Source organism: Rhodococcus ruber NBRC 15591 (assembly GCF_001894945.1).
Classification (GTDB): Bacteria; Actinomycetota; Actinomycetes; order Mycobacteriales; family Mycobacteriaceae; genus Rhodococcus; species Rhodococcus ruber.
This window is the reverse complement of sequence record NZ_BCXE01000001.1, coordinates 57,672-113,659: the sequence shown is the minus strand read 5'-3', so window position 1 is coordinate 113,659 and position 55,988 is coordinate 57,672. Positions and strand designations below refer to the sequence as shown.

Here is a 55,988-nt window from a genome sequence, read left to right as displayed (position 1 = left end):
ATGTCCGAACGCACCGTGCAGTACCGCGACGCCCTCCTCGCCTTCATGGACGAGCACGTCTACCCCGCCGAGTCGGTGTACGAGGAACAGATGCGCGCCTCCGGGGACCCGCACTTCCAGCCCCCGATCCTCGAGGAACTCAAGGCCGAGGCCCGCCGGCGCGGCCTGTGGAACCTGTTCCACCCCCACCCCGACTGGGGCCCGGGCCTGACCAACCTCGAGTACGCCCCCCTCGCCGAGATCATGGGCCGCAGCCACATCGCCTCCGAGGCGTGCAACTGCAACGCACCCGACACCGGCAACATGGAGGTGCTCACCCTCTTCGGGACCGACGAGCACAAGGAGAAGTACCTGCGCCCGCTGCTCGACGGCACGATGGCCTCGGCGTTCGCGATGACCGAACCCGCCGTCGCCAGCTCCGACGCCACCAACATCGAGCTGTCCATGGTCCGGGACGGCGACGAGTACGTCCTCAACGGGCGCAAGTGGTTCGCCTCCAACGCGATGCACAAGAACTGCAAGGTCCTCATCGTCATGGGCAAGACCGACCCCACGGCGGCCCCGCACCGCCAGCAGTCGATGATGGTGGTGCCCATCGACGCTCCCGGCGTGACCGTCGTGCGCAACCTCCCGGTCTTCGGTTACGCCGACCGCGAGGGCCACGCCGAGATCACCTTCGAGAACGTGCGGGTGCCGAGCAAGGACGTGCTCGCCGGCGAGGGCGAGGGCTTCGCGATCAGCCAGGCCCGCCTCGGCCCCGGCCGCATCCACCACTGCATGCGCGCCATCGGCATGGCCGAGCGAGCCCTCGAACTGCTGTGCCGGCGCGCGTCGAGCCGGGTCACGTTCGGTCAGCCCGTGAGCGAGCGCGCCAACATCCAGGACTGGATCGCCGAGGCCCGGATCGAGATCGAGATGACACGGCTGCTCACGCTCAAGGCTGCCCACCTGATGGACACCGTCGGCAACAAGCAGGCCCGGATGGAGATCGCCGCGATCAAGGTCGCCGCCCCGGCGATGGCGCTGAAGATCATCGACCGCGCCATCCAGGTGCACGGCGGCGGAGGCGTCACCGACGACTTCCCGCTCGCCATGATGTACGCGCACATGCGCACCCTGCGCCTGGCCGACGGCCCCGACGAGGTGCACAAGCGGTCCATCGCCGTCGCCGAACTGCGCAAGTACCGCACCGCTCCCGCCGCCTCGGTCAACGGCCACAAGGTGACGGTGGGCTGACGATGACCGGACTCGATCTGACCGGCCGCACCGCGATCGTCACCGGCGCCTCCCGCGGTATCGGGCTGGCCGTCGCCCGGGACCTCGCAGCGGCCGGCGCGAACGTGGTGCTCACCTCCCGCAAGCAGGACGCGGCCGACGCCGCGGCCGCCCAGGTCACCGCGGCCGGGGTGCGCGGCACGGCACTCGGCGTCGGCGCGCATGCGGTCGACGAGGACGCGGCCCGGAGGTGCGTCGACCTCACCGTCGAGCGGTTCGGGCGCCTGGACATCCTGGTCAACAATGCCGGCACCAACCCCGCGTTCGGTCCGGTGCTCGCCCAGGACCACGCACGTTTCGCCAAGACCTTCGACGTCAACCTCTGGGGTCCGGTGCTGTGGACCTCACTGGCCGTGCAGGCGTGGATGGGCGAGCACGGCGGAGCAGTGGTCAACACCGCCTCCATCGGAGGGATGGCACCCGAGGCGAACATCGGCCTGTACAACGCCTCGAAGGCGGCACTGATCCACCTCACCCGCCAGCTCGCCCTGGAACTGGCGCCGCGGGTGCGGGTCAACGCCGTCGCCCCGGGTGTCGTGCGCACCCGTCTCGCCGAAGCCCTCTGGAAGGACCACGAGGACCGGCTCGAGGCGGCCCTGCCGCTCGGCAGGATCGGCGAGCCGGCCGACATCGCCTCGGCGGTGGCCTTTCTCGCCTCCGACGCCGCGAGCTGGATCACCGGCGAGACCCTCGTCGTCGACGGCGGCGCGATGCTCGGCACCGCCGCCGCAGCGGAGGCCGGCGTCGCCGTCGCCCCGTGAGCGCACCCCGCACACCGAACTCGATGGAAAGGTAATCCCATGAAGGCCTGGCGAATTCACGAAGTGGGCGAGCCCAAGGAAGCGCTGCAACTCGTCGACGTCCCCGATCCGGAGGCAGGCCCCGGACGGCTCGTGGTGCGCGTCGCCGCGACGCCGGCCAACTTCCCCGACGTGCTGCTGTGCCGCGGGCAGTACCAGATGAAGCCGGAACTGCCCTTCACCCCCGGCGTCGAACTGGCCGGGACGGTCGTCGCGGTCGGCGAGGGCGTCACCCGCTTCGCCGTCGGCGACCGGATCATCGGCAATCCCGAGTTCCCCTTCGGCGGTTTCGCCGAGCTCGCCGTGGTTCCGGAGGAGGACGCCTACCGCGCCCCGGCGTCCCTCGACGACGCCGAAGCGTCGGCGTTGTCGATCGGATACCAGACGTCGTGGTTCGCCCTGCACCGGCGCACCCAGCTGCGGGCCGGGGAGACCCTGCTCGTGCACGCCGCGGCCGGCGGCGTCGGCAGTGCCGCAGTGCAACTCGGCAAGGCCGCCGGCGCCACCGTCATCGGTGTCGTCGGCGGCGCCGAGAAGGCCGACTACTGCCGGGCCCTCGGCGCCGACGTCGTCGTCGACCGGCACCGCGAAGACTTCGTCGACGTCGTCAAGGACGTCACCGCGGGTCGCGGTGCGGACGTGGTCTACGACCCGGTCGGCGGCGACTCGTACAGCCGCTCCACCAAGTGCATCGCGTTCGAGGGCCGCATCCTGGTGATCGGGTTCGCCGGTGGCACCATCCCGCAACCGGCGTTGAACCACGCGCTCATCAAGAACTACTCGATCATCGGCCTGCACTGGGGCCTGTACCGGCAGTACAACCGTGCCGCGATCGAGGCCTGCCACGAGGAACTGTGCCGCCTCGCCGACGACGGCGCCATCCGACCGCTGATCAGCGAGCGACTCTCCCTCGACGACGTCGCCGACGGCGTGGCCCGCCTCGGCGACGGGCACACCGTGGGCCGGCTCGTCTTCCAGCCGTGACCGGCCGCATCCGGACGGGCTACTTCGGGATCACCTGCGTCGCACCGTCGACATAGGTGATGGTGCCCATCTCGAACTCGCTCTCGAGCCCGTTCGGGATGGGCCGCTCGTCGCTGATGGGGAATCCGAGTTCGCCACCCGCACCGCCCTGGGCCTCCCAGGCGGTGCGGATCTCGCCCCACACCACGTGCGCGTCGGTGTCGGGGCTCCAGGCGACGATGCCGCCCTCGAACTCCGCGACGTAGCCGTCGCCGACATCCTGCTGATCCGCGGTCGGTGCGCCCAGCGGGCTGTCGGCACCGCCGATCTCGTTGTACTTCGCCAGAATCGGCCCGCTGATGGTGTACTCGCCGCCGCCCGCACCCGGCAGGGTCGTCGTCTCCTCGACGGAGGCGCCCGGCTCCGTGTTCTCGGCCCCGGTGGCGCCCTCGACCGCGGACTCCGCGGCGGACGTCGCGCGCTCGACTGCCGATTCCGCCGCGCTGGTCACGCCGGCCACGGCGTCCTCGGCGCTGGTGCCGTCGTCGCTGCTGCAGCCGGCCAGGACCAGTCCCGCGGCAGCGACGGCCGCGGCCACGGTGGCGGTGCGACGGGCTCGTCTGTTCATGGCATCCTCCTCGGAGATCGGGCACCGGTGTCTCGACGCTAGCGAGTGGCCCCGGGCCCCGGGCGGTTTCCGTCCGGACCTGCCCGCGGCCCTGCGCCGCACGCCGGCGTCGGCGCTGGTCGTCGCGGTGACCCCGGTCCCGCGCCCGGACGTCACGGTTGCACAACGATCGTCGTTGCGGGGCCCGAGGCTTCGAGAGTCTTCCGCGCACCGAGCCGGGGGCATACCATGCGACGGACGAGAAAGGCCGTGACATGCGCGCACCCCGTCGTCGCCGGATCGGCGCCGCCCTCGCCCTCGTGGCGATCCTGTCGGCTGCCTGCGTCTCGGTCGACACCGCCGACTCTCCGGCTTCCTCGGCGCCGGCCTCGCCGGAAGCCCAGTCCCTCTCTCCCCCGCAGGTCGCAGGCATCGACATCCCGGACGGACAGGTCGACGACGCTGTCGCTCGCCTCGACGACCTCGCCCGGGAGCTGATGGATCGGACCGGCATTCCCGGAATGGCGGTGGCGGTCGTGCACCGCGGTGAGATCGTGTACGCGGAGGGGTTCGGGGTGCGCGAGGCCGGCCGCGACGGTGCGGTGGACGCCGACACCGTCTTCCAACTGGCCTCGATGTCCAAGCCGCTCGGCGCCACCGTCGTCGCCCGCCAGGTCGGCGAGGGCGTGATCGGCTGGGACACTCCGGTGGTCGAACGCCTGCCGGGGTTCGCGCTCGCGGACCCGTACGTGACCAGCCGGGTGACCGTCGGCGATCTCTACGCCCATCGTTCCGGACTTCCCGACCACGCCGGCGACGAACTCGAGGACCTCGGTTTCGACCGCGAGCAGGTGTTCGACCGGTTCCGCCTGCTGCCGCTCGGGCCGTTCCGTGATTCGTACGAGTACACCAACTTCGGGCTCACCGCCGCGGCACAGGCGGTCGCCGACGCGTCCGGCGCCGAGTGGGCGGACCTGTCGCAGCGGGCGTTGTACGAGCCTCTCGGAATGACTTCCACCAGTTCCCGATTCGAGGACTACGAGGCCCGGCCCAATCGGGCCGTCGGCCATCAGCTCGTCGACGGCGACTACGTCGCGCGCGCCGTCCGCGATCCCGACGCGCAGTCCCCGGCCGGCGGGGTGAGCGCCTCGGTCACCGATGTCGCGCGGTGGCTGACGATGCTGCTCGGCGACGGCGAGTACCAGGGCCGCCGCATCGTCGACGCGGACGCCCTGCTCCCGGCGGTGTCCCCGCAGGCCGTGGCGAGCCCGCCGGGCACCGTCGACAGCCGGGCGGGGTTCTACGGGTACGGGTTCAACGTGGGCACGAGCCCCGCCGGGCGCGTGACGCTGAGCCACTCCGGGGCGTTCGCGCTGGGCGCCGCGACCGCATTCACCGCGATCCCGTCGGCGGACGTCGCGATCGTCGCGCTCACCAACGCCGCCCCGATCGGGGTGCCGGAAACCCTCGCCGCCGAGTTCACCGATCTCGTGCAGTTCGGGGAGATCCGGGAGGACTGGACCGACCTGTACGAGCAGCGCTTCGCCACGTTCGACGACCCGAAGGGCTCGCTCGTCGGGCGCACCGCCCCGACGAACCCCACCCCCGCCCGTCCGCTCGGGCAGTACACCGGCGCCTACACCAGCGAGTACTACGGTCCCGCGCGGATCGACGAACGCGAGGGCGCCCTGGTGCTCACCATCGGTCCCGCCGAACAGACCTACCGGCTCGACCACTGGGACGGCGACGTGTTCACCTTCCCGATCGAGGGCGGTGAGAACGCCCCGGACGGGACGGTCTCCACCGCCACCTTCACCCCGGACGGCGTCACGTTCGAATACTGGAACGAGAACGGCCTGGGAACCTTCACCCGAACAGGAGCGTCATGACCGCACCCGAAACCGTCGCGGACGAGAAGTCCGTCGCCGTCGTCCGCGAATTCCTCGACGCGATGGTCGCCGAGGACATGGAACGAGCCACCGCCCTCCTCGACCCGGACATCGCCTGGCACAACACGTCGCTGCCGACCGTGCGGGGCCTGCCCCGGGTGCGGCGCATCCTCGAGGGCCTGCGCCGGCCGTCGCTGGGCTTCGACGTCGTCGTCCACCACATCGCCGCGACCGGAAACGTGGTGCTCACCGAGCGCACCGACGTCATGCGCGTCGGCCCGGTGTCCGTCCGGTTCTGGGTGTGCGGCACCTTCGAGCTGCGCGACGGGAAGATCACGGTGTGGGACGACCACTACAACGTCGGCACACTCGTCGGCGCCACGGGTGCCGGCGTCCTCCGGGCGGTGCTGCGCCGGTCGTAGAATCTCCTCGGCCGTCGAACCGTTCGACGGCGACGACGCAGGGAGCACGACGATGACCGACGCCGACCGGACGCCCGCGTTCGAGGCCGGAGTCCGGGTCCGCAGCGAGGTGATGGGCGCCGACTTCGTCGAGCGAGCCTTCGACCGCGCCCGCGGCACCGACGCCGAGGAGATGCAGGAGTTCGTCACCGAGCACGTATGGGGCTCGGTGTGGACCCGGCCGGGACTCGACCGTCGCAGCCGCAGCCTGCTCAACCTCGGCATGCTGATCGCGCTGCGCGCGGAGAACGAGCTGCGCGGGCACGTGCGCGGCGCCCTGCGGAACGGATTGACCCGCACCGAGATCGTCGAGGCGGTCATCCACGCGGGCGCCTACTGCGGCGCCCCGGCCGGCCTGGCCGCGATGCGCGTCGTCCAGGAAGTCCTCGAGGCCGAACTCGGTCCGCGCCCCGAGCAGGACTGACCCGCCGCCGCGGTGTGAACGGCGTTGGTGGTGGGCCGAATGTCACATTGCGTCGATGACATCGACGCAATGTGACATTCGGTCACCACCGGGCAGCCGGCCTCAGGCGCCGGGTGCGAACTCCTCGAGCATCTCCGTCACGAGCGCCGCGATCGGCGAACGCTCACTGCGGGTCAAGGTGACATGCGCGAAAAGCGGGTGCCCCTTGAGCTTCTCGATCACCGCAGCGACGCCGTCGTAGCGGCCCACCCTGAGGTTGTCGCGCTGGGCGACGTCGTGGGTGAGCACCACCCGTGACCCGGCGCCGAGGCGGGAGAGCACGGTGAGCAGCACGTTGCGCTCGAGGGACTGCGCCTCGTCGACGATCACGAACGAGTCGTGCAGCGACCGGCCCCGGATATGGGTCAGCGGAAGCACTTCGAGCATGCCCCGGCTGATGACCTCGTCCATCACCTCCGGGCTCGCAAGGCCGTCGAGGGTGTCGAACACGGCCTGCGCCCACGGCCCCATCTTCTCGCTCTCGCTGCCGGGGAGATAGCCGAGTTCCTGTCCTCCGACGGCGTACAGCGGCCGGAACACCACGACCTTGCGCTGGGTGCGCCGCTCCAGCACGGCCTCGAGACCCGCGGTCAGGGCCAGTGCCGACTTACCCGTGCCCGCCTTACCGCCGAGCGAGACGATGCCGACGGACTCGTCGAGCAGCAGGTCCAGCGCCACCCGTTGCTCCGCGGAACGCCCGTGCAACCCGAACGCCTCCCGGTCTCCGCGCACCAGCTGCACCCGCTTGTCCGGCGTGACCCGGCCCAGCGCGCTGGACGAGCCGCCCAGCAGACGGATCCCGGTGTGGCACGGCAGATCCCTCGCGGTGTCGAGGTCGACGATGCCCTCGGCGAACAGGTCGTCGATCAGCGTCCGGTCCACCTCGAGTTCGGTCATGCCGGTCCAGCCCGACGTCACCACGTCCTGGGCGTGGTACTCGTCGGCGCTGAGCCCGACGGCGCCGGCCTTGACCCGGAGCGGGATGTCCTTGCTGACCAGCACCACGTCGTGCCCGTCGCCGGCGAGGTTCAGCGCGCACGCCAGGATCCGGGAATCGTTGGTCTCGGTGCGGAATCCGGCCGGCAGCACCTGCGGGTCGGTGTGGTTGAGCTCGACGTGCAGGGTGCCTCCCGCGTCCCCGATGGGAATGGGCTGATCGAGCCGCCCGTGCTGCAGGCGCAGGTCGTCGAGCAGCCGCAACGATTCCCTCGCGAACCAACCCAGTTCGTGATGGTGCCGCTTGCCTTCGAGTTCGCCGATCACGACGAGGGGTAGCACCACTTCGTGCTCGGCGAAGCGGGTCACCGCCCACGGATCGGAGAGCAACACGGAGGTGTCCAGCACGTAGGTGCGCACATCGGGTTTCTTCGCCGGGGTCCGGCCGGAGCGGCGGGCGGGGACGGAGCGTGTTGCAGTCACGTGAGGCTCCTAGGCCTGTGTAGCACCACACAGACTTCGTTCGATGGGCCGGTCGAACCTGGTGTCCACGAGGGACACGAGGGCCGGGTGCCGGCCCCTCGCTCTGTCTGTCACAGTCACGATCAGGACCTCCCGCGTAGCCGGCAACTGCGCCGTCTACACCCCCGACGCTAACGCCGACACGCCCCGTTCGCTCGACGAGCGAAGAGGCGTGTCGGTGAAGATTGGGTAAACGTGGCAATCCCGGCACGTGCCGGGAGCCGCGCCTAGATCAGTTTCCAGTCCTCGAGACCCTGGTACAGCGGCGCGGCGGCGGCGAGCGCGCTCACCCGGCCGCGCAGCGCCGCGGCGTCGGATGCACCCGTCAGTGCGGCCGCGATGATGTCGGCGACCTCGGTGAACTGCTCGTCCCCGAAGCCGCGGGTGGCCAGCGCCGGGGTGCCGATGCGCAGGCCGGAGGTGACCATCGGGGGACGCGGGTCGAACGGCACCGCGTTGCGGTTGACCGTGATGCCGATCTCGTGCAGCAGGTCCTCGCCCTGCTGGCCGTCGAGCTGCGAATTACGCAGGTCGACGAGGACGAGGTGCACATCGGTGCCGCCGGTCAGCACGGTGATACCCTTGTCGGTGACGTCGGACTGCATCAGCCGCTCGGCGAGGATCTGCGCGCCGGAGACGGTCCGGCGCTGCCGGTCCTTGAACTCCTCGCTCGCGGCGATCTTCAGCGCGGCGGCCTTCGCGGCGATGACGTGCATGAGCGGGCCGCCCTGCTGGCCCGGGAACACCGCGGAGTTGATCTTCTTGGCCCACTCCTGCTTTGCGAGGATCAGACCTGAGCGCGGGCCGCCGAGGGTCTTGTGGACGGTGGTGGACACGACGTCCGCGTACGGCACCGGCGACGGGTGCAGGCCGGCGGCGACGAGACCGGCGAAGTGCGCCATGTCGACCCACAGGTAGGCACCGACCTCGTCGGCGATGGAGCGGAACGCCGCGAAGTCCTCGTGCCGCGGGTACGCGGACCATCCGGCGACGATGACCTTGGGCTTCTCCGCCAGCGCGATCGAGCGGACCTCGTCCATGTCGACGCGGTGGTCCTCCTTGCTGACCCCGTAGGAGGCGACGTCGTACAGCTTGCCGGAGAAGTTCAGCTTCATGCCGTGGGTCAGGTGCCCGCCGTGGGCGAGGTCGAGCCCCAGCAGCTTCTCGCCCGGGTTCATCAGCGCCATCAGCACGGCCGCATTGGCCTGCGCCCCCGAGTGGGGCTGGACGTTCGCGAACTCGGCGCCGAACAGTTCCTTGGCGCGGGTGCGGGCGAGGTCCTCGACGATGTCGACGTTCTCGCAGCCGCCGTAGTAGCGGCGTCCCGGGTATCCCTCGGCGTACTTGTTGGTGAGCACGCTGCCCTGCGCCTGGAGCACCGCGCGCGGCACGAAGTTCTCCGACGCGATCATCTCGAGCGTGTCACGCTGGCGCGACAGCTCGCCGGCCATGGCCTGCGCCAGCTCGGGGTCGAGATCTGCGAGCGAGGCGGTGTTGACGTCGGTGCCGGGCACAACGGTCATCGAGGTTTCTCCAAGCTGGGGACGGCGGGAATTCACCTACCAGTCTACGAACCCGACCCCCGGTCCAGGAACCCGGTCCCCTCGGGCGACGGCGCAGGTCATGACTGCTCGCACCGCAGGACGCCGGGCACCAGGGGTTCGTCGAGCAGGCGACGGAACCGTTCGACGCGTTCCGGGCCGGCCGGGGCCTGCGCCAGCCAGCCGCCGAGCAGGCGGTACCCCTCGACGTAGGTGCTGATGTAGGCGCGCCACAACGGCGACGACAGGAAGCGGAGCGACTGCCGGGCCCGTTCCGGACTCGACAAGGACCACCGCTGCAGGAAGGCGACGACCTCGTCGCCGGTGCGCCCCCGGTCGTGCAGGAGCAGAGCGGCGTCCTGGCGGACGCTCAGCAACCCGGCCGACGCCTCGTGCAGCTTCTCGGCGAGCTCACCGTCGAACCGCAGGCCCAGGTCGGCGTAGATGTCCTGCGCCCACCGCCCCCAGCCCGGTCCGACGATCGTCTCCAGCGCGAGGTCTGCCAGCCCCTCGGCCATGAGGCACTGCGGGGTGTTCACGACGAAGAGGGTCTGCTCGTCGTGCCCCCCGGCGACCAGTCCGGCCTCCTTGCGGCAGTGTTCGGTGTGGTGGCCGGGATAGGACTCGTGCGCGATCAGCCGCGGCAGGTGCGACATGTGCTGGTCGAGATCGGAGTTGATCGCGACGCGGGAGCGGTAGCGGCCCAGGTAGTAGTTGAACCCGGACCACGGCTTGTCGCCGACCACCTCGTACTCGACGGTTTCGGTCTCGGGTAGCGGGAACACCGCCCGGACCTTGTCGCGCAGGGCGCTCGAGAAGGCGTCGACGCACTCGGCGAGGCGGTCGGCAGGAACGACCTCGGACTTGCGGTGGGCCTGCAGCCGCTCGGCCAGCGGGCCAGTGCCGGGCAGCAGCGCGTCGATCCGCCGGTGGGCGTCGCGGTACGCGTCCTCGTCGCCCAGGCCGATACGCACGTCGAAGTAGGCCTCGACCTCCTCGACGAAGGCGATGTCCTCACCGGCGAACTTGCGGGCCGAGCAGTCGAGGGCGCGCAGGTGCACGTCGAGGAAGCGGGTGCGCTCACCCGAGAGCCCCGTCGCGGGCAGCTCGGCACGCAGCCGCCGTGCGGTGTGGGACAAGTCACGAGGGTCCGGGGCCGGCGCGTTCTCCACCCGGCGACGCAGCTCCGGGTCGCCGGTGAAGGCGTCGACGAAACCCTCCTCGAGCCGGTCGAACGCCAAGCCGAGCAGGAGGTATTCACGCACCAGCGAGTCCGGGTCCATGCCCTCGCACCCTAGTCCCCCGAACCGGCCCCCGGCCCGTCGGCGACCCCGGAAACCGGACCCCGCGCAGCGAGCGGATGTGTCAGCGAGCACAATCGGCCGATATGGACATCCTTCGCTGCGAGCCATACCCGGGGTGTGCCGCCGGGCCCGTCGAGTCGGGAGTGTGCCGGTGGCGCGTCTGAGCGAGCCGAGTCCGTACGTCGAGTTCGACCGCAAGCAGTGGCGGACGCTGCGCAAGTCGACGCCGCTGGTGCTGACCGAGGAGGAGCTGCGCGGCCTGCGGGGCCTCGGCGAGCAGATCGATCTGGCGGAGGTGGCGGAGGTGTACCTTCCGCTGGCCCGTCTGATCCATCTGCAGGTCGCCGCGCGACAGCGACTGTTCGCCGCGACCGCCACGTTCCTCGGCGAGAAGCATCCGGACCAGCAGGTGCCGTTCGTGATCGGAGTGGCCGGCTCGGTCGCGGTCGGCAAGTCGACCACGGCGCGCGTGCTGCAGGCACTGCTGGCGCGCTGGGAACACCACCCTCGGGTGGACCTGGTGACCACCGACGGCTTCCTGTACTCGTCCCGGGAGCTGATGCGACGGAACATCATGCATCGCAAGGGGTTTCCGGAGAGTTACGATCGGCGCAAACTGCTCCGGTTCGTCACCGAGGTCAAGTCCGGCGCCGCGGAGGTGGCGGCCCCGGTGTACTCGCACATCTCCTACGACATCATCCCGGGCCAGTATCACGTGGTGCGGCAACCGGACATCCTCATCATCGAGGGCCTGAACGTCCTGCAGACCGGTCCGCGGCTGATGGTGTCGGACCTGTTCGACTTCTCGATCTACGTCGACGCCCGCCTCGAGGACATCGAGAAATGGTATGTGGAGCGGTTTCTCGCGCTCCGCAAGACGGCGTTCTCCGATCCCGAGGCGCATTTCCACCACTACGCGAACCTGTCGGACCGCGACGCCGTGGGCGCCGCGAAGGAGATCTGGCACTCGATCAACCGGCCGAACCTGGTGGAGAACATCCTGCCGACGCGGCCGCGCGCAACGCTGGTCCTGCGCAAGGACTCCGACCATTCGATCAACCGTCTGCGCCTGCGCAAGCTGTAGGCGGCTTCGCCGCCGGTGCGTCCTTTGGGCTGCGGGGACAGCCCAAAGGACGCACCGGCGGTTAGGCGCCGAAGCGGCGGTGCCGCGCCGCGAAGTCGCGCAGCGCGCGCAGGAAGTCGACGCGCCGGAACTCCGGCCAGTAGGCCTCGGTGAACCAGATCTCGGAGTACGCGCTCTGCCACAGCAGGAAGCCCGAGAGCCGTTGCTCGCCGGAGGTCCGGATGACCAGGTCGGGGTCGGGCTGCCCCGAGGTGTAGAGATGATCGCTGATGGCCTCGACCGTGACGGCCTCGACCAGGCCCTCGCCGTCGAGCCCCTCGCGCTGCTTGGCCCGCAGCAGAGCCTGCACGGCGTCGGCGATCTCCTGCCGGCCGCCGTAGCCGACCGCGACGTTGACGTGGGTGCCGGTCCGGCCCTGTGTCCGCTCGGCGGCCTCGCTCAGGCGCCGGCTCAGTTCGTCCGGCAGCAGGTCGAGCGTGCCGACGATCTTCACGCTCCAGTTCTGTTCCGGGCCCGAGATCTCCTCGACGACGTCGGTGATGATCTCGAGCAGCGCCTCGAGCTCCTCGGGTTCACGCTGCAGATTCTCCGTGGAGAGCAGGTAGATGGTGGCCCGCTCGATGCCGGCGGCATCGCACCAGCTCAGCAGTTCGGCGATCTTGAGTGCGCCCATGCGGTGCCCGTGACTGACGTCGGTGAACCCGTTCTCGCGGGCCCAGCGACGGTTGCCGTCGCACATCACGGCGACGTGCCGGGGGTGCTGGGCGCCGTCCAGCTTGCTCAGCAGCCGTCGTTCGTAGAGCTGGTACAGCAGGCCGCGCGCGTTCACCCCGAGATCACCACGCGGGTCACATTACGCTCACGATGTCCTCCGGGCGCGACGGCGGTCGGGTGCGTCCCTCGAACGCGGCTCCCCGCCCCCGCCCCGACACGCCGAGAAAGTTACGGAAGCGTAGGTTACTCTTCGGTACCGAAGGGAGGCCCGGCCATGACGGTATTCGGGATCGACGAACTGCCCGTGAAGCCGCGGATGCGCGGCTGGATCCATCTGTGGGCGTTCGGCGTGGCCGTGGTGGCCGGCGCCGTGCTGGTGGTCCTGTCGCAGACCGTGGCCGATCCGCCCGCGGGCTGGTCGACGGTGATCTACAGCCTCACCGTGTGCGGGGTGTTCGGCGTGAGCGCCCTCTACCACCGGGTCCACTGGCACGACCCGCGGGCGCGCACGTGGATGAAACGCGCGGACCATTCGATGATCTTCCTGTTCATCGCCGGCAGCTACACCCCCTTCGCGACGCTGGCGCTGCCCCCGGACACCGGCCGCACGCTGCTGACGGTGGTGTGGACCGGGGCCCTCGCCGGCGTGGCCCTGAAGATGCTCTGGCCCACCGCGCCCCGCTGGGTGGGTGTCCCGCTGTACCTGTTGCTCGGCTGGGCGATCGTCCCCGTCGCCGGCCAGCTGATCGACGAGGCGGGCATCGCCGCGATGGTGCTGCTGCTGGTCGGGGGGATCCTCTACAGCATCGGCGCGATCCTCTACGCCACCAAGTGGCCCGACCCCTGGCCGCACGTCTTCGGCTACCACGAGTTCTTCCACGCGGCGACCGTGCTCGCCGCCCTCTGTCACGCCGTCGCCGTGTGGCTGGTGGTGTTCGGGTAAACCCGATCGGACGAAGATCACATCGGTGGCAGCCGCGTCGCGGATCCGTAGACTCGGCCGGGATGACTGTTCAGCGACTGGCATTCGAACTGACCGACACCAACCGGGAGTGGCTCGTCGAGCGGCCGCTGGCGATCGCGGGATACGTCCTGGCGGCGCTGATCCTGAGGTTTGTGCTGCACCGGTTCATCGACCGGATGACGAAGCCGCGACACCAGAGCAGCAAGCCCGGCCTGCTCCGCCCCTTCCAGGAGCGCGCCCCGAAGGGTCTGCCGGGGGTGCTGGTCAACGAGCGGCGCACGCAGCGCGCCGAGACGATCGGCTCGGTGCTCGAGTCCGGCGTCTCCGTCGTGCTGCTCGTCTGGTGCGTCCTGCAGATACTCGGCACCCTCGGACTCAACGTCGCACCGTTCATCGCCTCCGCCGGCATCGTCGGCGTCGCGCTCGGTTTCGGTGCGCAGAACCTGGTGCGTGACTTCATCTCCGGGATGTTCATGCTGCTCGAGGACCAGTACGGCGTCGGCGACGTCGTCGACCTGGGCGACGCGGTCGGCACCGTGGAATCGGTCGGCCTGCGGGTCACCACCGTCCGCGACATCAGCGGCACCCTCTGGTACTGCCGCAACGGCGAGATCCTGCGCGTGGGGAACATGAGCCAGGGTTACGCCGTCGCCGTCGTCGACGCCCCCATCGCGCACGCCGCCAACGTGCACCGGGCGTGCGAGGTGGCGCTGCGCGCCGCGCTCGAGACCGTCGAACGCGACGACCTGGCCCGCGACATCCTCGAGCCGCCCGAGATGCTCGGCGTCAACTCCGTCACCCCCGAATCGGTGACGCTGCGGATCACCGTGCGCACCCGTGCCGGCAAGCAGTGGGCCGTGCAGCGCGCGATCGCCCGCGCCGTGCTCGAGGCGTTCGACGACAACAGCATCGATGCCCCGCTGCCGGCACTGCTGACCTCGTCCCGCGCCGGCTGAGACCCGGATCGCTCAGGCCGAGAGCGCCGCGCGCAGTTCGGCCGCCGTCGTGACGGGCCGGTCGCACACGTATCCGCGGCACACGTACGCCGCCGGACGTCCGTCGACCAGCGGTCGGTCGGCCAGCAACGGTGACGAGTCCGGATCCCCGCCGACCACGACGGCGCCGCCGGGAGCTGCCTGCCGCGCGACGGCGAGCAGTTCGCCGCCGCCGACCGCCGCCACCTGGACGGGTCCGCGCACCGCCGCCTCGGCGACGGCCAGCCAGTGCCCGGCCGAACGCGGCGCCCGTTCGAGCAGCACCACCGCGGACCGCAGCGACGCGTCCGCCGCATCCGTGTACCGCGGGTCCTCGGGCACGACCGCGGCGAGGGTGAGCAGGGCTTCGCAGATCAGCGCCGCCCCCGACGGGGTGGCGCTGTCGATCGGATCCCGCGGCCGCGCCACCAGGGTTTCGGCATCGTCGGCGGTGTCGAACCAACTACCGGGCCGTGCCGGATCCTGGAAATGGGTCAGCGCCACGTCGGCGAGCTCCCGGGCCGGGCTCAGCCACGCGGCGTCACCCGTCGCCTGGTACACCGCGAGCAGGGCGGTGACGAGGGCGCCGTAGTCCTCGAGCACACCCGCCGGGGCACCGACCGTGCCGCCGAGGGAGGCCCGTCGCAGCCGTCCGTCCACCACGTGCAGGTCGAGCAGTGCCCGCGCGCAGTCGACGGCCGCCTCGACCCAGTCGGCCCGACCGGACGCGGCGCCGGCCTCGGCCAGCGCGGTGATCGCGAAACCGTTCCACGCCGTGACGACCTTGTCGTCGCGGCCGGGTTGCGGACGCTGCAGCCGGGCGGCGAACAGCTCGGCCCGCACCCGCTCGTAGCGTTCGGCATCGTCCGGCTCGGCGAGCAGCTGCAGCACCGACGAGCCGTGTTCGAAGGTGCCGGCGCCGGTCACGGTGAACAGCTCGGCCGCCCACTGCGCGTCGTCGTCACCGAGGACCTCGGCCAGCTGCGCGGGTGTCCACACGTAGGTCAGGCCCTCGACCCCGTCGGTGTCGGCGTCGAGCGCCGAGGCGAAGCATCGTCCGGCGGTGCGCAGGTCCCGCAGCAGGAACTCGACGGTCTCCTCGGTGACCCGTCGCACCCAGGGCGCCGACGTCCGTCGCGCGAGGTGCGCGTACATCCGCAACAGCAGCGCGTTGTCGTAGAGCATCTTCTCGAAGTGCGGAACCACCCACCCGGCGTCGACGCTGTAGCGGGCGAAACCGCCGGCCAGCTGGTCATAGATGCCGCCGCGCGCCATCGCCTCGGCCGTCCGTTCGACGAGGGAGAGCACGGCCGGGTTCCCGCTGCGCTCGTATCCGCGCAGCAGGCCCTCGAGCAGCGCGGACGGCGGAAACTTCGGGGCGCCCCCGAACCCGCCGTGCACCGCGTCCTCGTCGGCGGCGACGGAGGCGTCGGCGGCATCGAGCAGGGCGGCGTCCACCGGCCGCTCGCCGGGCGCGAGCCCGCCGCTGCCGCGGCGCAGTTCCGAGACGATCGCCACGGCGGAGCGGTGCACGTCTGCGCGACGGTTGCGCCAGGTGTCGGAGATCGCCTCGAGCAGCTGGGCGAACGACGGCATGCCGCCGCGCGGCATCTTCGGGTAGTAGGTGCCGCAGTAGAACGGAGCACCGTCCGGGGTGAGGAAGCACGTCATCGGCCAGCCGCCCTGCCCGGTCATCGCGACGGTGGCGTTCATGTAGATCGCGTCGATGTCCGGGCGTTCCTCCCGGTCGACCTTGATGCACACGAAGTGCTCGTTCATCGACGCGGCGGTGGCCTCGTCCTCGAACGACTCGTGCGCCATCACGTGGCACCAGTGGCACGCCGCGTACCCCACGGAGAGCAGAACCGGCACGTCCCGCTCGCGGGCCCAGCTCAGCGCCTCCTCGCCCCACTGGTGCCAGTGCACCGGATTGTCGGCGTGCTGCCGCAGGTAGGGGCTGGTCGCCTCGCCGAGGGTGTTCCGGTGGCGGGTGTCGGGCGCCGAGGCCTCCGGGGGTGTCACGACGCGTCCGTCAGTTCGTGGCCATCGGGGGCTGGGGGTGGTCGGGTTTGCGGCTCTCCGCGGCCCCGCGATCGGTCCCCTCGTCCGCGGCCTGGTCCGGCTCGGGGTGCTCGGGCTCGAACGTCTCCGGCAGCTTGCCGAGCCGCTTGTTCATCGAGCGGATCAGCAGGGCGGTGGCCACGAGCAGGATCACGATGAGCGCGAGACCGAGCGGCGACGCCTTGCCGAATTCGGGGCCGGTGGGGTCCTGGGCCAGGACCTCGGCCGCCAGCATGCCTACCGTCATCTCACCTGTCCGTCCTCGATGCCCGCGAACAGATCCGTTTCGGGGATCGCCGTGTGCACGCGGGTCTTGGCCAATTCGAATTCTTCCGTCGGCCACACCTTCTGCTGGATGTCCAGCGGCACGGCGAAGAAGGAGCCGTTGGGATCGATCTGCGTCGCGTGGGCGCGGAGCGCGTCGTCCCGCTTCGGGAAGTAGTCGCTGCAGGTGATCTGCGTGGTCACCCGCGCCATGATGTCGCCCTGCTCGGTGCGCCACCGCTTGAGCCATTCCTCCATCGGGAACGGCTCGCCCCGCCGCTCGTACTCCTCGCGGAACAGCTCCAGGCGCTTGCGGATGAACCCGTGCGAGTAGTACAGCTTCTGCACCTTCCACGCCGGTCCGGCCTCGGGGAAGCGGTCCGGGTCACCGGCCGCCTCGTACGCCGCGACGGACACCTCGTGGCACCGGATGTGGTCGGGGTGCGGGTAGCCGCCGTTCTCGTCGTACGTGGTCATCACGTGCGGCCGGAACTCCCGGATCACCTCGACGAGCTTGCGGGTCGGTTCCTCGAGCGGCACCAGCGCGAAGCAACCCTCGGGCAGCGGCGGCTTCGGGTCGCCCTCCGGCAGCCCCGAGTCGACGAACCCGAGCCACCGCTGCTGCACCCCCAGGATGCGGGCGGCCGCGGCCATCTCCTCGCGCCGGACCTCGGGCATGCGGTCCCGGATCCCGGGGATGTCCATCGCGGGGTTGAGAATGTCGCCGCGTTCACCCCCGGTCAGGGTGACCACCAGCACCTCGTGCCCTTCCGCGGCATAGCGGGCCGTCGTGGCGGCACCCTTGCTCGACTCGTCATCGGGATGGGCATGCACGGCCATGAGCCGTAGTCCGCTCACGTCTTTCCTCCACCTCGCCGTCGGCTGCATCGTCGCTACCCGGACCACCGGCACTGCGGGCCGGTGTCCTGGGTTCCTCCCCTATAGTTCCACCTGACACGTCCCTCGTCAGCCACGCCCCCGCTGCGCCCGCGGGTGCACGAAAGTAAGTGTGATGACCGACACCACCCCGACCGACCGCTACCCGACCGACCGCTACCCGGCGACGGGCGGATCCCGCCGCACCTGGCTGTGGGCACTGGTCGCCGTCGGGCTCGTCGCCGGGGTGCTCGCGGCGTTCCTGCTCTACCAGAAGTTCGGCACCCCGGACATCGAGAGCGAGGTCGTCACCTACACCGTCGTCGACGACTCGACCGTGCAGGTGCAGTTCACCGTGACGCGGAAGGACCCGTCGCAGGAGGCGGTGTGCATCATCCGCTCGCGGTCGAAGGACGGATCCGAGACGGGCCGGCGCGAGGTGCTGATCCCGTCGTCCGAGTCCGGCACCCTGCTGATGGACGCGCCGGTGGTCACGTCGCAGCGGCCGGGCATGGCGGACATGTACGGCTGCAGCTTCGACGTGCCCGAATACCTGCGCGCGCACTGACCGCACGCTGCGGATTCCGTGGTCGCGACCACGTTGGTGCTAGAATTGCCTGATACACGGTTCCACCCTTTGGGGCCGTGTATTGCTGCATAGGAAGCAGTGCGGTCCTGTTCGCCACTGGCTTGGGGGGAACGTTCGAGGGATCCGCGTTGCCGTCGTCGCTGCGAGTTGCGGCGACCAGTCGACGGAGCCGGGAGCTCCAACCCGAAGGAAGTGATCGAGGATGACCGAGACCCAGGTGACCTGGCTGACACAGGAGTCGTTCGACCGACTCAAGGCAGAACTCGACCAGCTCATCGCGAATCGTCCCGTCATCGCGGCCGAGATCAACGAGCGCCGCGAGGAGGGCGACCTCAAGGAGAACGGTGGATACCACGCCGCTCGCGAGGAGCAGGGTCAGCAAGAGGCCCGGATTCGTCAGCTGCAGGAACTGCTGAACAACGCGAAGGTCGGTGTCGCGCCCACGCAGTCCGGCGTCGCGCTGCCCGGCTCGGTCGTCACGGTCTACTACGACGGCGACGAAAGCGACAAGGAGACGTTCCTCATCGCCACCCGCGAGGAGGGCGCCCGGGGCAACGAGATCGAGATCTACTCCCCCAGCTCCCCGCTGGGCGGTGCCCTGATCGACGCGAAAGTCGGCGAGACCCGCGAGTACACGCTCCCCAACGGCAGCACCATGAAGGTGACGCTCGTCAGCGCGGAGCCGTACCACAGCTGACCGACGGCGAGCCGTCGTGCGGCTCGACCGACATGCGAGAAGGGTCCGACCGGCGCCTCCGGTCGGACCCTTCTCGCGTACGGCACCTCAGATCAGGCGACGGGCCTTCATGCCGGGGAAGACCGCGCCGACGCGCACCACGTCTCCGAACGTCGGGGCATGCACCATCTGGCCGCCGCCGATGTAGATGCCCACGTGCCCGGGTCCGTCGGACTGCCAGTTTCCGAACACCAGATCTCCCGGCCGGGCCAGTTCGATCGGAATCTCGGTGCCGACCCGCCACTGCGTCTGCGACGTACGCGGCAACGTCACCCCCGTCGCCGCGTACACCGCGTACGACGTCAGGCCCGAACAGTCGAACCCGCCGCCGGACGGACCGTTGATGTTGCCGCCGCCCCACACATACGGCAGCCCCAGATACCGGAACGCCAGATCCACCACCCGGTTGCCGGTCTCGGTCATCCCCGGCAACCCGAGCCCGAAGAACGGCGAGAGCAGCCGCGCGAACACCATCTCGGTCGCCCGGATCTTCGCCACGTACGGCTTGGTCTGGTTCTCGTAGTCCGGTAGGCCGGACGGCATGCCCCCGGATCGGCGCACGGCCCCGAGACCGGCGTTGTACGCCGCGAGCGTGAGGTCGAGAGTGTCGCCGCGCACCACCCCCTGTGCCTTCCACTGCTCGATCTGCCGGTAGTTGTCGCACAGCAGATTCCCGGACGCCATCACCGGGTCGGCGATGCCGAGCACGTCGGCCCGCCCGTCCCCGTCGGCGTCCTTGCCGTAGGCATCCCACGTACCGGGCATGAACTGCCCCGGCCCCTTCGCACCCACCGGCGAGACGGGGGCGCTCGGTCCGTACCGGAAACCGTTCTCCGCCGAATACAACGCCGCCAGCACCGGCGCCCCGACCCCCTCGCACAACTTCCCGGCCTTGCGCAGCCACGGCGCGAACACCGCGATCGCCCCGATCGGCGCCAGGTTCGTGCCGGGCAGGATCGCCGGGATCGACGGCAACGTCACCGCCGCGCCGCCGGTCCCCACCCCGCCCGGTGCCGACCCCCACGCACCGCTGCCCGTCGCAGCGCCGGGGGCGGGGGCGCCGAACACGGACGGCCGCCCCGCCGGCGCGGCCGGGGCCAGCACCGACGGCGCCTGCGGGGGCGCGGCCTGTACCGGATTCTCGGCCGGTGGTTCGAGCACCGCGACCGCCTCCGGCGGCAGATGCGGCATCAGCGCGTCCTTCGCGGCCGACGTCGCATCCGCCACGGCCTGCTCGGCGGCCGGGCGCATCGGCTCGGGCAGCGCCGCGACGAGGTCGGTGACCTGCTGATCGGTGGCCGCGGCCGACGATTCGGCGGACGCCTGGAACGACTCGATCACCTGCGTGACCTGTTCCTCCAGATGCTCCGGGATGTCCACTCCCTGTACCAGGGCGCTCGCCGCCGTGGCTACCGCCACAATCACCGCCGACGGGTCAACTGACATTCGCGAACTCCCCATCCCTCTGACGAACGACTTCACCGTACTGTGTGATCTCGATCACCGATGCGGTTCGTTACATCCATATCATATATATGCGAGAACGCGTTCTAGTTCCGGACTTGTGACGCGCCACACACACGGGACTTGAAGTTACAGCAACATGGTCGTCGCCGCTCGCACACCCGGCCGGCCGACGCCCCGTCAGGCCGTGAGCGCCTGCTCGACGTCCGCGAGGAGGTCGGCGGCATCCTCGATACCCACCGACAGGCGCACCAGATCGTCCGGAACCTCGAGCAGCGACCCGGCCGTCGAGGCGTGCGTCATCGCGCCCGGGTGCTCGATCAGCGACTCCACACCCCCGAGGGACTCCGCGAGCGTGAAGATCTCGGTGCGTGCGCAGAAGTCGAGGGCGGCCTGCTTGCCCCCGGCCAGACGCAGCGAGATCATGCCGCCGAACCGGCGCATCTGCTTCGAGGCGACGGCGTGATCCGGATGCGACTCGTGGCCGGGGTAGATCACCCGGGTGACGGCGGGATGCCCGTCGAGCAACTCGACGATCTTCTCGGCGTTGTCGCTGTGCCGTTCCATGCGCAGGGCCAGCGTCTTGATACCGCGCATCGTCAGGTACGCGTCGAACGGGCCCGGGACGGCGCCCGCGCCGTTCTGCAGGAACGCGAACTTCGCGTCCAGCTCCTCGTCGTTCGTCACCAGCGCACCACCGACGACGTCGGAGTGGCCGCCGAGGTACTTGGTGGTCGAGTGCAGCGCGACGTCGGCACCCAGGGTCAGCGGCTGCTGCAGGTACGGCGACGCGAACGTGTTGTCGACGACGATCTTCGCCCCACCGGTGTGCGCGACGTCGGCGAGTGCCGCGATGTCGCCGATGTTGAGCAGGGGGTTCGTCGGGGTCTCGACCCACACCAGTCTGGTGGTGGGCCGCATCGCCTCTCGCACGGCGTCGACGTCGGAGATCGGCGCCGGCGTGTACTCGATGCCCCACTGCGTGAACACCTTGTCGATCAGCCGGAAGGTGCCGCCGTAGGCGTCGTTGGGGATGACGAGATGATCGCCGGGGCGCAGCACCGAACGCAGCAGGCAGTCGGTGGCGGCCATGCCGGAACTGAAGGCCCGGCCGAACGTTCCCGCCTCGATGGCCGCGAGATTCGCCTCGAGCGGCTTGCGGGTGGGGTTGCCGGTGCGGGCGTACTCGAATCCGCCGCGCATCCCGCCGACGCCGTCCTGCGCGAACGTCGAACTCGCATAGATGGGAACGTTGACGGCACCGGTGGCCGGGTCGGGATCGTATCCGGCGTGGACCGCTCGGGTGGAGAATCCGTGGCTGCGCTGCTCACTCATGCCGCTCAGCGTAGTCGGGGGGCGGAAGAACCACGGGCCGGGGAACATTCCCCGGCCCGTGGGTCACCGCGGGAAAGGCGTCAGGAGCCGGCGCTGATGAACCCGAGCAGGTCGTGGCGGGTGATCACCCCGACGGGCTTGCCGTCGTCGATGACCAGCAGCGCGTCGGTGTCGCCGAACGCCTTCGTGGCGGCGGCGATCGACTCGCCGACGCCGATCAGCGGCAGGGTCGGGCTCATGTGCTTCGCGACGGGGTCGGCCAGCCGGGCGCGGCCCTCGAAGACCGCGCTGAGCAGTTCCCGCTCGCTGACGCTGCCCGCGACCTCACCGGCGGTGACGGGCGGCTCGGCGCCCACGACCGGCATCTGCGAGACCCCGTATTCGCGGAGGATCTCGATGGCGTCGCGGACCGTCTCGGACGGATGCGTGTGCACCAGCGCGGGCAGCTCGCCGGACTTGCTGCGCAGGACGTCGCCGACGGTCGAATCGTCGGGCTTGCCGTCGAGCGGGGCCCGCAGGAAACCGTACGAGGCCATCCAGTTGTCGTTGAAGATCTTCGACATGTAACCGCGCCCACCGTCGGGCAGCAGCACCACGACGAGGGCGTCCGGACCCTCGCGCTCGGCGACCCGCAGGGCGGCGACGACGGCCATGCCGCACGACCCGCCGACGAGCAGGCCCTCCTCGCGGGCGAGCCGGCGGGTCATGTCGAACGAGTCGGCGTCGGAGACGGCGATGATCTCGTCGGGAATCGACGGATCGTAGGCGCTCGGCCAGAAGTCCTCGCCGACGCCCTCCACGAGATACGGGCGACCGGTGCCGCCGGAGTACACGGAGCCCTCCGGGTCGGCGCCGATCACCTTGACCGTGCCGCCCGACACCTCCTTGAGGTAGCGGCCGGTGCCGGTGATGGTGCCGCCGGTGCCGACGCCGGCGACGAAGTGGGTCACCTTGCCGTCGGTGTCGCGCCAGATCTCGGGACCGGTGGTCTCGTAGTGGCTCTCCGGACCGGCCGGGTTGGAGTACTGGTCCGGCTTCCATCCACCCGGCAGTTCACGGGCGAGACGATCGGAGACGGTGTAGTAGCTGTCGGGGTGCTCCGGGGGGACCGCGGTCGGGCACACCACGACCTCGGCCCCGTACGCGCGCAGCACGTTGCGCTTGTCCTCGCTGACCTTGTCGGGGCACACGAACACGCACTTGTAACCGCGCTGCTGGGCGACGAGCGCGAGACCGATCCCCGTGTTGCCGGAGGTCGGTTCGACGATGGTGCCGCCCGGCTTCAGTGCACCGGACTTCTCGGCGGCGTCGACCATCTTGACCGCGATGCGGTCCTTCGAGCTGCCGCCCGGGTTGAGGTATTCGATCTTCGCCGCGACCACGCCCGAACCCGGTGTCGTCACCGAGTTGAGCTTGACCAGCGGGGTGTTTCCGATGAGGTCGACGACGGAATCCGCGATGCGCATTCCTCCATGCTCTCAGATGCCGGCGCACGACGGCGTTCCGGCTGCTCGAGCGGCGGATTCGACGCACACTGGACACGGCAACGTCAGGGCCGTCCGCTCGGAAAGGTGATCTCCCGTGCCCCGAACCTCGTGGCGCGCCGCGGCGCTGGCCGGCGCGACGGCCGTCGCCGCCGGCTCCGGCGCCGGCGGCGCCTCCTGGCTCACGTACACGTACCTGATGCGCCAGGCGACGGCGGCGAGAGGTGTCATCGGCCGTACCTGGGCGAGGCCGCCCGAGGCGGACGGGGTGTACCCGCCCGGAGCGCAGTCCCCGGTGCCGTGGCGCCGCGGCGTGCCGTTCGACCTGCACCTGATGATCTTCGGGGATTCGACGGCCGCCGGCCTGGGCTGCGTCAGCGCCGCGGAGGTGCCGGGAGTGCTGCTGGCCCGGGCGCTGGCCGACGAGTCGGGCCGCAGCGTCCGGCTCGACACGAAGGCCATCGCCGGCGCCACGTCGCGGGGACTGGCCGGGCAGGTCGACGCGATGTTCGTGGCGGGTCCGCCGCCCGACGCGGCCGTGATCCTGGTCGGGGCCAACGACGTGACCGCGAAACTGTCGCTGCACCGTTCGGCACAGCGACTGGGCTCGGCGGTGCGGCGTCTGCGCACGAGCGGCGCCGCCGTCGTCGTCGGTACGTGTCCCGACCTGGGGGTGGTCGGCGCGATTCCCCAGCCGCTGCGCACCGTGGTACGGACGTGGGGGCGGCAACTGGCCCGCGCGCAGGCCGCGGCGACACGCGCGGCCGGCGGGTATCCGGTGCCGCTGGCCGACCTGCTGACACCCGAGTTCCTGTCCGCGCCCGACCGCCTGTTCTCCGCGGACGGGTTTCATCCCTCGGCCGCGGGATACGAACTCGCGGCCGGACACCTGCTGCCGGTGCTGGCCGCCGCGCTCGGACTCTGGGCCGGTGGCCCGGTGCCGGCTCCGCCGCAGACGTCGGCGGCGGCCCGGCTGTGGCTGCCCCGGACACGCCGCGGGCCCCGGGAACGGGTGTTCCCGGGGCCCGCGGTCGGCACGGTGGCCGGAGAGCTGGGCTAGTCGTTCTGGAAGTACGACAGCAGGCGCAGGATCTCGACGTACAGCCAGACCAGGGTGACGGTCAGACCGAAGGCGACGCCCCACGCGGCCTTCTCCGGCGCCTGGGCGCGGATGAGCTGATCGGCGGCGTCGAAGTCCAGCAGGAAGCTGAACGCGGCGATGCCGATGCAGACGAGACTGAAGACGATCGCCAGGGCGCCGCCGTCGCGCAGGCCGAGGCCACCGTCGACGAAGAAGCTCGCGACGAGGTTGCCCAGCGCCAGGACGAGGACACCGATCAGGGCGCCGACGATCATGCGGGTCAGGCGCGGGGTCACGCGGATCGCGCCGGTGCGGTAGACGACGAGCATGCCGAAGAACACGCCGAACGTGCCGAGCACCGCCTGGACGATCAGGGTTCCGCCGCCGGCGCCACCGAAGGTGATGTCGGTGAACATGAACGACAGCGCACCGAGGAAGAAGCCCTCGGCGACGGCATAGGCCAGGACGATGGCCGGGTTGTCCATCTTGCGGCCGAAGGTGGCCACGAGGACCAGGACCAGGCCGATGAGACCGCCGCCGATGACGAACGGCGCGGCGAGGTTCGCGTTGCCGTTGACGAGGACGTAGGAGATCAGCGCCGAGATCGCCAGCACCCCGAGCGTGATGCCGGTCTTGGTGACGACGTCGTCGATCGTCATCGACCGCTCGGTGGCGGGCCGGGCCCACGGGTCCGTCGGCGCGTACTGCGGCTGACCGAATTGCTGGGTGACCTGCGCGGCGCCCGCCGTCGCAGAGCCGAACGTGGCGTATCCGCCGCCCTCTTGCTTGGGCAGGTTGCGGAACACCGGGTTACTGGTGGTGCGCACCGTGCACATCCCTTCTGGTGGTCGGTTCTGTCCGTTCAACGATCCGCGGACGCCGGGAGTTCCCGGACCCGAGCCGAGCACGGACAAACCGGACTCTACCGGGTGCGCACGGACCTGGTCACGGTGAACTTACGGTTGCGTCCGGCAACTTCCGTGCGGCCGATCGTCCGCTGCAGGATCCCCCGATAGTTCAGGTGGGTGTTGTAGACGGTCCACAGTTCCCCGCCCGGACGCAGCAGCCGGGCCGCCGCGTCGAACATCTTCACGGCGGCACCGGTGTGCACGGCGGCGCCGACGTGGAACGGCGGATTGCACAGCACCACGTCCACTGAGGCGTCCGGCAGCGTCCCGGCGACGTCGTCGCGCAGTACGTCGACCCGGTCGGCGACGTGGTTCGCGGCGGCGGTGGCGGCGGCCGAGGCGACCGCCGCGGCCGACTGGTCGGTGGCGGTCACCCGCAGGCCGGGAAGCTGCCGGGCCGCGGCGACGGCCAGGATGCCGGTGCCGCAGCCGAGGTCGACGGCGGTCCTCGCGTCGCGCGGCAACCGGGGCACGAAGCCCAGCAGGAACCGGGTGCCGATGTCCAGGCGGGGGCCGGCGAACGCCGCCCCGTGCGCGACGACGGTCAGCCCGGCCTCGGGCACCGTGCCGGTCACCGGGTAGGTCGGCTCGGTCGCGATCGGGCCCCGGGCGGTGAGCACCCGCGACTTCTGCCGGCCGCGGGAGGCGCGTACCTCCGTGAAGCACCGGGCCAGTACCTCGTTCATCGCGGGCGTGATGTGCTTGTCGCGGCCCCCGGCGAACACCGTCACACCGGGATCGGCATACCGGGCGACGGCCTCGGCGAGCTCGGTGAGCGCGGCGAGCGACCTCGGCAACTGCAGCAGCACCACCCGGGCACCGGCGAGCAGGTCGCTGCCGAGGTCGTGCGTGGTGTAGCGATCGGTCAGTCCTTCGCGGGCGGCGTTCGCGGCCAGGGCCCGCTCCCCCACCACCGAGTCCTGGTGAACCCGGATCCCCGACGCGGAGTGCCGCACGGCGACGCCGAGCGTGAGGGCCCCGTAGTGGTCGTCGATCACTGCGACGGTCCCGGCCGGCGCCGCCGCGAGCGCGGCACCGGCCTCGTCGAGAATCAACCGGTCGGCGGCGTCGACGGCGACCAGGTTGGGCGCCTCCACGTCGGGGAGGCGCCGCAACCGGGCGAACAGCTCGTCGCCGGTCAGCACTGCCCCTTGCCGGCGTTCTCGATGGCACGCAGGGTGTCGGCCTGCTGCTCCTCGCTCAGCTCCGCCCACGCCGGCAGCGACTTCTGCGCGTCGGCGACGGAGGCAGCAGCCTGGGTGCGGTCCTGTCCCCAGGATTCGAGCTGGTCGAAGTACGGCACGAGGGCGCCGCAGATCTCGTCGTAGCTCTGGCCCAGCTCGATGCCCGTGCTTCCGGTGACCTGGCTCGTGCTCGGCGCGGCGGTGGTGGACTCGGTGGTCCCCTCGGCTGCGGAGCCGGAGTCACCGGACGAGCCGCAGGCCGCCGCGAGCAGCACCGCACCCGTACCGAACAGCGCCGCGAGAGTCTTCTTCATCGTTTCCCAATTCCGATCGCAGTGTCGTTTCCCGGAAGATCCGGCCGTCGTTGCCGGGAGCCCCGGCCGGACAACGGTAATGGAGAACCGGCGATCCATCCGTGTCGTGCCCGCCACACCCGGGACTATCCTGGAGGAATCCACATGAGGTGAGTGCCCCGATGGCAGAGAACGATCCCCTCGCCACCCAGCGAGCCACGGTCTCCCACGTCGCCGCGGCGGAGGACGAGACCGTCGAGGATCTGCGCCTCGCGGGGTTCGCCGACGCAACCGAGATCGGCCGTGGTGGCTTCGGGGTGGTGTACCGGTGCCGGGAGACGGCGCTCGAGCGCACCGTCGCGGTGAAGGTGCTCACCGCCCCGCTCGACGCCGACAACCTCGACCGATTCCTCCGCGAGCAGCGCGCGATGGGCAGGCTCTCCGGGCATCCGCACATCGTCACCGTCCTGCAGGTCGGCACCACCGGCAGTGGCCGGCCCTACCTGGTCATGCACTACCACCCCCACGACTCGCTCGAGGCGCGCATCCGCCGCTACGGGCCGCTGCCGTGGCCGGACGTGCTGCGCATCGGCGTCAAGCTCGCCGGGGCGCTCGAGACGGCGCACCGGGCCGACGTGCTGCACCGCGACGTCAAGCCCGCGAACATCCTGCTCACCCAGTACGGCGAACCGCAGCTCACCGACTTCGGCATCGCCCGCATCGCGGACGGCTTCCGCACCTCGTCCGGCGCGATCACGGGCTCCCCCGCCTTCACCGCGCCGGAGATCCTGGCCGGGTCGCCGCCGACCCCGGCCGCCGACGTCTACGGTCTGGCCGCCACCCTGTTCTGCGCGCTGACCGGGCATGCGGCGTTCGAGCGGCGCCGCGGGGAGCAGGTGGTCACGCAGTTCCTGCGGATCACCACCGAACCGGTCCCGGATCTGCGGGGCACCGGCGTCCCCGAGGAGGTGTGCTCCGCCCTGGAACGCGGCATGGCCACCGATCCGGAGGCCCGTCCGCAGTCCGCCGCGGAGTTCGGCGAGTTGCTGCAGCGGGCACAGGACCGCGGCGGCTGCGACGTGGACGAGATGGCACTGCCCGTGGACCCGGACGGACTCGGACCGCTGCCCGTCCCGGGAACCACGCACACCACCGGACCCCACCTCACGCCCACCGCGATCACCACGCCGCCGGTGCCGGTGACCCGGTTCCGGCCGCACGCCGCCAGCCGACCGCTGGTCCAGCGCATCCACCTCATCGACCGGCTGCGCCGCGCCCGGCGTCGCCGGCTCGTCGCGATCCACGCCCCGACCGGGTTCGGGAAGTCGACGCTGGCCGCTCAGTGGCGGGAGGTCCTCACCGCCGAGGGCGTCGCGGTGGCCTGGCTCGCGGTCGACCGGGACGACAACGACGTGGTGTGGTTCCTCACTCATCTGATCGAGGCGTTCCGGCAGGTGCGTCCGCAGTTCGCCCGCCAGCTGCGGCAGGTGCTCGAGGCCCACGGCGACGACGCCGAACGGTACGTCCTGTCCACCCTCATCGACGAGATCCATCGCGAGCAGACCCCGATGGCCTTGGTGATCGAGGACTGGCACCTCGTCACCGCACCGGGCACCGTCGCGGCACTGGACTTCCTCCTCGACCGAGGATGTCATCACCTGCAGATCGTGGTGACCAGCCGGAGCCGGGCCGGGCTGCCGCTCAGCCGGATGCGGGTGCTCGACGAACTCGTCGAGATCGACTCGGACGCTCTGCGGTTCGACGCCGAGGAAGCCGAGGGCTTCCTGCGCGACGTGAGCGGCCTCGACCTCGGTCCCGAAGACATCCGGGGCCTGACCGATGTCACCGACGGCTGGGTCGCCGCGCTGCAACTGGTGTCCTTGTCCCTGCGCGACAGCGAGGATCCGACCGATCTGATCGAGAACCTCTCGGGCCGCCACCACGCCATCGGCGAGTTCCTCGCGGACAACGTGCTCGACACCCTCGAGCCGGAGGTGTACGAGTTCCTGCTCGCGACGTCCGTCACCGAGGAGATCACCGGCAGCCTCGCCACCGCGCTCACCGGCGACCCGCACGGACAGGCGATGCTCGAGCAGATCGAGGCCCGGGATCTGTTCCTGCGCCGGGTCGACGACGAGGGCAGCTGGTTCCGCTACCACCGGCTGTTCGGGGATTTCCTGCGCCGCCGGCTCGAGCGTGATCATCCCGAACGCGTGGAGCCGCTCCATCGTGCCGCCGCGCAGTGGTTCGCACACCAGCACATGCTGCGCGAGGCCGTGGACCACGCCCTCAGCGCCGACGACCAGGAACTCGCCGTCGACATCATCGCCGCCGACGGGATGTTCCTGATCGAGCACTCCCACATGACGACTCTGCTGGCGCTGGTCGCCAAGCTACCGCCCCGCGTGGTGGCCGGACACCCGCGGCTGCAGATGACGGTGGCGTGGGCGAACGCGTTGCTGCAACGGGCCGACCAGACCCGCACCGCACTCGCGGCGGCGCGGGGATGTTTCAGCTGCTGCAACGCGGCGGCGGAGGACATCGCCGTCCTGCAGGTCGAGGCCGACGTCGTCGAGGGTGTCGTCGCAGTCTCCACCGACCGCATCGCCGACGTGGCGGACAGGGTTGCGCCGTGCCTGGACGATCCGGACGCGTTCCGGCCGTGGGTGGTGTCCGTCGCGGCGAATGTGGCGACCTTCGTGGACATCTACCGATTCGACTTCGAGTCCGCCCGGCAGCGGCAGCGGTGGGCCGAGCCGTACCACCGCGCCGCCAACGGCCCCTTCAGCCGCGTGTACGGGCAATGTCTGCTCGGGATCGCGGCCAACGAGCAGCTCAACGTCGCCGTGGCCGAGAGACATTTCCGTGCGGGACTGCGGACCGCGCGCAAGGTGGGCGGCATCCACACCCACGCCGCGCGGCTGGCCGCCGCCATGCTCGGGGAGCTGCTCTACGAACAGGGCCGGATCACCGAGGCCGAGGCTCTGCTCGACGAAAGTCACGAGCTCGGAACCGAAGGCGGCGTACCCGACTTCATGATCGCCCGGTTCGTCACGGCCGCGCGGCTCAAGGCGCTGCGCGGTGACCGCGCCGCCGCGGCGGCACTGCTCGACGAGGGAGCGCGGGCCGCCGACGACTACCGGTTGCCGCGACTGCGTGCCCGGGTGGTCAACGAGCGCGTGCGGCTCGGCCTGCCGGGACCGCAGCCCGCCCCGCGACGGATGCCGGCGTCCGATGCCCCCGACCCCGACGGCATCACGGAGATCACCGCTCAGGTGGAGGACGCCACCGCCATCCGGCTGCTCTACGGCAGCGGCAGGCCCGAGGACGCCGCCGAGGCATGCGAGTGGGCCCGGCTGTGGCACCGTCGCGTCTCCGGACGCGGTCGGCATCGCGCCGAACTGCAGGCGGTGCGGCTGCTGGTGGCGTGCCTGCACGCCGCCGGACGGATCGAGGAGGCCCAGCACGTGCTGGCCCCCGCCGTGGCGACGTGCGGGCGCCTGGGCATGCTCCGTTACCTCGTCGACGGGGGAGCCCACGTGGTGCCGCTCCTGCCACTGCTGCGCGATCGGCTGCGCACCCTGTTGTGGCCCCCGGACTGGCCGGCGGTGGACGAGGCCTTCCTCGACGAGATGGTGCGGCTGGCGGAGGCCGGCGGCGCGAGCATCGCGCTGTGAACCCGGGCCGCCCCGAACACCCCGGGGTAGGGCAGACTGCGAGCGTGACCGCTGCCGTCCCCGACCACATCCGCACCAGGCTCTGGCGCGACGGACGGCTCGTCGCCGAGAACTACCCGCTGGCGGACGTCTCCGAGTACCTCCAGGACGAGACCGCCCTGGTGTGGGTGGACCTGCACGATCCGACGCACCGCGAACTGACCGACATCGCGGAGGAGCTGGCGTTCGATCCGCACGCCGTCGAGGACGTGGTGGCGCACGGGGAACGCACGAAGGTCACCCGTTACTCCACTCACACCTTCCTCACCGTCTACGCCACGTCGCTGGCGGACGGGAGTGAGCCGGCCGACACGCTCGGGTCCCGGCTCAGGACCACGCGGGTCTCGGTGTTCGTGGTCCCCCGCGGCCTGGTCACGGTGCACCGGGGCACCGGCCTGGACGTCGACGAGGTGGTGCGGCGGTGGGACGACAACGCCGATCTGCTCCGGCACGGCACCGCCGCGCTGCTGCACGGGCTGCTCGACGTCGTCGTCGACGGCCAGTTCGAGACCATTCAGGGGCTCGACGACGCGATCGAGGAACTGGAGGACCGGTTGTTCGACGAGCGCGCGCACATTCGCGCGCTCCAGCGTCACACCTACCGGGTACGCAAGGAACTCGTCCAGTTGCGCCGTGTCGTCCTGCCGATGCGTGAGGTGGTCGCCGCGGTGATGCGGCACCGGGCCGAGCGGGGCAACTCCGTCGAACTCGACGGCTGGTACAGCGACCTGTACGACCACGTCATCCGCGCGACGGAATGGACCGAATCCCTGCGCGACATGATCACCACCGTCTTCGAAACCAACCTGTCGCTGCAGGACGCGCGTCTGAACACCGTGATGAAGAAGCTCACGGGGTGGGCCGCGATCATCGCCGTGCCCACCGCGGTGACAGGGTGGTACGGACAGAACGTGCCGTACCCCGGCTTCGGGCAGTGGAGCGGGGTGCTGTCGAGCACCGCGGTCATCGCCGCGTCCGCGGGAACCCTCTACATCGTGTTCAAGCAACGCAACTGGTTGTGACGGACGCCGGGTACGGCACGTGTCTGCTCGGCTACGTGGTTCCTTCGGAGTCGTCGAAGAACCGCCAGTCGTCGTCGCCCTCGACCCTGACCTCCATACGCCAGCCCAGTTCGCTGTTGTCGGCCTTGGAGTCCACGAACCAGGCGTGCGCGTCGTCCGCGCTCTCGATGTCCTTGGTCGCCACCACTTCGCCCTTGGGGTCGATCACTCGGTATGTAGCCATGCCGGGGGCTTTCCCCGGCGATCCGGCACTCAAACCCGAGCCCCCAGGATTGGCATGGCCGGGGCCGGGGTATCCGGGGATGGAAGTGACCACGGACGAAGGAGGATGAAGTGGCTGATTTCATCGACAAGGCCAAGCACAAGGCCGAGGACGTCACCGGTCAGGCCAAGGAAGGCGCCGGCCGCGCGACCGGCGACCGCGACCTCGAGGCCGAGGGCCGGGGCGACCAGGCGTCGAGCGGTCTGAAGCAGGCGGGCGACAAGATCTCCGATGCCGCCGGCAAGGTCAAGGACTCGTTCAAGAAGTAGCGCCGCGGCGCGCAAGCACGCGCGTGGCCCCGTCGACCCCGTCGACGGGGCCACGGCTCGTTTCCGGGGCCGTCAGCGTCCCTCCCCCGGCCGTGCCTGCTCCCCGGAGGTCGCGTTGCCGTACTGCTCCTTCGACAGCGGAATCTGCGTTCGACCGGGTTCCGGTGAGAGGTCGTCGCGCGGCCCGGCCAGCGGCGCGTACTCGTGCAGTTCCCGGGGGCCCTGGTCGAGCCGGAACGGCGGGTACTCGTCGCGCAGCAGCGCCGCGTAGGCCCACACCCGGAAACGCCAGCGGTTGATGCCCACGACGAGATCGAACACCCCGCTCGGGTAGCGGGCGGTGAACAGCAGGGCGATCGCCGCGACGAGCACGAGAATGCCGAGCAGGGACCACGAGTAGGTCCACGCCGCGTCGTCCCAGTCGCCTGAGGTCGCGGTGGCCCCGCCTCCGACGAGCACGGCGAGGATCAGGTAGTGCGGGACGGCGAGCAGCCACCACTTGACCAGCACCAGTCCCCGGGAGAGACGTTCCGGATAGGGGACGTCGAAGTCGGCGGGGTAGTCCGTGCGATGCAGGCTGAAGGGCGGATACCGGTCGGTGCCCAGCGCCGAGTAGGTGTAGAACCCCACCCGCCACCACCACCGCATCACGCCGACGTTGAAGTCGAACAGCGCCCGCGGGTAGCGGCCGGTGAACAGGATCGCGAAGCCCGCGACGACGGTCGTGACGAAGTGCGCGATCGCGAGGAAGAAGAGCACGATGTAGTGCGGGATCGCCAAGAGCCACTTCACGAGCCACAGCCAGCGCGACGGCGAGTCCGGGTCGCCGCGCAACATCACCGGGTAGGTGCCCGGGGCGACGGCGGCCGGCGGCGGAGCGTGCGCCGAGGGCGGACCGTGCCGGCCGAGCCCCACCGCGCCGAGGACGAGCAGCGGAACCCCGATCACGAGCAGGACGAGAGCACTGACGAGCAGCCACAGCGCGAGGGGTCCCAGGAACGGGAACTGGGCGCCCGCCTGCAGGTCCACGACGACGCCCGGGGTGGCGTCGGCGTTCATCACGACGATCGACCACACCCCTTCCTGGAAGTCCCAGCGCAATTCCTGTGTCCCGGGTCCGGCAGCCGACGCGGCCCAGAAGTCCTCGTCACCGGGAACCTGGGCGGGGTCGTCGCCGGGGATCTCGCGGTACTCGGCGCGGAACGGCTCGAACCGGACGTCGGTGAGTTCGGCGTGTGCGACCCCGGACAGGAAGGCGTCGACCTCCCGCTGCGGGCCGATGCCGACGAACACCGGCTGTCCGGGATCCTCCGATGCCGCACGCAATCTGAGCCGGCCGAAGTCCTCGGCGCCGAAACCGGTGGGCGTGTCGTCGAAGACCAGGTCGATGCGTTCGGAGACGAGGGCGCTCGAGTCGGTGCGGAAACGCTCGGTCGGAGCGGTGAACCAGCCGTCGTCGCGCTGGACGAAGTACCCCCAGCCGAGCACGCCGGCGGCGGCGAGCAGGGCCAGTCCGAGCATCGACAGCAGAACACCCACCACGAACATGACGATGTTGCCGGCCTTCATAGCGGCCTCCGATTCGGAGTGTCGTACACGCGGTCCGAACTCACCGTAGACGCGACCGAACAGGACGAACAAGACTTTGCCCCACCTCGCCGCGCCGCACCCCGCGACACGTCACGCACCGGTTCCGTGCGCGTAACGCATCGGCCATCCAGCGGCGTGTAGGGTGAGGGCATCGACGACACGTCTCGGTCGATCGCTTCCGGTCGGGCGAGTACAGCGTGATTTCGGTCGAGCACCACCCACCGAGCCCTGCCCCGGAACTGCCGTACCCGCATACCGGGTGCGGGTGTAGCGGCGGCAGCGTCGGGGTACCACAGCTACGCCGCCCGACACGGCTCGCCGGCCCGAAAGGACATCATGCACAACGAAACCGAGTTCCAGACGCCGCTCTTCGTCGAGCCCACCACTCCCGGCGACGAGGGCAGCACCGAGCCCGTCGCGACCTCGCAGCCGCCGAGCGGCCCCTACGACTACAACGCCATCTTCTCCGCCCGGGCCTGATCGCCGTCCGCGTCGTTCCGTACTGCGGGAAATCGGTTTCGGACTGCGGGATGACGTGCCCGCCAGACGATCCCGGCGCCGCCCTCGCAACGGATGACCCGTGCGGCCGGACCGCCGCCCGGTCGCGTACAGTGGACCACGGCCGGAGGGGAAGACCCGGCCACGCGAACGCCCCGGCTCCGTGCCGGGGCGTTCGTCATTCCGGGCGATGCCCGGAACGACGATTGGAACCGGCCGGGAACGGGAACGCACCCTGTGGGTCGCCCCACGACCCGTTCCCGACCGGAAGGATTGATCATGACCGAGGTGCTGTTCGTCGTGACAGGAGCCGATCACTGGACGCTCGCCGACGGGACGCAACACCCGACGGGATTCTGGGCCGAGGAACTGATCGAGCCGTACCGGGTGTTCACCGATGCCGGCTTCCATCTCACGTTCGCCACGCCGGGCGGCCGCAGCCCGGTCGTGGACGAGGCCAGCCTCGCACCCGACGCCGCCGGCGGCGAGGACCGCAGTGACGAGCTGCGGCGGACCCTCACGGAGCTGAGGCCGGTCCTCGACTCGCCCGCCGTACTCGAGGACGTGCGCGCCGAGGACTACGACCTCGTGTTCGTCCCGGGCGGGCACGGCCCGATGGAGGACCTCGCCGTGTCCGAACCGTTCGGCAGGCTGCTCGCGGAGTTCATGGCCGCCGGCAAGCTCGTCTCCGTCGTATGCCATGCTCCCGCAGCGTTGTTGCCCGCACGAGGTGCCGACGGCGGCTGGCTCTTCGACGGGTACCGGATGACCGGCTTCACCAACGAGGAGGAGACGCAGGCCGGGCTCGCCGAGAAGGCGCCGTGGCTGCTCGAGGACCGCCTCCGCGAGAGCGGCGCCCGATTCGACGCGGGACCGGCATGGGAATCACACGTGGTCGTCGACCGCAGCCTCTACACCGGGCAGAACCCGGCGTCGTCGCGGGCGGTGGCCGAGCGAGTGGTCGAGGCGACGAAGAGTTAGCCCCTTCGGCGCCCGAGGACTCTCGGAGGGCGGATCGGACACCCTGTGGTTCACAGCCGGACGCGTGATCGTGATCGATCCCCTCGACTACCGACTCGCGAAGACGCGCACGTTCGCGCACGCCGAGATGTACAACCCTGAACTGGGCGATCGACTCGGTCCGCAAGGCCGGGACGATCCCGGTGATGGGCGCGTACGGCTCGACGTTCAGCGCCGTGAAGTTCGGGGACTCCATGGACGAGGGACTGACGCTGCGGATGAACCAGTGCCCGGTCGAGCGTCGATCGCCACGCTTGTCCGAGCACATCCGTAACGGTTACCTCAACCCGAAAGAGGTTGTCACGCAAAGAATCCCACGCGAACACATCGCGGAGGCCTATCACATCATGCCGGCCGAGCTGGACGACTGCATCAGGAATCGTCTCTGCTCGTAACCGCCGGCGGGACTACGCCTTGCAGACATACCGGACATCCGGTTTCCTGTAGCTGTGCGCTGCCCGTGGAAGTGGAACAAGGACGAACCGCTCTTCGGTGACCCCGAGGCCCCGCGCGGCATGGTGGCGATCGTCGCCGTCGTCGTCGCGGTCGTCGTCTCGGCGACAGTGCTGTTGCTGCTGGCCTCGGGCGGGACGCTGCGCTGAGACTGCGGCGGAAGACTCGCCGGCGGCCGTCGTGCCACCCCTCCCCTGCGTTCCGGGCGTCGTATTCGGCCGAATGCGGCCCGAAGGGAATGTTCGCCTGGAACGATTCCGGGTGTGAAGCACTTTCGGATTGTGGACCGAGACGGTGCCGTCATCGACCAGCAGTCGTTCGAGACCCAGGACGAAGCCCTCGCATGGGCGCACACCCACCCGCGGTCGGGAGCCCCGGAATGGACGCTGGAGGAACAGGTCGGGCACGACTGGGAGAAACGGGAGAACCGGGAGCGGTCCTGACCCGACCGGTCGGGACCGTCCCGGCCGTGGATCACCCCTTCTGACGCTTCGCCCAGGTCAGCAGAAGCTTCGGCTCTCCGGGATCGGAAGAATCGAGTTCCAGCGTGGCGTCTTCGGGAGCGCCCGCGAGGAAGGCCCGGACGATACTCATCGTGACCGGCGTCGTGAGGGACAGAACGGCACTTTCGGATTCGTTCGACATGTTCCGAACGTATCGTCATCGCGGACCCCGTGCCGGGTGGGAAGAGCGATCGAACTACCCGACGGCAACTGGATCGGTGGCGTGTCGTCGGTTCTCCCCGCCTGACGACGTGTCCTGCCGAACCCTCCCGGATGCCGTGAGCGGTTCGCCGCTTCCGCCGGGTCTCTGCTCGACGGGCCCCGTCAGGGAGTCAACGCCCGGCAATCGTCGAGCTGAGCGGGGGGCTGTCCACCGCCCCGTTCCCGGCTGTCGTCCTGGATGACCGTGCCGACGTACCGATTGGTGAACGGGATCTGGTCGGCCTCCACGGTCCCCTGCAGCACGATCCTGCCATTGACCCTGGCCGTGTACCGGTTCCCGTCGGCACGCAGCTCGACGACCGCGCCTTCGGGGAACTTCGACGTGGACGCGTACTGCGGCGTCCCCGCGGCGGGAGCGAATCCGTTCGGGCTGGAAGGATCCTCGTAGTACAACGCCATCATGCTCTCGGTGAACGCGAACTGCACACCGGTGTCGACACCGGGATTGGCACGCACCACCGGACCGATCGACGAGTGCTCCGGGTCGCGTCCGTTCCAGCGGACCACACACCGCATCACCTGCGTCTCGCTCGGCATCGGCTCACTCCAGAACGCGAGACTCAGCGGGGTCGACGGAGTCCCCCGGCCGTCGAGATGACCGTTCACGATCTTCAGGGTGCCGCCCCCGTGGGTGATCCAGTTCGGGCCGAGCGGACCGTCCGGACGATCGAAGTCGTCGGCCGCACGCAGGACCAGCGGAGCCGGTGCGCGGCGGATGCCCTCGACCCCCTCGTCGGCGGTGGCCACGAGCGGGGAGGCTGCCATCCCTGGAATCGGAGCGAACTCCGGCGCGGAGGCGCGGACCTGTTCGTCGGCGGTACCCGGATCCGCGGCGGCGAGGGGTGAGACTCCGGTTGCGAGGGCCAGCGACCCCCACACGATGCCGAGCCGCACTGCACCCCTCCGGACGGACGCGCCCAGGCGATCGTTTGGTTCGGTAAGCACACAGGGCATTGTAGGGGCGGAAGTCGCGGCTGCCAGTGATGCCCGTCACGACCATCGCCCTCGGCCCCACGCGGGGCGGTCTGGAAGCCGTATCGAACGCGCCGGTCGGGTCGGCTCACAGCTGGTTGGGTTGTGGTGCCCCCAGTCGGACTCGAACCGACACTCGGCGGATTTTAAGTCCGCTGCCTCTGCCAATTGGGCTATGGGGGCGCATGAAGAGAGTAGAGCGTGGCGCCTCGGGGCCCGCAGCCGCGTCGCGCCCAGTCATCCGCGGAGACGATCGTCAGCGCGTACGGCTGGGCGCGGAGCGGCTGAGTGCCGCGGCTGCCTACGCGATCGACAGTGCGATCCCGTCGAGGATGTCGTGCTCGCTCACGACCAGCTCGCCGATGCCCGCGCGACGAGCGAGTTCGTCGGCCAGCACCGTCGTGACGACGGCTCCGCCCCCGATGACGTCGACCCGTCCGGGGTGCATCGGGCCGAGCGCGGCGCGTTCGTCGTGGGTGGCGGCGAGCAGGCCGTCGCACACCTGGCGCAGCCGGTCGAAGCCGACGGTGGACAGGTGCACCCGCTCGGGGTCGTATTCCTCGAGCCCGTTCGCGAGCGCCGCGATCGTGGTCATGGTGCCGGCGACGCCGACCCAGGTGCGAGCCTGCTCCACCGGCACGTGGGCGAGCGCTTCGGTGATCTTCTCCCCCGCGAACGTGCGCGCCGCGGCGACCTGCTCGGCCGTGGGCGGGTCGTCGTGCAGGCACCGCTCGGTCAGGCGCACGCACCCGATGTCGGTGGAGTAGGCGGCGTGCACGCCGTCCGCGTCGCCGAGCACCACCTCGGTGGAACCGCCGCCGAGGTCGACGACGACGAACGGCCCGCGTGCCGGGTCGAGTTCGCCCACGGCGCCGGTGAAGGACAGCCGCGCTTCCTCGTCGCCGGAGATGACTTCGGCCTCGGCACCGGCGATCACCGCGCCGAGGACCTCGCGGGTCATGGCGAAGAAGTCGTCCCGGTTGGCGGCGTCGCGGGTGGCGGAGGTGGCGACCATTCGCACCGCCTGCGCCCCGGTCTCGCGGACGAGGCCGGCGTATTCGACGAGGGCGACGCGGGTGCGTTCGATCGCCTCGGGGGCGAGCCGGCCGGTCGCGTCGACGCCCTGGCCGAGCCGCACGACCCGCATCAACCGGGTGACGTCGGTGAGCCGGCCGCCGTCGTCGAGATCGGCGATGAGCAGGCGGATGGAGTTGGTGCCGCAATCGATCGCCGCGACGCGGCGGGTACCCGCGGTCACTCGCCCTGCCCGCGCAGTTCGGCGTAGGTGGGCCAGTCGGCGGGGATCGCGGTGCCGCGCAGGCCGGCGTCGGCGGCGAGGGCGACGGCTTCGTCGCCGAACGGGTTCACCCCGGGTCCTTTGGCGAGGGAATGAGCGATGAGTACGTGCAGGCACTTGACGCGGTCGGGCATGCCGCCGCCGCTGAAGTCGGTGCCGAGCGATTCGATGGCGTCGCGTTCGGCCAGGTAGGACTCGTGGGCACGGCGGTACGCGGCCGCGATCTCCGGGTCGGCGGCGATCCGCTCGGTCATCTCCCTCATGACCCCACCGGATTCCTGCCGGCTGGCCTCGGCGGTGAGCCGCGGATCGGTGAGGTAGAACAGCGTCGGGAACGGCGTGCCGTCGGGCAGCTTGGGTGCGGTCTTCACCACGCCGGGGGCGCCGTCCGGGCAGCGGTAGGCGATGGCGAGAACGCCACGCGGAGCCCGCCCGAGCTGGGCGGCGACGGCGTCGAGGTCTTCCTGTGCGACGGGATCGGTCACCCGGTCGGTTCTCCTGGTTCTGGGGGCGCCACCGGCATCTGCCGCGGCACCGGGGCGGGTTCGGGTTCTGGCGCGGGCACGGACACCGACTGCCACAGGTCGCTGTACCAGGCGCCCGTGGAAGGCAGTTCCTCGGCTTGCTCGGCGACCGGTTCCTGATAGTCGCCGGGCAACTGCACCTGGTAGGGGGTTTCGCCGGGCATGACGAACCGCAGGCGCTCGCGGGCCTGGGCGCGGATCCACGCGGGATCCTCGATCTGCGCCTTCTGTTCGCGCAGCGCCGCGATCTCCTGCTCGAGCTGCGCCCGTTCCGCGGCGACCCGCTCGGCCTCGGAGCGCTGGCTGACGTACGTGCGCAGCGGAACCGCGAGGGTCAGGGCGAGGCCGCACACCACGAGGGCGAGGACGACGGCACGGCCGGTGGACAGGCCGAAGAAGGTGCGCTCGGGGCGGGCGGCCCGGGATTCGCGCGGCGTCCCGACCCGGGTGGGCCGGGCCCGGCCCCCGGTGCCTCCGGCGCGGGCGCCTGCGGCGTCGGCGGGTGGTTCCGTCGAGGCGGTCGGTCCGGCCGGGCGGGCCCGGCTGGGCCGCCGAGCGCCCGGCGCACCCTCGGTGCGGGTGCGCCGGGCGCCGGGCCGGGACCTACCGCGCTGGCTCATGCGGGTGCGCTCAGCCCTCGATGCTGAAACGCGGGAACGCCAGTTCGCCGGCGTACCGGGCGGCGTCGCCGAGCGACTCCTCGATGCGCAGCAGCTGGTTGTACTTGGCGACGCGCTCGGAACGGGCCGGGGCACCGGTCTTGATCTGGCCGCTGCCCACGGCGACGGCGAGGTCCGCGATGGTGGTGTCCTCGGTTTCGCCGGAGCGGTGGCTCATCATCGACTTGTACCCGTTGCGGTGCGCGAGATCGACCGCGTCGAGGGTTTCGGTGAGGGTGCCGATCTGGTTCACCTTCACGAGCAGCGCGTTGGCGGCGCCCTTGACGATGCCTTCCTCGAGACGCTCGGGGTTGGTGACGAACAGGTCGTCGCCGACCAGCTGCACCTTGTTGCCGATCTTGTCGGTCAGCGCGACCCAGCCGTCCCAGTCGTCCTCGCTCAGCGGATCCTCGATGGACACGAGCGGGTAGGCGGAGAGCAGCTCGTCGTAGAAGTCGGCGAGCTCGTCCGCGGTGCGGTCCTTGCCCTCGAACTTGTAGCCGGTGCCCGCGGTGTAGAACTCGGTGGCGGCGACGTCGAGCGCCAGCGCGACATCCGTTCCGAGCTTCAGGCCGGTCTTGGCGACGGCCTCGCTGATGAGGTCGAGGGCCTCCTTGGTGCCGGCGACGTCGGGCGCGAATCCACCCTCGTCACCGAGGCCGGTGGCCAGGCCGCGGCTCTTGAGCACGGACTTGAGGGCGTGGTACACCTCGGCGCCCCAGCGCAGGGACTCCTTGAAGGTGGGGGCGCCGATCGGGGCGACCATGAACTCCTGCACGTCGACACCGGTGTCGGCGTGGGCGCCGCCGTTGAGGATGTTCATCATCGGCACGGGCAGGATGTGGGCGTTCGGGCCGCCGAGGTAGCGGAACAGCTCGAGGCCGGAGGACTCGGCCGCGGCCTTGGCGACGGCGAGGGAGGCACCGAGGAGCGCGTTGGCTCCGAGCCGGCCCTTGTCGGGGGTGCCGTCGGTGTCGAGGAGGGCCTGGTCGACGGTGCGCTGTTCGGTCGCATCGAGGCCGATGATCGCCGGCGCGATCTCGCCGAGGACGCCCTCGACGGCCTGCTCGACGCCCTTGCCCAGGTAGCGCTCGCCGCCGTCGCGCAGCTCGACGGCCTCGTGCTCACCGGTGGAAGCACCGGAGGGCACCGCAGCGCGGGCGAAACTTCCGTCGTCGAGCAGCACCTCGACCTCGACCGTGGGGTTACCACGCGAATCGAGGATCTCGCGGGCTCCTACCTGCTCAATGATGGCCACTGGCTGATTCTCCTTCGATGGACTTCACGCTGCGGGGTCTGCACGCTGGGGACAGCCTAACCGCCCCGACCTGCGCCCGAAGCACGGCGCGCCCCGCGGTGGCGGCCACCGGCGGGTTGCCGGGGGCGAGGCGGACGGATCGGACAGTCGCGTCAGGGCTGACGGCCCACCCCGTACGCGGCGGCGCGGTCGCGCACCAGGGCGAGGTACTCACCGGAAAGGTTGTAGGCCATGAGGGCGCGCGTCCACCCCTCGGCGGTGGTGAGGTCGCCTCCGCGGTCGCACAGGTAGCGCCCGGCGGACAGGGCCGCGTCGTCGATGTTGTCGGGATCGGCGACGCCGTCGCCGTTCGCGTCCACGCCCCAACGGGACCAGGTCTCGGGAATGAACTGCATGGGCCCGACGGCCCGGTCGAGAACCGGATCACCGTCGAGGCGGCCCCCGTCGGTGTCGCGGATCTCGGCCAGTCCGGGCCCGCCGTCGAGGGGCACGCCGCGGATCGGCGGGTCGACGCGGCCGTCGGGGGCGATGGCGGCGCCGTTGTACCGGCCGTGCCGGCTCTCGACGCTTCCGATGCCGGCGAGGGTCGTCCAGGCGAGACCGCAGTCGGGGCGCGCGGCGGCGAGGGCGGCGGCGGCGTGACCGTAGGCCTCGAGCGCGGTGCGGGGTATGCCGAGTGCCTCGGCCTGCGGCGCGGCCCAGTCCCGCAACTGATCGGCGGTGCGGCCTGGGGCGTCGACGTCGATCGCCGGGACGGCGGTGCCGGGTGCGGGTGGGACGCCGTCGGGGATCGGGATGCGCGGCTCGCGTGGGCTCCAGACGGCAACGCCGACGACCACGAGGATCACCGCGACGACGGCGCCCAACAGGACGCGCGGCCACGGGGAGCGTCGCGGCGAGGCGGCAGGGGGCATGGTTCCCATCATCCATATCTCCGGCAAAGCGCAGGTAAAGGGACCAAGGTCCCTGTTGCCGATATTCCGGCCGGGTGTATGTTTTCGGCTTGCGTCACCTAATAAAGGTTCGCCTCACCTAACTACTGGAGTCGTATCCATGTCCGTGCTCGCCGCGAGGTCCGGGGGGCCGTCGACCGCCACCCAGCCGAGGGGGTCCGGTCTCATCGGTCTCCGCCAGCGCCTCGAAGCGGGCATCGTCGTGCTGATCCTGGTCGCCTTCCTCGCCTCGGCACCACCACTCGCACCGGGCCCGCCGCCGAAGTCGCCGCGATCCTCGCCTCGCTCGTCGCGGACCTCCGCCCGGATCCCACCGTCCTGCACGTCGTCGCCTGGGTGAGCTGTCTCGCCGTCGTCCTGTACCCGCGTCCCGTCGCACCGGCGCGCACGGCCGAACCCGCCGTCGCCGCCTGACTCCCCCTCCTGTTCGAAAGGCACCGATCACATGCGCCGATCCACGTACGCCCTCGCGGCGGCAGCGGCCCTGCCGCTCGCTCTGGCGGGCTGCACCGAGAAGTCGACCGCAGGCGACGACACGATCGCCGTCACCGCCACCGACGACGCGTGCGAGGTGGCGGCGTCGGAGGCCGCGACCGGGCTCGCCACCTTCAGCATCACCAACGACGGAACCAAGGTCACCGAGTTCTACGTGTTCGCCGCCGGCGACCGGGTGATGGGCGAGATCGAGAACATCGGCCCCGGCCTCACCCGGCAGCTGATGGTGAACCTGCCCGAGGCCGGTACCTACGAACTGTCCTGCCGCCCCGGGATGGTCGGCGACGGCATCCGACAGGAATTCGTGGTCACGGGGGACTCCCGAGCCGCCGCCGACGCCGACGGCAAGCTCGCCGAGGCCGGGGACGGTTACCGCCGGTACATCCGCAGCCAGACCGAGGCACTCGTCTCCGCGACCGGCGAGTTCGTTGCCGCCGTGAAGGCGGGCAACGTCGACGAGGCCAAGCGGCTGTTCCCGATCAGCCGCACCTACTTCGAGCGAATCGAACCCGAGGCGGAGAGCTTCGGCGACCTCGACCCCCGGATCGACCTGCGCGAGGCCGACCTCGAGCCCGGTCAGGCGTGGACCGGCTTCCACCGGCTCGAGAAGGACCTGTGGGTGCAGGGCGCCCAGCCCGACACGGCTGCGATCGCCGATCAACTCTCCGCCGACGTCCGGGAGCTGGCCGAGCTGGTGAACGCCGACGACTACACGGTCGATCCGACCAGGATCGCCGGCAACGCGCAGGGTCTGCTCGACGAGGTCTCGACCTCGAAGATCACCGGCGAGGAGGACATCTTCTCGCACACCGACCTGTGGGACTTCCAGGGCAACGTGGACGGCTCCCAGGCCGCGGTCGCGGCCCTGCGCCCGATTCTCGACGCGAACGACCCGCAGCTGGCGCAGGCCATCGACGCCCGCTTCGCCGATCTGGACGCCGCGCTCGCGCAGTACCGGCAGGGCGACGGCTTCGTCTCCTACGACACCGTGACCGAGCCGCAGCGCCAGGAGCTGTCCCGCCTGCTCGACGCACTGTCGGCCGAGGTGAGCAAGGTGCAGGGCGTCGTCGCGGGGGCAGCGGGCGCATGAGCGAGACGCCGACCTCCGCGCCCGCGTCCCGCGCGGGCATCTCCCGCCGGCGCCTGTTCGGTGCCGTCGGTGCCGGAGCCGCGCTCGCCGGGGCGGGCGCGGTGGTCGGCCGGGTCACCGCCCCCGGTACGGACGCCGGCACCGCCGACACCGTCCCGTTCCGGGGTGCGCATCAGGCCGGGATCGTCACGCCGGCCCAGGACCGCATGCACTTCGTCGCCTTCGACGTCACCACCGACGACCGGGACGAGGTGATCGCGCTGCTGAGGACGTGGACCGAGATGGCCGAGCGGATGACTGCCGGTCGCGAGGCCACCGAGGACGGCGCCACCGGAGACGGCCCCTACCATCCGCCCACCGACACCGGCGAGGCCCTGGACCTCGACGCCTCGCAGCTGACCCTGACCATCGGGTTCGGGCCGTCGTTCTTCGACCGGTTCGGACTGTCCGAGCGCAGACCTGCTGCGCTGCAAGATCTTCCGCACTTCCCGGCGGACAACCTCGATCCCGCGCGCAGCGGCGGTGACATCGCGATCCAGGCATGCGCCAACGATCCACAGGTGGCGGTGCACGCCGTCCGCAATCTGGCCCGGGTCGCGTTCGGCACCGCGTCGGTGCGCTGGTCGCAGCTCGGCTTCGGGCGCACCTCGTCCACTTCCACGTCGCAGCAGACACCGCGGAACCTGTTCGGGTTCAAGGACGGAACGAACAATCTCAAGGCCGAGGATCCCGCGGCGCTCGCCGAATCGGTCTGGGTGGACGCCGGCGACGACCAGGCCTGGCTCGCCGGCGGCACCTACCTGGTGGCGCGACGGATCCGGATGCTCATCGAGCAGTGGGACCGGGCGGTGCTGCAGGAGCAGGAACAGGTGATCGGCCGCACCAAGCGCGAGGGCGCTCCGCTCGGGAAGACCGGCGAATTCGACGAACTCGATCTCGAGTCCAAAGGACCGGACGGGCCGTTCGTCCCCGTCGACGCGCACGTGCGGCTCGCGTCGGCCCAGCACCTCGGCGGGCTGAAGATCCTGCGCCGGGGATACAACTTCACCGACGGCTCCGACGGACTCGGCCACCTGGACGCGGGCCTGTTCTTCATTGCGTTCTGCCGCAACCCGCTCGAGCAGTTCGTGCCGATGCAGCGCGAACTGGCGCGACGGGACGCACTCAACGAGTACATCCAGCATGTCGGGTCGGCGGTGTTCGCGTGCCCGGCCGGGCCGGCGCCGGGCGAGTACTGGGGGCAGGCGCTCTTCGAAGCGTGAGGGACGACGGGCCGGTTCAGGCCCGGTCCCCCACCGGCGTCTGCCACGGGAGCTCGATCCGCTGCCGGTGCAGCAGTTGCTCGACCGCCTCCGCCGACTTCGGACGGCTCAGCAGGAAGCCCTGCGCCCGGTGGCATCCGAGTTCGAGCAGCTTCGTCGCCGCCGCGACGGACTCGAGCCCTTCGGCCACCACGTCCAGCCCGAACGCGGAGGCCAGCCCCATGATCGACTCGACGATGACGCGGTCGCTCTCGCTGCGCTGCAGATTCAGCACGAACGCCTTGTCGATCTTGAGGGTGTGGACCGGAAGGGACTTCAGGTGCGCGAGCGAGCTGTAGCCGGTGCCGAAGTCGTCGATCGCGCAGCACACTCCGAGGCGCTCGAGCCGGCGCAGTGTCTTACGCGAACGTTCGAGATCGCTGACGACCACGTACTCGGTGATCTCCAGACACAGGCACGAGCTGCCGAGGCCGAACTCCTCCAGAGCGCTCTCCACCGTCTCCACGAAGTCGAGGCTCACCAGCTGCACGGGCGAGACGTTCACACTCATCGTCAGGTTCAGGCCCGGGATACGCCGCCGCCACTCGGCCAACTGTTCGCACGCCGTCCGCAGCACCCAGCGCCCGAGTTCGCCCGCCAGATTCGTCGACTCGGCCACCTCGATGAATTCGGCCGGCTGCAGCTTGCCCAGCACCGGGTGATTCCACCGCACCAGGGCCTCGACCCCGAGAATGCTGCCGTCACGCAGGTCGAACTCGGGTTGATAGTCCAGGGTGAGATGCTCGTCGTCGATCGACGTCCGCAGGCTCAGTTCGATGAGGTTGCGGCGCTCGCTCGCGCCCCGCATGTCCTCGGTGTATGCGACGACGCTGTTGCCGCCCTTGCTCTTGGCCATCAGCATCGCCTCGTCGACACGCCCGAGCAGCGCCACCGGGGTGATCCGTCCGGGCTCACCGACGGCGACGCCGAGGCTGCCGCCGCGGCCCACGACCTGGCTGCCCAGCTGCACCGACATCCCGACCGCCCACCGCAGTGCCTCGGCACGTTCCCGGGCCGCCTCGAGCGATACGGCACCGTCGAGCACGACGACGAACTCGTCACCGCCGAGGCGGGCCACCATGTCCTTCGGATCGCACACGCGCGACAACCGCTGCGCGGTGCGGCACAGGAACACGTCGACGGCGGCGTGACCGAGAAAATCGTTGAGCGGCTTGAGTCGGTCCAGATCGAGAAACAGGACGGCGACCGGTCCCGGCTGCCCCCGCTTCAGCCGTTCCTCGAGGTGTTCGAGGAGGGCGCGCCGGCTCGCGAGACCGGTGAGGTCGTCGTGATAGGCCGCGTCGCGCAGGTCCTGTTCGGCGCGGACACGGGCCTGCACCTGCGCCAATAGGGCCGCGATCATCATCAAGGTGTTGATCTCGTTCTCACTCCAGTCGCGATCACCGGCCTTGATGAAGCCCAGGGTGCCGGTGGTGACGTTTCCGGAGATCAGCGGCACCGCCGCGACCGAGACCTCGGGCACTCCCGAACCCAGGCGCACGCGGTTCGCGTATTCGGCCCCTGACTGTCCGGGACGACTGACCGCTGGTTCCTTCATGGTCTCCGTCATGGCGAAGATCGGGTCGGCGTCGCGGAAGTGCACCACCCCCAGAGGATCCGGGTCCGGCACGAATTCCCGCGGGGGCCACTCGGCGACGAGCACGGTCGCGTGGATCTCGTGGTCGTTGTAACGAAGAAAGCAGTTGTCGACCTCGAAGTGCTCGACGAGGTCCTGGAGCACTTGCTCGATCACCGAGTGATGAGACACGGCGTCCGCCGGCATGAGGCGGGAAGCGACACGGGTGACAATGTTCTCGAAGCTCTTCTCCACCATCTCAAACCCCTTGGGAACAGCACATTCGACGCACACGGGACCGCATCAGGGATGTCTTCGAACCCTATCCGAGCGGCGCGCGCTGCGAACCCGTTCCGGCCGCGCCCGCGCCACCCGGAGCAGGAGGGCGAAACGCAGGCCGGTCGGTCTGTCGAACGCGTCGTCGAGCGCCGACTGCAGCTTTCCGAGCGCGCCGAATCGGACCTCGGAGAGTCGGACGAGGTCGGTGTCGTCCTCGGCGTAGAGGAACACCGGGGAGGCCGGCTGGACTGCAAGACCCATGCCGTGGGCGCGGATCCACACGCTCTCGGCGGTCATCCCCGCCCGGACGTAGTCGGCGGGCTGTGGCCCCGGCGCGAAAACCGCCACGAGAGCCGAACTGCTGCGCACCCGCATTCCGGTCAGACGACCCAGCCCGTGCCCCAGGTCCCACTCTCCGAGTTGGTCGAGGACATCGTTTCGCACCGCCAGGTCGAGCATCGTGCGTTCCGCGTCGTCCATCCCGAGTGTTCCGACGTCGATGCCGCTGGCGGTGTCCTCGGAGTGCGGCCACCGCAGTTCCGCGAGCATCTCCCGGCGCAGAACGGGCGTCAGGTAGCGGATCCTGTCGGATTCTGCGAGCAACTCCGCGGTCTCGGCGAGGCGATCGGCGCCGGTGACGACCCGGATCCGGCCGCCCTCCTGCTCGGCCGCCTCGTACAGGGCAGCCGTCTCGGCCTCGGAAAGCGGCGATCCGTCGCCGGGTCGCCGATTGGTGCCGCGCGAGAGCATGGGCTCGTACTGGGCGGCCAGGACCGAATCGGTTCCGTCCGAGAACTGCATCGTCGCGAGCACTTCGCGCGGCGGCTCGGCGGCGTCCCGCTCGAGCACCCGGACCGCACCGAGTATCCGGTGCGCCGCCGCGGCGATGCGCGCGTTCTGCAGGGCTGCGCCCAGCGCCACGTAGCTGCCTCGGGCGTGGATGTCGATCGCGGTCGGCGTGAAGTCGTCGGCGGCGGCGACCTCGAGCCGCTCGCCGTCGGCCGTGATGGACCACGGCTGGCTGTTGCCTCCCGAGGGGGCCCGGCTTGCGGCGTGCAGCACCCGGTCGATCGGATCATCCGATTCCGCGGGCGGAGGTACGTCTGTGCCGGCCCGGCGTCCGGGATCCGCGGGGAGTGCCAGGGCGTCGAGACAGGCTTCGACGTCCACGCGGCCTCGTCCCGCATTCAGGGGTTGGCCGAGGCCGAGCCGTCGCACCACCGCGGCGACCGTCGCGCCGCCGAGCATCACCTCGCTGCCGAGCTGAGGCCAGGTGGCCAGCGTCTGCTCCACCTCCAGCAGGGACGCGGCCATCCGGGTCGAGATCCGCTCCGGTCCGAGCAGGCGCAGCGCGTACGGGATCTTCTCCCGGCCCGACAGGGCGGCGAGGCGATCCGGCTCGATCTCGCCGAGCAGTCCGTGGAACGGCCGTCCCGGCAGCAGATCGTAGCGTTCGACGTCGATCAATCCCCGGTCACTCGTTTCCATCACCACCGGCACGGCCCGTCGGGCCGCCTCCGCACGCAGTGCGACCTTCACGTCCAGCGAGTCGCACTCGTCCACGACGATGTCGAGGCCGTCCAGGAACTCGCCGACCGTCTCCGGTCCGATCCCGTCGGGCCACACCGACAGGGGCAGGTACGGATCCAGCTCCGAGAGTCGTCGCGCGGCCACGACCGCCTTGTTCGTGCCCAGGTCCACGAGGGAGGCCGGCACCCGGTTGAGATTCGACAGCTCGATCGGGTCGAAGTCGGCGAGCCGCAGTTCCCCGCACACCCCGTCGAGCACCAGCGCCTGTGCGACCGAGAAGCCGACGCTCAGGCCGACGATTCCCACAGTCGTTCCGCGCAGCCGGTCCTGTTCGGCGGAGGTCACCTTGTTCCGATTGCGGTCCAGCCGCAACCGCCGGAACGAGTGCGGTCCGAGCACACGGACCACGGTCCGGCGCCACGGGTAGTGGACCCACCGGGCCGGCTCGTCGAGCACGTCACTCCCGGCCGGCGGGAGCACTTCGCGCAGTCCCCGCACCTGATCGGAGAGACGATCGACGACGACAAGTCCGGGTTCGGAGCGCAGGCGGTCGAGCCCCTCCATGTCCTCCGGCCGGTCCTCCGCGAACACCGACGGCGTCCATCCGGCCTCGCCGTCGGACCTCACGCGGGCTCCCCGCCGACGGGAAACCCGTCCACTTCTCGTCGGAGTTCGTCGCCGAGGGGATCGGCGTGCAGACGGTCCCACCACATGAGCCGGGTCCGATAACGGGCGTCCGGATACGGAGTAGCCGGCATGCTCTCGTCGACCACTCCCCCACAGGTCCGCCACAGATCGAGGAGGTTGTCGGCGGCGGTGGCCATCATGTAGCGGGACTGGAGGAGGTCCATGAACTTGGCGCCCATCCGGGCTATGGCCAAGGTGAGTTCCCGGCGCTGGGGCACGTCCTCGGACACCCATGCGGCCTTCGCCTCGATCAGACCGAAGGGGATCCGGCTCTCGATCATGCGGCGGAGCCGCTCGACGTGCTCCGGAGCGTTCCACTCGGTCAAGGCATGGGACTCGTCCGCACTCCGGAACGGCCCCTGGGCTCGTACCCCTCCCACGACGACTCCCCGTCGATCCACCCCCGCGCAGAACATCGCCGTGCTGTCGCCGCTTCGCACCGTCTCGTAATCCAGTGCGGACTCGACCCCGAATCGGCGGTAGGCCCCCAACGCCCGGGCAAGATATTCGTTCCACAGGTCCGGCGCCGCGGCGGGCACGGCGGCGACGAACGAATATCCCGAGGCCGGATCGCTGTAGGTCGAGACACGCTCGCGCACCGAGTCCGATGCGACGCGCACTGCTCGATCCACTGTCGGCCTCCGACCTTGCGGATGACCCCGCACGGAGTCACCCGGTGGACCACATCAGGCCCTCTCGCTCACCGTCATGCTCCTCGACCGGGACAGCACGGGTCATACATGTGGCTGTATGGAATCGAGTATGCAGTATCGGGGTGTTCGCCACAGCCTTCTTCAAGCCAGAGATATGTAGAGTTCCGTCTCTCCCGACGGGCCGATGACAGCCACCTCCTCCCGGTAGGCCCGCTCGATCCGCCCCTCCTTCTCGGCGATCTCGACCTGGTGCCACACGTCCTCGACGGGATCGGAGTGGTCGCTGTCCGGAACGAAGCGGGCGAAGTATCCGGTGGGGACCCGGACCAGCGAGTCCCCGGCCGTCAGGTCGGACAGTCCGTCGCAGCGACGGCCGACCACCGCATTCCAGCCGACCTCGGGGTGCCAGATGTAGACCACGACCACCGCGCCGATGCCGCGCGCGCGAATGCGGTCCTCGGTGAAGGTCAGCAGTTCGGACCGCTGACCGGACGACCCCGGCTCGAGCCCCGGCAGAACCAGCCCCCCCACATAGTGGTCGTGCAGCTTGGTGAGTTCGAAACTCATTGCGCACCAGCCTTTTCCGGAGTCCGGATCGCTACGTACATATCGATGCGGTACGCGTGGGGATAGAACTCGAAGTCACCGGTGAACGACCGGACGACCTCCCCCGCCTCCTCGGCGGCACGGATCTGGTTCCACAGATCGATGAAGACGCCGGGAAACGTGCCGGTCGAGGAGAACTTCGCGTACGTCCCGGCGGGCAGACAGGCCACGAGATGACCTTCGGTCACCTGATCCAGCGACTCGCACTGGTATCCGACCGTCTGGGTGTAGTAGGAGTCGATGTCGACCGCGTGATCGGTGTAGGCCGAGGCCAGCGGCCCACCGAGCTCCTGCTTGAGCACCGCCGACCAGGCCCGTTCGAGCGCCCGGTCGCGAACCTTGCCGAGAGCCCGGCGCGGGCTCCGCACGGGCAGGCCGGCGACGAGGGTCTGTTCACGCTGCACGATCTGAAACGACATCGGGCGACCTCCCCAGGATCTCACGGTACGCCTCGACACCCCTGCGTGCCCGACCCACGAGTGAGGGTGTGAGTGGTTCCGAGTCTAGGGGTGTCTACCAACTGGCGCCAAACAGCAAGCAAAACAATCTTTCGGTTTGTTACAGGCTTTCATTCATCCTCCAGGTATGATTACCTTGTCTAGTCGGACCTGATGTTGCGAAAATTCTCGTCGCACGGTCCCGGCCGACTGCCCGAGGGGTGTGATCAATGAAGTGCCGCCTGTGCGAATCGGACCGGCTCCTCAGCGTGCTCGATCTCGGCGCCACGCCGCCGTGTGAGCGCTTCCTGGCCGCCGACGAGCTGGACCTGCCCGAAAACACCTACCCCCTGCACCTGCGATTGTGTGAGGAGTGCCTGCTGCTGCAGATCCCGGCACTCATCACACCCGAGGACACCTTCACCGAGTACGCCTACTACGCGTCGTTCTCCGACTCGTGGGTGGACCACGCCCGGCAGTTCGTCGAGACCGCCGTCCGCGACCTGCAGCTCGGACCGGACTCGTCGATCGTGGAGGTCGCCAGCAACGACGGCTACCTGCTGCGGCACGCGGTCGCGGCCGGCATCCCGTGCCTGGGCATCGAACCGTCGGTGAACGTCGGCGCCGCGGCACGTGGGATCGGCGTCCCCACCGTCACCGCATTCCTCGACGAGGGACTCGCCGAGGACATCCGCGAAGAGTACGGGCCGGCCGACCTGGTCGTGGCGAACAACGTCTACGCCCACATCCCCGACCTGCTCGGCTTCACCCGATCGCTGCGCACCCTCGTCGCCGACGACGGCTGGATTTCCATCGAGGTGCACCACGCGCTGAACCTGGTCCGCGAAGCGCAGTTCGACACCGTCTACCACGAGCACTTCCAGTACTACACAGTGCTGTCCGCGATGCGGGCGCTGGCCACCGGCGGTCTGTCGGTCGTGGACGTCGAACTGCTCGGCACCCACGGCGGATCGATCCGGCTCTGGGCCCGGCCGGACGAGGTCGCAGGTCCCCCCGGGACACGGGTGGAAGCCGTGCTCGAGGAAGAGCGCCGGGCCGGTCTCCACACGACGGCGGGCTACCGAGAACTCGAAGCCCGCGCCCGTTCCGTTCGCCGAACCCTCCTGCGCTTCCTCCTCGACTGCCACGATCAGGGCCTGTCCGTCGTCGGTTACGGCGCACCGGGAAAGGGAAACACCCTCCTCAACTACTGCGGTATCCGCCCGGACCTGATGGCGTACACCGTCGACCGCAACCCGTACAAGCACGGGCGTTACACCCCCGGCGCCCGGATCCCGATCCTGCCGCCGGAACAGCTCGAGAAGGACCGGCCCGACGTGGTCGTCGGCCTGCCGTGGAATCTGGCGGCGGAACTGACGACCCAGTTGCAGTACATCTCCGCCTGGGGCGGCCGGCTCGTCTTCCCGCTCCCCGAACTGCACACCACCATCGGCCCCGCCGACTTCGTCAGGAGGATCACGGTATGAAAGTCGTTCTGTTCTGCGGCGGCTACGGCATGCGGATGCGCAACGACCGGACCGACGAAATTCCCAAGCCCATGCAGATGGTGGGCCCGCGGCCGCTCCTGTGGCACATCATGAAGTACTACGCCCACTACGGTCACACCGAGTTCGTCCTGTGCCTCGGCTACGGCGCGGCCAAGATCAAGGACTTCTTCCTCGACTACCACGAGGAACAGTCCAACGACTTCGTGCTCCACGACAATCGGGTCGAGTTGCTCAACACCGACATCAGCGACTGGTCGATCACCTTCGTCGACACCGGTCTCGAATCCGCGATCGGCGAGCGCCTGCGCCGCGTGCGCGAGCACCTCGGCGACGACTCGCACTTCCTCGCCAACTACGCGGACGTGCTCACCGACGCTCCCCTCGACGTGATGATCGAGCGGTACCACCGGTCCGGCGCGACGGCGTCGATGCTCGTCGTCCCCCCGCAGTCGTCGTTCCACTGCGTCGATGTGGCGGAGAACGGCGAGATCAAGGAGATCGTTCCGGTCAGCCGTTTCCCGATCTGGGAGAACGGCGGGTACTTCGTGCTGAGTCAGGAGATCTTCGATCTGCTCCCACCCGGGGGCGACCTCGTCGCCGACGTCTGCGGCACCCTAGCCGGGCAGGGTCGGCTGTACGGCTATCGGCACAACGGCTTCTGGAAGCCGGCGGACACGTTCAAGGAACGCGCCGAGCTCGACGACAACTACGCCCGCGGCATCCATCCCTGGACCGTGTGGGAGACGGCGCGGGCGGTGGTGACATCGTGATCGACCTGCACGTCCTCGACGTCCGCGAGATCGCGGTGCTCGGCGCGCACTGCGACGACATCGCGATCGGGATGGGTGGCACGCTGCTGAGCTTGATCGCATCGGCGCCGATCCCCCCACGGGTGCACGCGTTCGTGCTGTCGGGTGAGGACTCGCGACGCGAGATCGAAGAACGCCACGCGCTGGCCGCACTGTGCCCCGGGGCCGACGTCGAGCTCACGGTCCTCGACGTTCCGGACGGCCGAGCCCCCGCGTACTGGGACGCGATCAAGACCGCCCTCGAATCCTTCCGGCACACCTGCGAGCCGGACGTGGTGTTCACACCACAGCGCGGTGACGCCCACCAGGACCACCGGTTGCTGTCGGAACTGGTCCCCACGGTCTTCCGTGACCACCTCGTGCTCGGCTACGAGATCCTCAAGTGGGAGGCCGATACCCCGCACCCGGCGATCTACCACCCGCTGACCCGCAAGGTCGCCGAGGAGAAGGCCCGGATCCTCCTCAAGTACTACCCATCCCAGGCCGGTCACGACTGGTTCGACGAACAGGCGTTCCTGGGCCTGTCCCGCCTCCGCGGTGTGCAGTGCCGACGTCCGCACGCCGAGGCATTCGTCCTGGAGAAGGCCACCCTCCGCTTCGGAAAGGCATGACATGCGCGTCCTCGTCACGGGTCATCAGGGGTATCTCGGGTCGATCATGGTGCCGGTTCTCCGCTCCCACGGTCACGAGGTGACCGGCCTGGACTCGGGTCTGTTCGCGGACTGCCTGCTCGGCCCCGCGCCCGACGAGCCGCCGGCCCTGCGCCTCGACCTGCGAGACGTCACCGCGTCCCACCTCTCGGGTTTCGACGCCGTGATCCACCTCGCCGCGCTGTCGAACGACCCGCTGGGCTTCCTCGAACCCCGGATCACCTACGAGATCAACCATCAGGCATCAGTGCAGCTGGCCCGGTGTTCGAAAGCCGCGGGTGTGCGCCGGTTCCTCTACGCCTCGACCTGCTCGGTCTACGGTTCCGCCGGCGACGACCTGGTCGGCGAGAACGCACCGCTCCGCCCGCTCACGCCCTACGCGGAAAGCAAGGTGCGGGTGGAGGACGACGTCGCCGCGATGGCCGATTCCGGCTTCTCCCCCGTGTTCCTGCGCAACGCGACCGCATTCGGGTTCTCGCCACGGCTACGCGCCGACATCGTCCTGAACAACCTCACCGGTTCGGCGTACCTCACCGGCGAGGTCCGCGTGCTCTCCGACGGAACGCCGTGGCGGCCGCTCGTGCACGCACAGGACATCGCGGAGGCCTTCGCGCACGCCCTCGTCGCACCCACCGAGCGCGTGCACTGCGCGGCCTTCAACGTGGGCACCGAGGCCAACAACGTCACCGTCGCCCAGATCGCCGAGGCCGTGGCCGACACCGTTCCCGGCGCCATCGTTGCCATCACCGGCGAGAGCGGCCCCGACCCCCGGTCGTACCGCGTCGACTTCTCCGCTGTCCGTAGAGCTTTCGACGGGTACGAGGCTCGATGGACGGTGCGCGACGGCGCGGCGGAGCTGTACCACAGCTATCGCCGATACGGCCTCACCGCCGACGCGTTCGCCGCGCGCTTCACCCGGCTCGCGCATCTGAGCCGCCTCCAGGAGACGGGCGAGCTCGATTCGACGCTGCGATTCCAGCGGATCGGGGTCTCGGATGCGTGAACTAGAGCGAGGCGAGAAGATCGGACCAGGTGCCTGCGGCGTCGTCCCGCGCACTGATCACGCTGACCGGCAGCGGCCAGGCGATCGCGAGGGTCGGATCGTCGTAACGCACCGCGACATCCTCGGCCGGATCGTGCGCCCGGTCGATCCGGTAGCACACGTCGGCAATGTCCGTCAGCGCCTGGAAACCGTGCAGGAATCCCGGTGGGACGAACAGGTTCGCGAACTCGACGTCGTCGAGCCGGAACGCTTGGTGCCGACCGAAGGTGGACGATCCGGGGCGGACGTCGACGAGCACGTCGTGGACCGCGCCGTGGGCACACCGCACCAGCTTCGCCTCGCCGCGCCCGGATCGACCGTGCATGCCACGCATCACCCCGCGCACGGATCGGGACTGCGAATCCTGCAGGAAGTCGGAAGCACGTACGCCGGTCGATCCGGCCTGTTCGTCGAAGAGCCGGGCATCGAATGTGCGGGTGAACAGGCCTCGTCCGTCCCGGAACGGCTCGGGACGGAACACCAGGACGTCGCGCAACTCCGTCGTTTCGACACGCACCCGACGATTCTCCCGCACCTTCCGTGGCCCCGGCACCCGAATGGACCCGAAGGGGTGCCGACATGACGACCTGCCGCGGCTGCGGCGGCGCCGACGTCGAACAGGTTCTCGATCTCGGTGCGATGCCCGCAGCAGACCACTTCCCCCTCGCCGGGACCCTCGTCACCCCGGCCGAGACGTCGCATCCGCTGGCGATGGCCCTGTGCCGGGGCTGCGGCCTCGCGCAGCTCGCCGACGACGACACCGTCCCCGACGAACCCCGCGGTGTCGAACCGCACGCCCTGCGCGAGCAGGCCGCCGCCGCGGTCCGCGACGTCGCGGACGCCGGTTGGCTCACGGGCCGCACGGTCGCCGAGTTCGGAAGCCCCCACGGCGGCACCTGGTTGCCGCTGCTCACCGACCGCGGATACGAGATCGTGCCCACCCGGCGTCCGGCCTCGCTCGTACTCGACTGCTTCGGGATCATGCACGAACCCGACCAGCACGCCGCCTTCCGGCAACGCACCCGTGCCCTCACCGCCGACGGCGTCCTGCTGCTCCAGTTCCACTCGCTCGCCACGATCGTGCGGCAACGGCAGTGGACGGCGCTGCGGCACGGCCACTTCGCGTACTACTCGCTGACCGCACTGCGACATCTGCTCGCCGACGTCGGCCTCCACGTCGCCGACGCCTGGACCTTCGACCTCTACGGAGGCACCGTCCTCGTCGCCGCGACCCACGCGCGCCGGCCGTTGTCCCTCGCCGCCCGCCGGATCCTGACCGACGAGAAGGCCGTCGGCGTCACCGAACCCGTCGCCGTGCACGCGCTGCAGCGGGCC

At 70.2% G+C, this 55,988-nt stretch carries 55 protein-coding genes, 1 tRNA gene and 2 pseudogenes (2 of these 58 cut by a window edge); 28 read left to right on the top strand and 30 right to left on the bottom strand.

Annotated features, from left to right (window positions below; all coding sequences use genetic code 11):
• The 3 genes in view from RR3_RS00520 to RR3_RS00510 are tightly spaced (at most 39 nt apart) and all read left to right on the top strand, a layout consistent with a single transcriptional unit that may run on beyond the window.
• A protein-coding gene (locus RR3_RS00520) for an acyl-CoA dehydrogenase family protein (protein WP_010592870.1) crosses the window boundary here: on the top strand, positions 1–1,236 show its 3' portion. The gene continues 15 nt to the left of window position 1, outside the view; the window shows 1,236 of its 1,251 coding nt (coding positions 16–1,251); its start codon lies off the left edge, out of view; its stop codon occupies positions 1,234–1,236.
• 2 nt (positions 1,237–1,238) lie between these two features.
• The gene (locus RR3_RS00515; RefSeq protein ID WP_017680274.1) at positions 1,239–2,036 is read left to right on the top strand and encodes an SDR family oxidoreductase; all 798 of its coding nucleotides are present in this window, start codon (positions 1,239–1,241) and stop codon (positions 2,034–2,036) included.
• A 39-nt stretch (positions 2,037–2,075) separates the two neighbouring features.
• Positions 2,076–3,059, top strand: a complete 984-nt coding sequence (locus RR3_RS00510; RefSeq protein ID WP_010592873.1) for an NADPH:quinone oxidoreductase family protein — start codon at positions 2,076–2,078, stop codon at positions 3,057–3,059.
• Between the two features lie 19 nt (positions 3,060–3,078).
• On the opposite strand, the gene RR3_RS00505 is transcribed toward RR3_RS00510, so the two are convergent.
• On the bottom strand, positions 3,079–3,666 hold the full coding sequence (locus RR3_RS00505) for an LGFP repeat-containing protein (RefSeq protein WP_064066189.1): 588 nt from the start codon (positions 3,664–3,666) through the stop codon (positions 3,079–3,081).
• 254 nt (positions 3,667–3,920) lie between these two features.
• Here RR3_RS00505 and RR3_RS00500 point away from each other — a divergent pair, with 254 nt between their 5' ends.
• From RR3_RS00500 to RR3_RS00490, 3 genes are read left to right on the top strand one after another with little or no spacing between them, the layout of a single operon-like run.
• A complete protein-coding gene (locus tag RR3_RS00500) occupies positions 3,921–5,534 on the top strand; it encodes a serine hydrolase (RefSeq protein ID WP_064066188.1) in 1,614 nt (537 codons plus the stop codon).
• Positions 5,531–5,956, top strand: a complete 426-nt coding sequence (locus tag RR3_RS00495; RefSeq protein ID WP_010592876.1) for a limonene-1,2-epoxide hydrolase family protein — start codon at positions 5,531–5,533, stop codon at positions 5,954–5,956. Before RR3_RS00500 ends, RR3_RS00495 begins: the two co-directional genes overlap by 4 nt.
• Before the next feature lie 52 nt (positions 5,957–6,008).
• Positions 6,009–6,419, top strand: coding sequence for a carboxymuconolactone decarboxylase family protein (locus RR3_RS00490; protein WP_010592877.1), 411 nt, complete (start codon positions 6,009–6,011; stop codon positions 6,417–6,419).
• Between the two features lie 102 nt (positions 6,420–6,521).
• On the opposite strand, the gene phoH2 is transcribed toward RR3_RS00490, so the two are convergent.
• The 3 genes from phoH2 to RR3_RS00475 form a co-directional block, all read right to left on the bottom strand.
• Positions 6,522–7,877 carry an RNA 5'-3' helicase PhoH2 gene (gene phoH2, locus RR3_RS00485; protein WP_172603586.1) on the bottom strand — a complete coding sequence of 452 codons (1,356 nt, stop codon included), beginning with the start codon at positions 7,875–7,877 and terminating at the stop codon, positions 6,522–6,524.
• A 266-nt stretch (positions 7,878–8,143) separates the two neighbouring features.
• A complete protein-coding gene (gene glyA / locus RR3_RS00480) occupies positions 8,144–9,439 on the bottom strand; it encodes a serine hydroxymethyltransferase (protein ID WP_010592879.1) in 1,296 nt (431 codons plus the stop codon).
• Between the two features lie 98 nt (positions 9,440–9,537).
• Positions 9,538–10,740, bottom strand: a complete 1,203-nt coding sequence (locus RR3_RS00475; RefSeq protein ID WP_010592880.1) for a hypothetical protein — start codon at positions 10,738–10,740, stop codon at positions 9,538–9,540.
• A 172-nt stretch (positions 10,741–10,912) separates the two neighbouring features.
• Between RR3_RS00475 and coaA the strand changes: the two genes are divergently transcribed.
• Complete coding sequence (gene coaA, locus RR3_RS00470; RefSeq protein WP_003935077.1) at positions 10,913–11,845, top strand: type I pantothenate kinase; 933 nt, start codon at positions 10,913–10,915, stop codon at positions 11,843–11,845.
• Between the two features lie 61 nt (positions 11,846–11,906).
• On the opposite strand, the gene RR3_RS00465 is transcribed toward coaA, so the two are convergent.
• Positions 11,907–12,674: an isoprenyl transferase gene (locus tag RR3_RS00465; RefSeq protein WP_010592881.1), complete on the bottom strand. Its 768-nt coding sequence runs from the start codon at positions 12,672–12,674 to the stop codon at positions 11,907–11,909.
• A 159-nt stretch (positions 12,675–12,833) separates the two neighbouring features.
• On the opposite strand from RR3_RS00465, the gene trhA reads away from it, so the two are divergent.
• Both trhA and RR3_RS00455 read left to right on the top strand, forming a co-directional pair.
• Positions 12,834–13,502, top strand: a complete 669-nt coding sequence (gene trhA / locus RR3_RS00460) for a PAQR family membrane homeostasis protein TrhA (protein WP_010592882.1) — start codon at positions 12,834–12,836, stop codon at positions 13,500–13,502.
• Positions 13,503–13,564: 62 nt separating this feature from the next.
• Complete coding sequence (locus RR3_RS00455) at positions 13,565–14,479, top strand: mechanosensitive ion channel family protein (protein WP_010592883.1); 915 nt, start codon at positions 13,565–13,567, stop codon at positions 14,477–14,479.
• Between the two features lie 12 nt (positions 14,480–14,491).
• Here the strand turns inward: RR3_RS00455 and RR3_RS00450 are convergent, their stop codons facing one another.
• Genes RR3_RS00450 through mca form a run of 3 tightly spaced genes read right to left on the bottom strand, consistent with a single transcriptional unit; the run spans position 14,492 to position 17,680 of the window.
• Positions 14,492–16,519, bottom strand: a complete 2,028-nt coding sequence (locus RR3_RS00450) for a thioredoxin domain-containing protein (protein ID WP_048771873.1) — start codon at positions 16,517–16,519, stop codon at positions 14,492–14,494.
• Positions 16,520–16,529: 10 nt separating this feature from the next.
• A complete protein-coding gene (locus RR3_RS00445; protein WP_006940388.1) occupies positions 16,530–16,805 on the bottom strand; it encodes a hypothetical protein in 276 nt (91 codons plus the stop codon).
• Complete coding sequence (gene mca, locus RR3_RS00440; protein ID WP_026137642.1) at positions 16,802–17,680, bottom strand: mycothiol conjugate amidase Mca; 879 nt, start codon at positions 17,678–17,680, stop codon at positions 16,802–16,804. Before mca ends, RR3_RS00445 begins: the two co-directional genes overlap by 4 nt.
• A 154-nt stretch (positions 17,681–17,834) precedes the next feature.
• On the opposite strand from mca, the gene RR3_RS00435 reads away from it, so the two are divergent.
• On the top strand, positions 17,835–18,266 hold the full coding sequence (locus RR3_RS00435) for a DUF4307 domain-containing protein (protein ID WP_010592888.1): 432 nt from the start codon (positions 17,835–17,837) through the stop codon (positions 18,264–18,266).
• 223 nt (positions 18,267–18,489) lie between these two features.
• Positions 18,490–18,984 carry a transcription elongation factor GreA gene (greA, locus tag RR3_RS00430; protein ID WP_064066187.1) on the top strand — a complete coding sequence of 165 codons (495 nt, stop codon included), beginning with the start codon at positions 18,490–18,492 and terminating at the stop codon, positions 18,982–18,984.
• A gap of 87 nt (positions 18,985–19,071) precedes the next feature.
• Here the strand turns inward: greA and RR3_RS00425 are convergent, their stop codons facing one another.
• The 3 genes from RR3_RS00425 to RR3_RS00415 form a co-directional block, all read right to left on the bottom strand.
• Positions 19,072–20,469 (bottom strand): bifunctional lytic transglycosylase/C40 family peptidase, encoded by a 1,398-nt coding sequence (locus RR3_RS00425; protein WP_026137643.1) that lies wholly within the window; start codon positions 20,467–20,469, stop codon positions 19,072–19,074.
• 198 nt (positions 20,470–20,667) lie between these two features.
• Positions 20,668–21,822, bottom strand: coding sequence for a cystathionine gamma-synthase (locus RR3_RS00420; protein WP_048771876.1), 1,155 nt, complete (start codon positions 21,820–21,822; stop codon positions 20,668–20,670).
• A gap of 80 nt (positions 21,823–21,902) precedes the next feature.
• A complete protein-coding gene (locus tag RR3_RS00415; protein ID WP_010592891.1) occupies positions 21,903–23,288 on the bottom strand; it encodes a cystathionine beta-synthase in 1,386 nt (461 codons plus the stop codon).
• A gap of 115 nt (positions 23,289–23,403) precedes the next feature.
• On the opposite strand from RR3_RS00415, the gene RR3_RS00410 reads away from it, so the two are divergent.
• On the top strand, positions 23,404–24,366 hold the full coding sequence (locus tag RR3_RS00410; RefSeq protein ID WP_010592892.1) for an SGNH/GDSL hydrolase family protein: 963 nt from the start codon (positions 23,404–23,406) through the stop codon (positions 24,364–24,366).
• Here the strand turns inward: RR3_RS00410 and RR3_RS00405 are convergent.
• From RR3_RS00405 to RR3_RS00395, 3 genes are all read right to left on the bottom strand, one after another.
• The gene (locus tag RR3_RS00405; protein WP_026137644.1) at positions 24,363–25,214 is read right to left on the bottom strand and encodes a Bax inhibitor-1/YccA family protein; all 852 of its coding nucleotides are present in this window, start codon (positions 25,212–25,214) and stop codon (positions 24,363–24,365) included. The two genes, RR3_RS00410 and RR3_RS00405, sit on opposite strands and share 4 nt — an antisense overlap.
• 95 nt (positions 25,215–25,309) lie before the next feature.
• A complete protein-coding gene (locus tag RR3_RS00400) occupies positions 25,310–26,440 on the bottom strand; it encodes a class I SAM-dependent methyltransferase (protein ID WP_017680286.1) in 1,131 nt (376 codons plus the stop codon).
• A complete protein-coding gene (locus RR3_RS00395) occupies positions 26,434–26,793 on the bottom strand; it encodes a hypothetical protein (protein WP_010592896.1) in 360 nt (119 codons plus the stop codon). The genes RR3_RS00400 and RR3_RS00395 overlap by 7 nt, the downstream gene beginning before the upstream one ends.
• A 161-nt stretch (positions 26,794–26,954) precedes the next feature.
• Between RR3_RS00395 and RR3_RS00390 the strand changes: the two genes are divergently transcribed.
• Together RR3_RS00390 and RR3_RS00385 are read left to right on the top strand one after the other, a co-directional pair.
• A complete protein-coding gene (locus RR3_RS00390; RefSeq protein ID WP_072786274.1) occupies positions 26,955–30,449 on the top strand; it encodes a serine/threonine-protein kinase in 3,495 nt (1,164 codons plus the stop codon).
• Positions 30,450–30,493: 44 nt separating this feature from the next.
• Complete coding sequence (locus tag RR3_RS00385; RefSeq protein WP_010592899.1) at positions 30,494–31,510, top strand: magnesium transporter CorA family protein; 1,017 nt, start codon at positions 30,494–30,496, stop codon at positions 31,508–31,510.
• 31 nt (positions 31,511–31,541) lie between these two features.
• Here the strand turns inward: RR3_RS00385 and RR3_RS00380 are convergent, their stop codons facing one another.
• Entirely contained in the window at positions 31,542–31,733 is a 192-nt protein-coding gene (locus RR3_RS00380; protein ID WP_010592900.1) for a hypothetical protein, read from the bottom strand.
• Positions 31,734–31,843: 110 nt separating this feature from the next.
• Between RR3_RS00380 and RR3_RS00375 the strand changes: the two genes are divergently transcribed.
• The gene (locus RR3_RS00375) at positions 31,844–32,041 is read left to right on the top strand and encodes a CsbD family protein (protein WP_003935098.1); all 198 of its coding nucleotides are present in this window, start codon (positions 31,844–31,846) and stop codon (positions 32,039–32,041) included.
• Between the two features lie 72 nt (positions 32,042–32,113).
• Here the strand turns inward: RR3_RS00375 and RR3_RS00370 are convergent, their stop codons facing one another.
• Complete coding sequence (locus RR3_RS00370; RefSeq protein WP_064065925.1) at positions 32,114–33,610, bottom strand: DUF4389 domain-containing protein; 1,497 nt, start codon at positions 33,608–33,610, stop codon at positions 32,114–32,116.
• 357 nt (positions 33,611–33,967) lie between these two features.
• Here RR3_RS00370 and RR3_RS24765 point away from each other — a divergent pair, with 357 nt between their 5' ends.
• The 5 genes and pseudogenes from RR3_RS24765 to RR3_RS00355 all read left to right on the top strand — a co-directional run bounded on the left by RR3_RS24765 (position 33,968) and on the right by RR3_RS00355 (position 36,045).
• Positions 33,968–34,111: a hypothetical protein gene (locus tag RR3_RS24765; protein ID WP_169833332.1), complete on the top strand. Its 144-nt coding sequence runs from the start codon at positions 33,968–33,970 to the stop codon at positions 34,109–34,111.
• A 297-nt stretch (positions 34,112–34,408) separates the two neighbouring features.
• Positions 34,409–35,110: a type 1 glutamine amidotransferase domain-containing protein gene (locus RR3_RS00365; RefSeq protein ID WP_040274538.1), complete on the top strand. Its 702-nt coding sequence runs from the start codon at positions 34,409–34,411 to the stop codon at positions 35,108–35,110.
• A 4-nt stretch (positions 35,111–35,114) separates the two neighbouring features.
• Positions 35,115–35,544 (top strand): annotated as a pseudogene (locus tag RR3_RS00360) (glutathione-dependent formaldehyde dehydrogenase); the annotation flags it as partial.
• A 54-nt stretch (positions 35,545–35,598) separates the two neighbouring features.
• A complete protein-coding gene (locus tag RR3_RS24760; protein ID WP_156525151.1) occupies positions 35,599–35,751 on the top strand; it encodes a hypothetical protein in 153 nt (50 codons plus the stop codon).
• 132 nt (positions 35,752–35,883) lie between these two features.
• Complete coding sequence (locus RR3_RS00355; RefSeq protein WP_234420170.1) at positions 35,884–36,045, top strand: hypothetical protein; 162 nt, start codon at positions 35,884–35,886, stop codon at positions 36,043–36,045.
• Positions 36,046–36,076: 31 nt separating this feature from the next.
• On the opposite strand, the gene RR3_RS24755 is transcribed toward RR3_RS00355, so the two are convergent.
• The 8 genes from RR3_RS24755 to RR3_RS00320 all read right to left on the bottom strand — a co-directional run bounded on the left by RR3_RS24755 (position 36,077) and on the right by RR3_RS00320 (position 41,951).
• Positions 36,077–36,247, bottom strand: coding sequence for a hypothetical protein (locus tag RR3_RS24755; RefSeq protein ID WP_162919285.1), 171 nt, complete (start codon positions 36,245–36,247; stop codon positions 36,077–36,079).
• 182 nt (positions 36,248–36,429) lie between these two features.
• Complete coding sequence (locus RR3_RS00350) at positions 36,430–37,272, bottom strand: hypothetical protein (RefSeq protein WP_234420169.1); 843 nt, start codon at positions 37,270–37,272, stop codon at positions 36,430–36,432.
• A 133-nt stretch (positions 37,273–37,405) separates the two neighbouring features.
• Positions 37,406–37,482, bottom strand: a tRNA-Leu gene (locus tag RR3_RS00345).
• 118 nt (positions 37,483–37,600) lie between these two features.
• On the bottom strand, positions 37,601–38,557 hold the full coding sequence (locus RR3_RS00340) for a Ppx/GppA phosphatase family protein (RefSeq protein ID WP_040274533.1): 957 nt from the start codon (positions 38,555–38,557) through the stop codon (positions 37,601–37,603).
• On the bottom strand, positions 38,554–39,081 hold the full coding sequence (locus RR3_RS00335) for a DUF501 domain-containing protein (RefSeq protein ID WP_040274530.1): 528 nt from the start codon (positions 39,079–39,081) through the stop codon (positions 38,554–38,556). The genes RR3_RS00340 and RR3_RS00335 overlap by 4 nt, the downstream gene beginning before the upstream one ends.
• Positions 39,078–39,740 carry an FtsB family cell division protein gene (locus RR3_RS00330; protein WP_010592909.1) on the bottom strand — a complete coding sequence of 221 codons (663 nt, stop codon included), beginning with the start codon at positions 39,738–39,740 and terminating at the stop codon, positions 39,078–39,080. The genes RR3_RS00335 and RR3_RS00330 overlap by 4 nt, the downstream gene beginning before the upstream one ends.
• 10 nt (positions 39,741–39,750) lie before the next feature.
• Positions 39,751–41,037, bottom strand: coding sequence for a phosphopyruvate hydratase (gene eno, locus RR3_RS00325; RefSeq protein WP_017679539.1), 1,287 nt, complete (start codon positions 41,035–41,037; stop codon positions 39,751–39,753).
• 152 nt (positions 41,038–41,189) lie between these two features.
• The gene (locus RR3_RS00320; RefSeq protein WP_064065924.1) at positions 41,190–41,951 is read right to left on the bottom strand and encodes a lytic transglycosylase domain-containing protein; all 762 of its coding nucleotides are present in this window, start codon (positions 41,949–41,951) and stop codon (positions 41,190–41,192) included.
• Positions 41,952–42,090: 139 nt separating this feature from the next.
• On the opposite strand from RR3_RS00320, the pseudogene RR3_RS25050 reads away from it, so the two are divergent.
• From RR3_RS25050 to efeB, 3 genes and pseudogenes are all read left to right on the top strand, one after another.
• A pseudogene (locus RR3_RS25050) lies at positions 42,091–42,225 on the top strand (iron transporter); the annotation flags it as partial.
• Positions 42,226–42,435: 210 nt separating this feature from the next.
• Positions 42,436–43,575, top strand: coding sequence for an iron uptake system protein EfeO (gene efeO / locus RR3_RS00310; RefSeq protein WP_064065922.1), 1,140 nt, complete (start codon positions 42,436–42,438; stop codon positions 43,573–43,575).
• Positions 43,572–44,837, top strand: a complete 1,266-nt coding sequence (efeB, locus tag RR3_RS00305; RefSeq protein ID WP_064065921.1) for an iron uptake transporter deferrochelatase/peroxidase subunit — start codon at positions 43,572–43,574, stop codon at positions 44,835–44,837. Before efeO ends, efeB begins: the two co-directional genes overlap by 4 nt.
• A 16-nt stretch (positions 44,838–44,853) precedes the next feature.
• Here efeB and RR3_RS00300 read toward each other — a convergent pair whose 3' ends face one another.
• From RR3_RS00300 to RR3_RS00280, 5 genes are all read right to left on the bottom strand, one after another.
• Positions 44,854–46,710 carry a putative bifunctional diguanylate cyclase/phosphodiesterase gene (locus tag RR3_RS00300; protein ID WP_010592915.1) on the bottom strand — a complete coding sequence of 619 codons (1,857 nt, stop codon included), beginning with the start codon at positions 46,708–46,710 and terminating at the stop codon, positions 44,854–44,856.
• 45 nt (positions 46,711–46,755) lie between these two features.
• Positions 46,756–48,888: an Rv1355c family protein gene (locus RR3_RS00295; protein ID WP_010592916.1), complete on the bottom strand. Its 2,133-nt coding sequence runs from the start codon at positions 48,886–48,888 to the stop codon at positions 46,756–46,758.
• A complete protein-coding gene (locus tag RR3_RS00290; RefSeq protein WP_064065920.1) occupies positions 48,885–49,568 on the bottom strand; it encodes a hypothetical protein in 684 nt (227 codons plus the stop codon). Before RR3_RS00290 ends, RR3_RS00295 begins: the two co-directional genes overlap by 4 nt.
• 174 nt (positions 49,569–49,742) lie before the next feature.
• The gene (locus RR3_RS00285; protein ID WP_010592918.1) at positions 49,743–50,168 is read right to left on the bottom strand and encodes a hypothetical protein; all 426 of its coding nucleotides are present in this window, start codon (positions 50,166–50,168) and stop codon (positions 49,743–49,745) included.
• Complete coding sequence (locus RR3_RS00280; RefSeq protein WP_064065919.1) at positions 50,165–50,626, bottom strand: GyrI-like domain-containing protein; 462 nt, start codon at positions 50,624–50,626, stop codon at positions 50,165–50,167. The genes RR3_RS00285 and RR3_RS00280 overlap by 4 nt, the downstream gene beginning before the upstream one ends.
• Positions 50,627–50,874: 248 nt before the next feature.
• On the opposite strand from RR3_RS00280, the gene RR3_RS00275 reads away from it, so the two are divergent.
• From RR3_RS00275 to RR3_RS00260, 4 genes are read left to right on the top strand one after another with little or no spacing between them, the layout of a single operon-like run.
• Positions 50,875–52,131 (top strand): class I SAM-dependent methyltransferase, encoded by a 1,257-nt coding sequence (locus RR3_RS00275; RefSeq protein WP_017679531.1) that lies wholly within the window; start codon positions 50,875–50,877, stop codon positions 52,129–52,131.
• Positions 52,128–52,922, top strand: a complete 795-nt coding sequence (locus tag RR3_RS00270) for a glycosyltransferase family protein (RefSeq protein WP_010592921.1) — start codon at positions 52,128–52,130, stop codon at positions 52,920–52,922. Before RR3_RS00275 ends, RR3_RS00270 begins: the two co-directional genes overlap by 4 nt.
• The gene (locus RR3_RS00265; protein WP_029539901.1) at positions 52,919–53,572 is read left to right on the top strand and encodes a PIG-L deacetylase family protein; all 654 of its coding nucleotides are present in this window, start codon (positions 52,919–52,921) and stop codon (positions 53,570–53,572) included. Before RR3_RS00270 ends, RR3_RS00265 begins: the two co-directional genes overlap by 4 nt.
• 1 nt (position 53,573) lies before the next feature.
• Positions 53,574–54,614, top strand: coding sequence for an NAD-dependent epimerase/dehydratase family protein (locus RR3_RS00260; protein ID WP_064065918.1), 1,041 nt, complete (start codon positions 53,574–53,576; stop codon positions 54,612–54,614).
• Between the two features lies 1 nt (position 54,615).
• On the opposite strand, the gene rfbC is transcribed toward RR3_RS00260, so the two are convergent.
• On the bottom strand, positions 54,616–55,170 hold the full coding sequence (rfbC, locus tag RR3_RS00255; RefSeq protein ID WP_010592924.1) for a dTDP-4-dehydrorhamnose 3,5-epimerase: 555 nt from the start codon (positions 55,168–55,170) through the stop codon (positions 54,616–54,618).
• A 62-nt stretch (positions 55,171–55,232) separates the two neighbouring features.
• Here rfbC and RR3_RS00250 point away from each other — a divergent pair, with 62 nt between their 5' ends.
• Positions 55,233–55,988, top strand: the 5' portion of a protein-coding gene (locus RR3_RS00250; RefSeq protein ID WP_064065917.1) for a class I SAM-dependent methyltransferase. It continues 405 nt past the right edge of the window; only the first 756 of its 1,161 coding nucleotides appear in the window; it begins with the start codon at positions 55,233–55,235; its stop codon lies off the right edge, out of view.

Excerpts from the sequence above, each read along its gene's own strand:
- RR3_RS00515 (WP_017680274.1), top strand. The coding sequence starts at position 1,239 with ATGACCGGACTCGATCTGACCGGCCGCACCGCGATCGTCACCGGCGCC.
- RR3_RS00510 (WP_010592873.1), top strand. The coding sequence starts at position 2,076 with ATGAAGGCCTGGCGAATTCACGAAGTGGGCGAGCCCAAGGAAGCGCTG.
- RR3_RS00505 (WP_064066189.1), bottom strand. The coding sequence starts at position 3,666 with ATGAACAGACGAGCCCGTCGCACCGCCACCGTGGCCGCGGCCGTCGCT.
- RR3_RS00500 (WP_064066188.1), top strand. The coding sequence starts at position 3,921 with ATGCGCGCACCCCGTCGTCGCCGGATCGGCGCCGCCCTCGCCCTCGTG.
- RR3_RS00495 (WP_010592876.1), top strand. The coding sequence starts at position 5,531 with ATGACCGCACCCGAAACCGTCGCGGACGAGAAGTCCGTCGCCGTCGTC.
- RR3_RS00490 (WP_010592877.1), top strand. The coding sequence starts at position 6,009 with ATGACCGACGCCGACCGGACGCCCGCGTTCGAGGCCGGAGTCCGGGTC.
- glyA (WP_010592879.1), bottom strand. The coding sequence starts at position 9,439 with ATGACCGTTGTGCCCGGCACCGACGTCAACACCGCCTCGCTCGCAGAT.
- RR3_RS00475 (WP_010592880.1), bottom strand. The coding sequence starts at position 10,740 with ATGGACCCGGACTCGCTGGTGCGTGAATACCTCCTGCTCGGCTTGGCG.
- trhA (WP_010592882.1), top strand. The coding sequence starts at position 12,834 with ATGACGGTATTCGGGATCGACGAACTGCCCGTGAAGCCGCGGATGCGC.
- RR3_RS00455 (WP_010592883.1), top strand. The coding sequence starts at position 13,565 with ATGACTGTTCAGCGACTGGCATTCGAACTGACCGACACCAACCGGGAG.
- RR3_RS00445 (WP_006940388.1), bottom strand. The coding sequence starts at position 16,805 with ATGACGGTAGGCATGCTGGCGGCCGAGGTCCTGGCCCAGGACCCCACC.
- RR3_RS00435 (WP_010592888.1), top strand. The coding sequence starts at position 17,835 with ATGACCGACACCACCCCGACCGACCGCTACCCGACCGACCGCTACCCG.
- greA (WP_064066187.1), top strand. The coding sequence starts at position 18,490 with ATGACCGAGACCCAGGTGACCTGGCTGACACAGGAGTCGTTCGACCGA.
- RR3_RS00425 (WP_026137643.1), bottom strand. The coding sequence starts at position 20,469 with ATGTCAGTTGACCCGTCGGCGGTGATTGTGGCGGTAGCCACGGCGGCG.
- RR3_RS00420 (WP_048771876.1), bottom strand. The coding sequence starts at position 21,822 with ATGAGTGAGCAGCGCAGCCACGGATTCTCCACCCGAGCGGTCCACGCC.
- RR3_RS00415 (WP_010592891.1), bottom strand. The coding sequence starts at position 23,288 with ATGCGCATCGCGGATTCCGTCGTCGACCTCATCGGAAACACCCCGCTG.
- RR3_RS00395 (WP_010592896.1), bottom strand. The coding sequence starts at position 26,793 with ATGAAGAAGACTCTCGCGGCGCTGTTCGGTACGGGTGCGGTGCTGCTC.
- RR3_RS00390 (WP_072786274.1), top strand. The coding sequence starts at position 26,955 with ATGGCAGAGAACGATCCCCTCGCCACCCAGCGAGCCACGGTCTCCCAC.
- RR3_RS00380 (WP_010592900.1), bottom strand. The coding sequence starts at position 31,733 with ATGGCTACATACCGAGTGATCGACCCCAAGGGCGAAGTGGTGGCGACC.
- RR3_RS00370 (WP_064065925.1), bottom strand. The coding sequence starts at position 33,610 with ATGAAGGCCGGCAACATCGTCATGTTCGTGGTGGGTGTTCTGCTGTCG.
- RR3_RS24765 (WP_169833332.1), top strand. The coding sequence starts at position 33,968 with ATGCACAACGAAACCGAGTTCCAGACGCCGCTCTTCGTCGAGCCCACC.
- RR3_RS00365 (WP_040274538.1), top strand. The coding sequence starts at position 34,409 with ATGACCGAGGTGCTGTTCGTCGTGACAGGAGCCGATCACTGGACGCTC.
- RR3_RS24755 (WP_162919285.1), bottom strand. The coding sequence starts at position 36,247 with ATGTCGAACGAATCCGAAAGTGCCGTTCTGTCCCTCACGACGCCGGTC.
- RR3_RS00330 (WP_010592909.1), bottom strand. The coding sequence starts at position 39,740 with ATGAGCCAGCGCGGTAGGTCCCGGCCCGGCGCCCGGCGCACCCGCACC.
- RR3_RS00320 (WP_064065924.1), bottom strand. The coding sequence starts at position 41,951 with ATGCCCCCTGCCGCCTCGCCGCGACGCTCCCCGTGGCCGCGCGTCCTG.
- efeO (WP_064065922.1), top strand. The coding sequence starts at position 42,436 with ATGCGCCGATCCACGTACGCCCTCGCGGCGGCAGCGGCCCTGCCGCTC.
- efeB (WP_064065921.1), top strand. The coding sequence starts at position 43,572 with ATGAGCGAGACGCCGACCTCCGCGCCCGCGTCCCGCGCGGGCATCTCC.
- RR3_RS00300 (WP_010592915.1), bottom strand. The coding sequence starts at position 46,710 with ATGGTGGAGAAGAGCTTCGAGAACATTGTCACCCGTGTCGCTTCCCGC.
- RR3_RS00285 (WP_010592918.1), bottom strand. The coding sequence starts at position 50,168 with ATGAGTTTCGAACTCACCAAGCTGCACGACCACTATGTGGGGGGGCTG.
- RR3_RS00280 (WP_064065919.1), bottom strand. The coding sequence starts at position 50,626 with ATGTCGTTTCAGATCGTGCAGCGTGAACAGACCCTCGTCGCCGGCCTG.
- RR3_RS00275 (WP_017679531.1), top strand. The coding sequence starts at position 50,875 with ATGAAGTGCCGCCTGTGCGAATCGGACCGGCTCCTCAGCGTGCTCGAT.
- RR3_RS00270 (WP_010592921.1), top strand. The coding sequence starts at position 52,128 with ATGAAAGTCGTTCTGTTCTGCGGCGGCTACGGCATGCGGATGCGCAAC.
- RR3_RS00260 (WP_064065918.1), top strand. The coding sequence starts at position 53,574 with ATGCGCGTCCTCGTCACGGGTCATCAGGGGTATCTCGGGTCGATCATG.